Annotated in this window: 56 protein-coding genes and 2 pseudogenes (2 of these 58 cut by a window edge); 32 read left to right on the forward strand and 26 right to left on the reverse strand. The window is 64.3% G+C overall.

Going from position 1 to position 54,744, the window contains the following annotated elements:
- The 3 genes in view from ACFVYC_RS10585 to ACFVYC_RS10595 are tightly spaced (at most 13 nt apart) and all read right to left on the reverse strand, a layout consistent with a single transcriptional unit that may run on beyond the window.
- A protein-coding gene (locus ACFVYC_RS10585) for an MBL fold metallo-hydrolase (RefSeq protein WP_387549622.1) crosses the window boundary here: on the reverse strand, positions 1-671 show its 5' portion. The gene continues 100 nt to the left of window position 1, outside the view; only the first 671 of its 771 coding nucleotides appear in the window; the start codon lies at positions 669-671; its stop codon lies beyond the left edge, outside the window.
- On the reverse strand, positions 668-1,261 hold the full coding sequence (locus tag ACFVYC_RS10590; protein WP_387549623.1) for a hypothetical protein: 594 nt from the start codon (positions 1,259-1,261) through the stop codon (positions 668-670). Before ACFVYC_RS10590 ends, ACFVYC_RS10585 begins: the two co-directional genes overlap by 4 nt.
- Before the next feature lie 13 nt (positions 1,262-1,274).
- Positions 1,275-2,423 carry a zinc-dependent alcohol dehydrogenase gene (locus ACFVYC_RS10595; protein WP_387549625.1) on the reverse strand — a complete coding sequence of 383 codons (1,149 nt, stop codon included), beginning with the start codon at positions 2,421-2,423 and terminating at the stop codon, positions 1,275-1,277.
- Between the two features lie 215 nt (positions 2,424-2,638).
- Between ACFVYC_RS10595 and ACFVYC_RS10600 the strand changes: the two genes are divergently transcribed.
- Both ACFVYC_RS10600 and ACFVYC_RS10605 read left to right on the forward strand, forming a co-directional pair.
- Positions 2,639-3,163 (forward strand): DUF2243 domain-containing protein, encoded by a 525-nt coding sequence (locus ACFVYC_RS10600; RefSeq protein WP_387549626.1) that lies wholly within the window; start codon positions 2,639-2,641, stop codon positions 3,161-3,163.
- A gap of 131 nt (positions 3,164-3,294) precedes the next feature.
- The gene (locus tag ACFVYC_RS10605; RefSeq protein WP_387549628.1) at positions 3,295-4,245 is read left to right on the forward strand and encodes a manganese catalase family protein; all 951 of its coding nucleotides are present in this window, start codon (positions 3,295-3,297) and stop codon (positions 4,243-4,245) included.
- Positions 4,246-4,322: 77 nt separating this feature from the next.
- On the opposite strand, the gene ctaD is transcribed toward ACFVYC_RS10605, so the two are convergent.
- The 4 genes from ctaD to ACFVYC_RS10625 all read right to left on the reverse strand — a co-directional run bounded on the left by ctaD (position 4,323) and on the right by ACFVYC_RS10625 (position 7,740).
- Positions 4,323-6,056 carry a cytochrome c oxidase subunit I gene (gene ctaD / locus ACFVYC_RS10610; RefSeq protein ID WP_387549803.1) on the reverse strand — a complete coding sequence of 578 codons (1,734 nt, stop codon included), beginning with the start codon at positions 6,054-6,056 and terminating at the stop codon, positions 4,323-4,325.
- 20 nt (positions 6,057-6,076) lie between these two features.
- On the reverse strand, positions 6,077-6,964 hold the full coding sequence (locus ACFVYC_RS10615; protein WP_387549629.1) for a cytochrome c oxidase subunit II: 888 nt from the start codon (positions 6,962-6,964) through the stop codon (positions 6,077-6,079).
- Between the two features lie 244 nt (positions 6,965-7,208).
- Positions 7,209-7,433 (reverse strand): hypothetical protein, encoded by a 225-nt coding sequence (locus ACFVYC_RS10620; RefSeq protein ID WP_387549631.1) that lies wholly within the window; start codon positions 7,431-7,433, stop codon positions 7,209-7,211.
- Positions 7,434-7,482: 49 nt separating this feature from the next.
- Positions 7,483-7,740, reverse strand: a complete 258-nt coding sequence (locus ACFVYC_RS10625) for a hypothetical protein (RefSeq protein WP_387549632.1) — start codon at positions 7,738-7,740, stop codon at positions 7,483-7,485.
- 318 nt (positions 7,741-8,058) lie between these two features.
- Between ACFVYC_RS10625 and ACFVYC_RS10630 the strand changes: the two genes are divergently transcribed.
- From ACFVYC_RS10630 to ACFVYC_RS10640, 3 genes are all read left to right on the forward strand, one after another.
- Positions 8,059-8,226 (forward strand): hypothetical protein, encoded by a 168-nt coding sequence (locus ACFVYC_RS10630; RefSeq protein ID WP_387549634.1) that lies wholly within the window; start codon positions 8,059-8,061, stop codon positions 8,224-8,226.
- Positions 8,223-8,525 carry a hypothetical protein gene (locus ACFVYC_RS10635; RefSeq protein ID WP_387549635.1) on the forward strand — a complete coding sequence of 101 codons (303 nt, stop codon included), beginning with the start codon at positions 8,223-8,225 and terminating at the stop codon, positions 8,523-8,525. Before ACFVYC_RS10630 ends, ACFVYC_RS10635 begins: the two co-directional genes overlap by 4 nt.
- 97 nt (positions 8,526-8,622) lie before the next feature.
- A complete protein-coding gene (locus ACFVYC_RS10640) occupies positions 8,623-9,801 on the forward strand; it encodes a glutamate--cysteine ligase (RefSeq protein ID WP_387549637.1) in 1,179 nt (392 codons plus the stop codon).
- On the opposite strand, the gene ACFVYC_RS10645 is transcribed toward ACFVYC_RS10640, so the two are convergent.
- Together ACFVYC_RS10645 and ACFVYC_RS10650 are read right to left on the reverse strand one after the other, a co-directional pair.
- On the reverse strand, positions 9,798-10,139 hold the full coding sequence (locus tag ACFVYC_RS10645; protein ID WP_387549639.1) for a YnfA family protein: 342 nt from the start codon (positions 10,137-10,139) through the stop codon (positions 9,798-9,800). The two genes, ACFVYC_RS10640 and ACFVYC_RS10645, sit on opposite strands and share 4 nt — an antisense overlap.
- Before the next feature lie 27 nt (positions 10,140-10,166).
- Positions 10,167-10,907 (reverse strand): aquaporin, encoded by a 741-nt coding sequence (locus ACFVYC_RS10650; RefSeq protein WP_387549641.1) that lies wholly within the window; start codon positions 10,905-10,907, stop codon positions 10,167-10,169.
- 46 nt (positions 10,908-10,953) lie between these two features.
- On the opposite strand from ACFVYC_RS10650, the gene ACFVYC_RS10655 reads away from it, so the two are divergent.
- The 3 genes from ACFVYC_RS10655 (at position 10,954) to ACFVYC_RS10665 (ending at position 13,660) form a co-directional block, all read left to right on the forward strand.
- Positions 10,954-11,625, forward strand: a complete 672-nt coding sequence (locus tag ACFVYC_RS10655; protein ID WP_387549643.1) for a metalloregulator ArsR/SmtB family transcription factor — start codon at positions 10,954-10,956, stop codon at positions 11,623-11,625.
- A gap of 143 nt (positions 11,626-11,768) precedes the next feature.
- Complete coding sequence (locus ACFVYC_RS10660; RefSeq protein ID WP_387549644.1) at positions 11,769-12,188, forward strand: arsenate reductase ArsC; 420 nt, start codon at positions 11,769-11,771, stop codon at positions 12,186-12,188.
- Between the two features lie 143 nt (positions 12,189-12,331).
- On the forward strand, positions 12,332-13,660 hold the full coding sequence (locus ACFVYC_RS10665; protein WP_387549646.1) for an FAD-dependent oxidoreductase: 1,329 nt from the start codon (positions 12,332-12,334) through the stop codon (positions 13,658-13,660).
- Between the two features lie 84 nt (positions 13,661-13,744).
- Here the strand turns inward: ACFVYC_RS10665 and ACFVYC_RS10670 are convergent, their stop codons facing one another.
- Complete coding sequence (locus ACFVYC_RS10670) at positions 13,745-15,151, reverse strand: rhodanese-like domain-containing protein (protein ID WP_387549648.1); 1,407 nt, start codon at positions 15,149-15,151, stop codon at positions 13,745-13,747.
- Positions 15,152-15,396: 245 nt separating this feature from the next.
- Between ACFVYC_RS10670 and ACFVYC_RS10675 the strand changes: the two genes are divergently transcribed.
- From ACFVYC_RS10675 to ACFVYC_RS10685, 3 genes are read left to right on the forward strand one after another with little or no spacing between them, the layout of a single operon-like run.
- Positions 15,397-15,762, forward strand: a complete 366-nt coding sequence (locus ACFVYC_RS10675; protein ID WP_387549650.1) for a cupin domain-containing protein — start codon at positions 15,397-15,399, stop codon at positions 15,760-15,762.
- Positions 15,763-15,815: 53 nt separating this feature from the next.
- Positions 15,816-16,826, forward strand: coding sequence for an alpha/beta fold hydrolase (locus ACFVYC_RS10680; protein ID WP_387549652.1), 1,011 nt, complete (start codon positions 15,816-15,818; stop codon positions 16,824-16,826).
- Positions 16,823-17,275, forward strand: coding sequence for an SgcJ/EcaC family oxidoreductase (locus tag ACFVYC_RS10685; RefSeq protein ID WP_387549653.1), 453 nt, complete (start codon positions 16,823-16,825; stop codon positions 17,273-17,275). Before ACFVYC_RS10680 ends, ACFVYC_RS10685 begins: the two co-directional genes overlap by 4 nt.
- Here ACFVYC_RS10685 and ACFVYC_RS10690 read toward each other — a convergent pair.
- Complete coding sequence (locus ACFVYC_RS10690) at positions 17,272-18,018, reverse strand: ABC transporter permease (RefSeq protein ID WP_387549655.1); 747 nt, start codon at positions 18,016-18,018, stop codon at positions 17,272-17,274. The two genes, ACFVYC_RS10685 and ACFVYC_RS10690, sit on opposite strands and share 4 nt — an antisense overlap.
- A 78-nt stretch (positions 18,019-18,096) precedes the next feature.
- On the reverse strand, positions 18,097-18,378 hold the full coding sequence (locus ACFVYC_RS10695) for a hypothetical protein (RefSeq protein WP_387549657.1): 282 nt from the start codon (positions 18,376-18,378) through the stop codon (positions 18,097-18,099).
- 507 nt (positions 18,379-18,885) lie between these two features.
- Between ACFVYC_RS10695 and ACFVYC_RS10700 the strand changes: the two genes are divergently transcribed.
- The 3 genes from ACFVYC_RS10700 (at position 18,886) to ACFVYC_RS10710 (ending at position 21,600) form a co-directional block, all read left to right on the forward strand.
- A complete protein-coding gene (locus ACFVYC_RS10700; protein ID WP_387549658.1) occupies positions 18,886-19,680 on the forward strand; it encodes a hypothetical protein in 795 nt (264 codons plus the stop codon).
- Between the two features lie 204 nt (positions 19,681-19,884).
- Positions 19,885-20,697 (forward strand): DUF2382 domain-containing protein, encoded by an 813-nt coding sequence (locus ACFVYC_RS10705; RefSeq protein WP_387549660.1) that lies wholly within the window; start codon positions 19,885-19,887, stop codon positions 20,695-20,697.
- Positions 20,698-20,910: 213 nt separating this feature from the next.
- Positions 20,911-21,600 (forward strand): 4'-phosphopantetheinyl transferase family protein, encoded by a 690-nt coding sequence (locus tag ACFVYC_RS10710; RefSeq protein WP_387549662.1) that lies wholly within the window; start codon positions 20,911-20,913, stop codon positions 21,598-21,600.
- 10 nt (positions 21,601-21,610) lie between these two features.
- On the opposite strand, the gene ACFVYC_RS10715 is transcribed toward ACFVYC_RS10710, so the two are convergent.
- Positions 21,611-22,474 carry a M20/M25/M40 family metallo-hydrolase gene (locus ACFVYC_RS10715; RefSeq protein ID WP_387549663.1) on the reverse strand — a complete coding sequence of 288 codons (864 nt, stop codon included), beginning with the start codon at positions 22,472-22,474 and terminating at the stop codon, positions 21,611-21,613.
- Between the two features lie 704 nt (positions 22,475-23,178).
- Here ACFVYC_RS10715 and ACFVYC_RS10720 point away from each other — a divergent pair.
- A complete protein-coding gene (locus ACFVYC_RS10720; RefSeq protein ID WP_387549665.1) occupies positions 23,179-23,805 on the forward strand; it encodes a hypothetical protein in 627 nt (208 codons plus the stop codon).
- A gap of 43 nt (positions 23,806-23,848) precedes the next feature.
- Here the strand turns inward: ACFVYC_RS10720 and ACFVYC_RS10725 are convergent, their stop codons facing one another.
- The 3 genes from ACFVYC_RS10725 to ACFVYC_RS10735 all read right to left on the reverse strand — a co-directional run bounded on the left by ACFVYC_RS10725 (position 23,849) and on the right by ACFVYC_RS10735 (position 26,409).
- Positions 23,849-24,304 (reverse strand): hypothetical protein, encoded by a 456-nt coding sequence (locus ACFVYC_RS10725; protein ID WP_387549667.1) that lies wholly within the window; start codon positions 24,302-24,304, stop codon positions 23,849-23,851.
- Positions 24,301-25,605 (reverse strand): serine/threonine-protein kinase, encoded by a 1,305-nt coding sequence (locus ACFVYC_RS10730; protein ID WP_387549669.1) that lies wholly within the window; start codon positions 25,603-25,605, stop codon positions 24,301-24,303. The genes ACFVYC_RS10725 and ACFVYC_RS10730 overlap by 4 nt, the downstream gene beginning before the upstream one ends.
- 75 nt (positions 25,606-25,680) lie before the next feature.
- Positions 25,681-26,409: a TetR/AcrR family transcriptional regulator C-terminal domain-containing protein gene (locus tag ACFVYC_RS10735; protein WP_387549805.1), complete on the reverse strand. Its 729-nt coding sequence runs from the start codon at positions 26,407-26,409 to the stop codon at positions 25,681-25,683.
- Between the two features lie 168 nt (positions 26,410-26,577).
- On the opposite strand from ACFVYC_RS10735, the gene ACFVYC_RS10740 reads away from it, so the two are divergent.
- From ACFVYC_RS10740 to ACFVYC_RS10750, 3 genes are all read left to right on the forward strand, one after another.
- Positions 26,578-27,321 (forward strand): DUF4386 domain-containing protein, encoded by a 744-nt coding sequence (locus ACFVYC_RS10740; protein WP_387549671.1) that lies wholly within the window; start codon positions 26,578-26,580, stop codon positions 27,319-27,321.
- Complete coding sequence (locus ACFVYC_RS10745) at positions 27,318-28,307, forward strand: NAD(P)-dependent alcohol dehydrogenase (protein WP_387549672.1); 990 nt, start codon at positions 27,318-27,320, stop codon at positions 28,305-28,307. The genes ACFVYC_RS10740 and ACFVYC_RS10745 overlap by 4 nt, the downstream gene beginning before the upstream one ends.
- 85 nt (positions 28,308-28,392) lie before the next feature.
- Positions 28,393-29,436 carry an NAD(P)-dependent alcohol dehydrogenase gene (locus ACFVYC_RS10750; RefSeq protein ID WP_387549674.1) on the forward strand — a complete coding sequence of 348 codons (1,044 nt, stop codon included), beginning with the start codon at positions 28,393-28,395 and terminating at the stop codon, positions 29,434-29,436.
- A gap of 13 nt (positions 29,437-29,449) precedes the next feature.
- On the opposite strand, the gene ACFVYC_RS10755 is transcribed toward ACFVYC_RS10750, so the two are convergent.
- The 6 genes from ACFVYC_RS10755 to ACFVYC_RS10780 form a co-directional block, all read right to left on the reverse strand.
- Positions 29,450-29,785: a hypothetical protein gene (locus ACFVYC_RS10755; protein ID WP_387549676.1), complete on the reverse strand. Its 336-nt coding sequence runs from the start codon at positions 29,783-29,785 to the stop codon at positions 29,450-29,452.
- 119 nt (positions 29,786-29,904) lie between these two features.
- Positions 29,905-30,918, reverse strand: a complete 1,014-nt coding sequence (locus tag ACFVYC_RS10760) for a DUF808 domain-containing protein (protein ID WP_387549678.1) — start codon at positions 30,916-30,918, stop codon at positions 29,905-29,907.
- Between the two features lie 163 nt (positions 30,919-31,081).
- On the reverse strand, positions 31,082-31,456 hold the full coding sequence (locus ACFVYC_RS10765) for an STAS/SEC14 domain-containing protein (protein WP_387549680.1): 375 nt from the start codon (positions 31,454-31,456) through the stop codon (positions 31,082-31,084).
- Positions 31,457-31,536: 80 nt separating this feature from the next.
- Positions 31,537-31,851, reverse strand: a complete 315-nt coding sequence (locus ACFVYC_RS10770) for a hypothetical protein (RefSeq protein WP_387549681.1) — start codon at positions 31,849-31,851, stop codon at positions 31,537-31,539.
- Positions 31,838-32,569, reverse strand: coding sequence for a GAF domain-containing protein (locus ACFVYC_RS10775; protein ID WP_387549683.1), 732 nt, complete (start codon positions 32,567-32,569; stop codon positions 31,838-31,840). The genes ACFVYC_RS10770 and ACFVYC_RS10775 overlap by 14 nt, the downstream gene beginning before the upstream one ends.
- A gap of 213 nt (positions 32,570-32,782) precedes the next feature.
- Entirely contained in the window at positions 32,783-33,460 is a 678-nt protein-coding gene (locus ACFVYC_RS10780; protein ID WP_387549684.1) for an FMN-dependent NADH-azoreductase, read from the reverse strand.
- A 229-nt stretch (positions 33,461-33,689) separates the two neighbouring features.
- Between ACFVYC_RS10780 and ACFVYC_RS10785 the strand changes: the two genes are divergently transcribed.
- Positions 33,690-34,097, forward strand: a complete 408-nt coding sequence (locus tag ACFVYC_RS10785) for a winged helix-turn-helix transcriptional regulator (RefSeq protein ID WP_387549686.1) — start codon at positions 33,690-33,692, stop codon at positions 34,095-34,097.
- A 490-nt stretch (positions 34,098-34,587) separates the two neighbouring features.
- A pseudogene (locus ACFVYC_RS10790) lies at positions 34,588-38,481 on the forward strand (S-layer homology domain-containing protein); the annotation flags it as partial.
- A gap of 283 nt (positions 38,482-38,764) precedes the next feature.
- On the opposite strand, the gene ACFVYC_RS10795 reads toward ACFVYC_RS10790, so the two are convergent.
- The gene (locus ACFVYC_RS10795) at positions 38,765-39,739 is read right to left on the reverse strand and encodes a hypothetical protein (protein WP_387549687.1); all 975 of its coding nucleotides are present in this window, start codon (positions 39,737-39,739) and stop codon (positions 38,765-38,767) included.
- Positions 39,740-40,204: 465 nt separating this feature from the next.
- On the opposite strand from ACFVYC_RS10795, the gene paaA reads away from it, so the two are divergent.
- The 12 genes and pseudogenes from paaA (at position 40,205) to galU (ending at position 52,245) form a co-directional block, all read left to right on the forward strand.
- Positions 40,205-41,254, forward strand: coding sequence for a 1,2-phenylacetyl-CoA epoxidase subunit PaaA (gene paaA / locus ACFVYC_RS10800; protein ID WP_387549689.1), 1,050 nt, complete (start codon positions 40,205-40,207; stop codon positions 41,252-41,254).
- A gap of 251 nt (positions 41,255-41,505) precedes the next feature.
- Positions 41,506-41,772, forward strand: coding sequence for a 1,2-phenylacetyl-CoA epoxidase subunit PaaB (gene paaB, locus ACFVYC_RS10805; protein ID WP_125610602.1), 267 nt, complete (start codon positions 41,506-41,508; stop codon positions 41,770-41,772).
- Positions 41,769-42,668, forward strand: coding sequence for a 1,2-phenylacetyl-CoA epoxidase subunit PaaC (paaC, locus tag ACFVYC_RS10810; RefSeq protein ID WP_387549691.1), 900 nt, complete (start codon positions 41,769-41,771; stop codon positions 42,666-42,668). Before paaB ends, paaC begins: the two co-directional genes overlap by 4 nt.
- A gap of 11 nt (positions 42,669-42,679) precedes the next feature.
- Positions 42,680-43,201, forward strand: a complete 522-nt coding sequence (paaD, locus tag ACFVYC_RS10815; protein ID WP_387549807.1) for a 1,2-phenylacetyl-CoA epoxidase subunit PaaD — start codon at positions 42,680-42,682, stop codon at positions 43,199-43,201.
- A 9-nt stretch (positions 43,202-43,210) separates the two neighbouring features.
- Positions 43,211-44,452, forward strand: a complete 1,242-nt coding sequence (gene paaE / locus ACFVYC_RS10820) for a 1,2-phenylacetyl-CoA epoxidase subunit PaaE (RefSeq protein WP_387549693.1) — start codon at positions 43,211-43,213, stop codon at positions 44,450-44,452.
- 26 nt (positions 44,453-44,478) lie between these two features.
- A complete protein-coding gene (locus ACFVYC_RS10825; protein WP_387549695.1) occupies positions 44,479-45,273 on the forward strand; it encodes an enoyl-CoA hydratase/isomerase family protein in 795 nt (264 codons plus the stop codon).
- A 909-nt stretch (positions 45,274-46,182) separates the two neighbouring features.
- On the forward strand, positions 46,183-46,407 hold the full coding sequence (locus ACFVYC_RS10830) for a PqqD family protein (protein ID WP_387549697.1): 225 nt from the start codon (positions 46,183-46,185) through the stop codon (positions 46,405-46,407).
- 22 nt (positions 46,408-46,429) lie between these two features.
- The gene (locus ACFVYC_RS10835; protein WP_387549699.1) at positions 46,430-47,629 is read left to right on the forward strand and encodes a hypothetical protein; all 1,200 of its coding nucleotides are present in this window, start codon (positions 46,430-46,432) and stop codon (positions 47,627-47,629) included.
- Positions 47,630-47,718: 89 nt separating this feature from the next.
- Positions 47,719-49,299: a polysaccharide biosynthesis tyrosine autokinase gene (locus ACFVYC_RS10840; protein ID WP_387549701.1), complete on the forward strand. Its 1,581-nt coding sequence runs from the start codon at positions 47,719-47,721 to the stop codon at positions 49,297-49,299.
- A gap of 72 nt (positions 49,300-49,371) precedes the next feature.
- Complete coding sequence (locus ACFVYC_RS10845) at positions 49,372-50,217, forward strand: nucleotidyltransferase family protein (protein ID WP_387549809.1); 846 nt, start codon at positions 49,372-49,374, stop codon at positions 50,215-50,217.
- Positions 50,218-50,719: 502 nt separating this feature from the next.
- A pseudogene (locus ACFVYC_RS10850) lies at positions 50,720-51,345 on the forward strand (enoyl-CoA hydratase/isomerase family protein); the annotation flags it as partial.
- Positions 51,346-51,354: 9 nt separating this feature from the next.
- Positions 51,355-52,245: a UTP--glucose-1-phosphate uridylyltransferase GalU gene (gene galU / locus ACFVYC_RS10855; protein WP_387549703.1), complete on the forward strand. Its 891-nt coding sequence runs from the start codon at positions 51,355-51,357 to the stop codon at positions 52,243-52,245.
- 19 nt (positions 52,246-52,264) lie between these two features.
- Here the strand turns inward: galU and ACFVYC_RS10860 are convergent, their stop codons facing one another.
- From ACFVYC_RS10860 to ACFVYC_RS10870, 3 genes are all read right to left on the reverse strand, one after another.
- Positions 52,265-52,711: a VanZ family protein gene (locus tag ACFVYC_RS10860; protein ID WP_387549704.1), complete on the reverse strand. Its 447-nt coding sequence runs from the start codon at positions 52,709-52,711 to the stop codon at positions 52,265-52,267.
- Positions 52,712-52,891: 180 nt separating this feature from the next.
- Positions 52,892-53,503, reverse strand: coding sequence for an LPXTG cell wall anchor domain-containing protein (locus tag ACFVYC_RS10865; RefSeq protein WP_387549706.1), 612 nt, complete (start codon positions 53,501-53,503; stop codon positions 52,892-52,894).
- A 183-nt stretch (positions 53,504-53,686) separates the two neighbouring features.
- Positions 53,687-54,744, reverse strand: the 3' portion of a protein-coding gene (locus ACFVYC_RS10870) for a DUF4012 domain-containing protein (protein ID WP_387549707.1). The gene runs 694 nt beyond the window's last position; 1,058 of the gene's 1,752 nt are visible here — the last part of the coding sequence; its start codon lies beyond the right edge, outside the window; it ends in the stop codon at positions 53,687-53,689.

Raw genomic sequence — 54,744 nt, forward strand, 5'->3', positions numbered from 1 at the left:
GCCAGCGGCGTCAGGGTTTCCAGGTTCTGCCGGCTGTCCATGGTGGCAGCCCCTGCCACGATCCGCGGCCCCGTGCGTCCGGTATACGGGTCCAGCGTTACCAGGGCGTCGCCGCTGAACAGCACATCCCGGTCCCTCAGGTACAGCCCGCAGTGCCCGGCAGTGTGGCCGGGGGAGAACACCACCTCGGGGTGTCCCGGCACCGGCAGGATGCCAAGTTCGGCTGGAAACAGGGTCAGGTCGTCCACGCCCTTGACCCGCAACGCCCCGGCCTTGGTCATGCTGGCCAGGACGGGCAGGCCGCCGGGGTGGGCCAGCGCAAAGACGAAGCGGGACTTCTCGTGCTGGTAGCGGTAGGGGTGGCGGGCGATGAAGGAGTCGCCGCCGTGGACCCAGACCGGGATCCTGAACTGCGTGTGCAGCCGGTGCGCCAGCCCCAGATGGTCAAAGTGGGCGTGGGTGAGGACCACGGCCTTAATATCGCCTACCGCGTGCCCCAAAGACCGGACCGATCCCTCCAGCGTCTTCCACATGGCCGGCAGCCCGGAGTCCACCAGGGTCAGCCCGTCGGGGCTCTCCACGAGGTAGAAGTTGACGAAGGCCTCGGAGACGCAGTGGACGCCCTCGGCCACAGTGGTGAAGGACGCCCTGCCCGAGGTGGCCTGCGTCATCTCCGCGCTCCCGCTGCCCGCCGAAGCGCCCGCACCGCCACAACGCCGCCCAGGCCGGCCAGCACCCAGGGCCCGCCCACCAGGAGCGGGTCGATCCACTGGTGGTTCACGTCGGCCCGCTTCTTCCCAAGCCGGGAGCCAACGCCGTTCCGGGAAAATTCGCTGAGCACGCCCGTCCCGGTCACCGGGTTGTCCGGCCGGAGGGTGGCCAGCGAGGCAAGGTGGTGTTCCATGGCGTCCACCCGGTCCGCGGCAATAAGCAGCAGCCAGTGCGCGGCCCGGCCCTCGCTGAACCTGGCATAGGCGTACTTCCGGATGGCACCCGACGTCCCAGCAGGCGGAGTGGAGGTGCCGAAGACAGGTGTCACAAACGCATGCTCGATGGACCTCTCGCGGGGCCACTTCTCTTCCTGGCGTTCCGGGAAGTCCCAGTGCGCACCGGTCTGGATCCCGGGCTGCTCGCGCGGGAAGGAGGGCCGGTCTGCCGGGTCCAGGTCCACGCCCCATCCCGGGATGCGGGCCCGCAGCTCCTCCACGGACTCCTTCAAGGCAGGCTTGCCGGCGGTGTAGGGCGTTGGTATCTCAGCCATGGTGCTCGTCCTTTCAGGCTGGGGTGGAAACGATAAGGGGTTTGATGCAGCCATCAAGCTTCGCCGAGAACATGTGGTAACCCTCCGCAATATGCTCCAGCGGGATGCGGTGGGTGACGATGTCGCTGGGCTTCAGGTACCCGTTCCGGATGTGCTCGAAAAGCCGCGGCCACTGCCGTTTGACCGGACACTGGTTCATCCGCAGCGTCAGGCCCTTGTTCACGGCGTCGCCGAATTTCACGGCACTGAAAAGTGGGCCGTACGCGCCGACCACGGACACGGTGCCGCCTTTCCGGACGGAGTCGATGGCCCAGTTCAGGGCGATGGGGGATCCGCCCTGCAGCTTCAGTTTCGCGGCGGTGACGTGCTGCAGGAAGTTGCCGTCCGCCTCGGCACCCACCGCATCAATCACGACGTCGGCACCCAGGTAGTCAGTGGCTTTCTTCAGGTGCACCACAATGTCGTCGTACTCCACGAAGTTGTACGTTTCGGCGTGGGCGAAGGTCCGGGCCTTCTCCAGTCGGTACTCCAGGTGATCGATGACGATCACCCGGCCGGCGCCCATCAGCCAGGCGGACTTGGCCGCGAACAGGCCCACCGGCCCGGCGCCGAAGACCACCACCGTGTCGCCTTCTGTGATGTCCCCGAGCTGGGCGCCGAAATAGCCGGTGGGAAGCGCATCGGTGAGCAGGACGGCGTCCTCCTCGTCCATCCAGTCCGGAATCCCGGCAGGCCCCACGTCAGCGAAAGGGACACGCACAAACTCAGCCTGGCCGCCGTCGTACCCTCCGCAGGTGTGGGAGTAGCCGTAGATGCCGCCCACCGCCGTCGCGTTCGGGTTCACGTTGTGGCAGTTCGAGAACAGGCCGCGGGAGCAGAAGTAGCAGGAGCCGCAGTAGACGTTGAAGGGGACCATCACGCGGTCGCCCTGTGCGAGGTTTTGCACCGAGGAACCCACCTCGTGCACCACGCCCACAAACTCGTGACCGAACGTCATACCCACCCGGGTGTCCGGCATCATGCCGTGGTAGAGGTGCAGGTCCGAGCCGCAAATCGCCCCCGTGGTGACCCGGACAATCGCGTCGTTGGGGTGTTCGACCCTGGGAATGTCTTTTTCTTCGACCCGGATTTTGTACGGGCCGCGGTAAACCATTGCTCGCATGTGTGCCGCCTTGATGGTGGGCTGGCAGTGCGGTTCCGTCTTGGGCAGGAACAACCCCGCTGCTGGAGGCGCACCGCCCGCCCTACGTTTCCACCTCGGGCTGGAGTTGGTCAAGGGTCCGCGCGCGGGTACTGATAGTGCGCTCCAAGCTGCTTAGGGCGTCCGACGGCGGGTAGGGGCAAGGTGAAAGGTGCACCGATCGAAGGGGCGGAAGAGTGTCAAGGGAAACGCGAACCACGCCGGCGACGGCCGTCGGAGCGCCGGCCAGGGCCCCGGCCTTTTTGTTCGGCATGGGCATCGGCGGTTTTGTGGACGGCATCGTCCTGCACCAGGTGCTGCAGTGGCACCACATGCTCAGCCACACCGAAAGCGGCAACACCAAGACTGTGGCGGGCCTGGAGCTAAACACCCTGGCGGACGGCCTGTTCCACAGCGCCATGTGGGTCCTGGTGGTGGCCGCGGCCGCCCTCACCGTGCGTGCCCGGCAGCAGGGGCGGCTGTCTGCCCGCTGGAGATTCCACACCGGCTTGGCCCTGTGTGGCTGGGGTGCCTTCAACATCATCGAGGGCCTCATCAACCACCAGCTGCTGCAGATCCACCACGTCCGGGACGACCTCGGGGGGCCGCTGGCCTGGGACCTCGGCTTCCTCGCGGTCAGTGTGGTGCTCGCTGTGGGCGGGTGGCTTTTGTACCGGAGTAGTGCAACGTCTGGTCAAAGCGGCGGACATGATGCAGGATAGTAAGCATGCTGACTAACTCGGCTGCCGGCGCGTATCGGCGTGACAGCAATTCCGGCCACGGACAGGTCCAGCAGTAACCGGGCCCGCAGCGTGAACCGGCAACAGAGCACATAACGAGGAGAGAATTATTTATGTACCTGCATACTGAACTTCTTATCAACGAAATTGCTGCCGATGAGCCTGATCCGGCAGCTGCTAACGCCCTGCAGGAGGGCCTGGGCGGCCAGTTCGGTGAAATGCGCACCATGATGCAGTACCTGTTCCAGAGCATGAACTTCCGCGGCGACCCGGCCTCCAAACCCTATAAAGACCTGCTTCAGGGCGTGGGGACCGAGGAAATCAGCCACGTCGAACTTATCGGCACCACTATTTCCCAGCTCCTGGACGGTTCCCCGCGCTACCAGGGGAAGAAGACCGATCCCGTGGACCAGCCCGGCGCCAAGGGTGCCACGCCGCTGAAGATCGCGCTGGACACCAGCAACATCCACCACTACCTGGTGGGCGCCCAGGGCGCGCTGCCCGTGGACGCCGCAGGGAACCCGTGGAGCGGATCCTACGTCTACAACAGCGGAAATTTGGTCCTGGACCTGCTGTACAACCTGATGCTGGAATCCACCGGCCGCCTGCAGAAATGCCGCATCTACGAGATGACCGAGAACAAGACGGCCCGCTCCACCATTGCCTACCTGATCGTCCGGGACCAGGCGCACGAGAACGCCTTCGCCAAGGCGCTGGAAAGCCTCGGCGTGAACTGGGGCAAGGTCCTGCCCATCCCCAAGACCAACGCCGAGCAGTTCCCCGAAGTCAAAAAGCTTCTGGACAAGGGCCTGCAGAGCATCCAGTACACCTTCAGTGCGGACAACCTCAGCCAGGCGGGGAAGCTCTACCGGGGCGCGTCGCCGTCGAACGACGGCACCGAACTGAGCACCGAGACCATGCCCACGGGCGTCCCCATCAAGATGTCACCGGAGCGCAAGGAAGAGTTCGCCCCGGGACTGGACCCGGAGCTGCTCGCCCTCATCCAGGCCACCGCCGAAATCGAACTCAAGGACGCTGACAACCCGAAAGAGGCAAAGGGCTAGACCAGAGCCCAGCAAGAAGCCCCCTGCCGGCCGGTACCCAGAATGAACCGGCTGGCAGGGGGCTTCGTTGCGGGTGCTTATTTGTTGGGGTCCGGATCCCGTACGTCGCGTTCACCGATGTCGGCCGCGCCAAGGGCGGCGGCCACGGGCCCGTGCACAGGCTCGTGCTCCCGGATGCTGAGCTCGGGGTGGTGCAGGTCCAGGGCCGGCCGCTCAGAGCGGATCCGGGGCAGCGAGGTGAAGTTGTGGCGCGGCGGCGGGCAGGACGTGGCCCACTCCAGTGACGCACCAAAGCCCCACGGGTCATCCACTGTGACCTTCTTGCCGGTCCGCCAGGTGATGTAGACATTCCACAGGAACGGGATCAGGGACGCTCCGAGCAGGTAGGAGCTGATGGTGGAGAACTGGTTCATCAAGGTGAAGTTGTCCTCCGGCATGTAGTCGGCGTACCGGCGGGGCATACCCTCAACACCGAGCCAGTGCTGGATCAGGAAGGTGCCGTGGAAGCCGAGGAACAGGAGCCAGAAGTGGATTTTGCCCAGCCGCTCGTTCAGCATCGTGCCGGTGAACTTGGGCCACCAGAAGTAGAACCCGGCGAACATGGCGAACACCACGGTGCCGAACACCACGTAGTGGAAGTGCGCCACCACGAAGTAGGAGTCGGAGACGTGGAAGTCCAGCGGCGGGGAGGCGAGGATGATGCCGGTGAGGCCGCCGAAGAGGAACGTGATCAGGAAGCCCAGGCTCCACAGCATGGGCGTCTCGAAGGTCAGGGAACCGCCCCACAAGGTACCGATCCAGTTGAAGAACTTCACGCCGGTGGGCACCGCGATGAGCATGGTCATAAACGCGAAGAACGGCAGCAGCACCGCGCCGGTGACGTACATGTGGTGGGCCCACACCGTCACGGACAGGGCGGCAATCGCAATGGTGGCGTAGACCAGGCCCTTGTAGCCGAAGATCGGCTTGCGGCTGAACACCGGGAAGATTTCCGAGACGATGCCGAAGAACGGCAGCGCGATGATGTACACCTCGGGGTGGCCGAAGAACCAGAACAGGTGCTGCCAGAGGATGGCGCCGCCATTGGCCGGATCGTAGATGTGGGCGCCGAACTTCCGGTCCGCACCGAGCGCGAACAGCGCGGCGGCCAGCGGCGGGAAGGCCATCAGCACCAGGATGGACGTGACCAGGGCGTTCCAGGTGAAGATCGGCATCCGCCACATGGTCAGGCCCGGGGCGCGCATGCAGATGATGGTGGTGATGAAGTTGACCGCACCGAGGATGGTGCCGAAGCCGGACAGCGCCAGGCCGAACACCCACAGGTCCCCGCCGATCCCTGGCGTGAACGTGGTGTTGGACAGCGGCGCGTAGGCGAACCAGCCGAAGGACGCAGCACCCTGGGGTGTGATGAAGCCGGAGGTGGCGATGATGGAACCGAAGAGGAAGAACCAGAAAGCCAGCGCGTTCAGCCGGGGGAACGCCACGTCCGGCGCGCCGATCTGCAGCGGCATAATCACGTTCGTGAACCCGGCGAACAGCGGGGTGGCGAACATCAGCAGCATCGCGGTGCCGTGCATTGTGAACAGCTGGTTGTACTGCTCCTTGGTCTGCAAAATCTGCATGCCGGGTTCAAACAGTTCGGCGCGGATCAGCAGCGCCATCACGCCGGCCAGGCAGAAGAACACAAACGAGGCGATCAGGTACAGGTATCCGATGGTTTTGTGGTCGGTGGTGGTGATCCAGTTGACCACCATGCTGCCCTTGGGCCGGCTGACCACCGCAGGTGCGGCGGTTGCCGACGTTGTGCCCATGTTCTGGCCGGTGGTGGTCATTACGGTTCCGTCCTTTGTTGTGCCTGTTCCAAGGCTGGCCGTGCCGGATTCCGGTCGTACTCATCGCCGCGGATGCCGGTATTGCCCTTGGCCCGGAGGTCGGCGATATGGCTGTTGTACTCCTGTTCGGTCACTACCCGGACCTTGAAGAGCATCTCGGAGTGGTATTCACCGCAGAGTTCAGCGCATTTGCCGGTGTATTCACCGGTGCGGGTGGGGATGATGTCGATGTACCTGTTGAACTGGTTTTCGCCGGGGTACATGTCCCGTTTCTGCATGAACTCCACTACCCAGAAGGAATGCTGGACGTCACGGGAGTTCAGCTGCAGTTCAACCTTTTTGTCCACCGGCAGGTACAGGGTGGGCAGCCGGTCAGGCGTGCCGAAGTTGCCGTCCAGGTGGGCCTGCACGCCCGGGTCCTCATGGACGTCCTCTTTGACGTAGTTGAAGTCCCACGCCCACTGCTTGCCGCGCACATCGATGACTACGTCCGGGTCCTCGAAGCGGTCGTCCATGGCACGCTGGTCACGGTCGGTGAACACAAAGAAGACGCCCACCACCATGAGCGGTACAGAGAGGTAGAAGACCTCGAGTGGGAGGTTGTAACTCATCTGCCGCGGAAACCCGACAGTATCTTTCCTGCGGCGGTACGCGATGACGCACCACAGGATGAGCCCCCAAGTGATCACGCCGATAATCAGCGCCGCGATCCACGAGTTCACCCACAGGTCGGTGACCAGCGGGGTGTGGTCCGTGATGTCCCGTTCGGCGGGCAGCCAGCCCCGCTGGACCTCCGCTGAACAGGAAGTCAAAGCCAGCAGGGCAGGAACAGGAATGAGAGCGGCACCACGCCGCCGTTTCGGGGAGTTCTTTCCAGTGCTGCTCACCGCGGTTCCCTCCGGAAATACCCAGAGGCCCAGCTGCATGAGCCCAATAACCCATGGCTCTGGCCAGTGGTTTTGAGCCCACCCTAGCGCGGGATGGAGGCGGATGGAAGAGGCATAAAACCGTTCCTGGGTCCGCCCGCTGGGTACCGAAATCAGGGGGCAGCCCGGCAAGGGGCGGCCGACGGCGGCGCGGAACTATGCCGTCGGGCGTCACTTCGGCTTGGCCCCACCGTGGGGCGCCGCGTCAGGGCGTCCCGCTCATGATTTCCCTGGCGGCCATGGCCAGCAGGTCCCGCTGGACGGCAGGAAGGGAGATCAGCCCCTCCACGTAGGCATTGACCTCATATTCGCCGGCGGCACCGCTCATGCTGAAGTACTGCAGCCAGAGCTCGGAAACGGTGATGTCGGCTTTTAGCAGGGTGGAGTTGAGCTGGCTGCGCTGCTCCGGCTCGTGCGGCTCGAATCCCATGGCTGTCCCCCCTGATAAGCGTGGTCTGGCGCGCCGCTTCCCGGTCGCTTCAAGCGACGTTGGGGTAGCTGCTGAGGATGTAATCGGCCGCGGCGGGACCGGTCATGTGCAGCTGGGAGTGGTTCACGTCCACGCCGCAGCGCAGCATGCCCGCGCGGAAGGCCTGGTCCGATTTGGCCCGGAAGCCGTGCAGCGACGCCCAGCTGATGTAGAGACCGTAAAGGCAGTCAGGGCCTAGCGGGTGTTCGGCTTCAGGGTCATGAATGGTGGCTTGTTCAAGGAACTGCTGGAAATGCGAGGACGGCATGAAGGCTCGATCCGGTTTCTGCAACATATGCCGCCGGCTTGCTCCAGCGGCTACTTCCCTGACCGATGCAGAAGGGCCAGGGATGGCGGGATTTATGCCCGCCACGCTCCCGAATCTACCCGCGGCGGGAAGGGAAGTACAGCCTCCCGCCGCCGTCGGGCCTGAGGGGCGGAAGGGCGGCGCCATCGCACGCCCGTAACAATGGACGGGTCTTCCCAACTTTTGATAAGCGTGCTTATTATGTTCTTCCTGCGACGGCATGCAGAGCCCGTCAGTACATTTCCTTGGGCTGCGCCCGGGGACAGCTAAAGGGCTCTTATGCACCTGCTCCCGTCCGAGTACTCGAAGCCCAGCCATGTGCTGATCCACGTGAGCGACCCGCATTTTGTGGAAGAGGGGCTGCCGTACGGCGGGCCTTATCCCCAAATGGGGCTGGTGGAAGTCCTCGATGCCCTCCGCCGACCGAAAGTGAAGGCCCTGCCATGAACGATTTCCTGAGTGACGCTTTGGATGGGCATGAGCCACTGAGCGATCCGCTGGAAGAGGTGAACCTGCGGCTGGCCGTAGCCGCGGCCGATATCGCAGAGCTGCGCGCTGAGGTCCTCCGGCTGGACCGGGACCTGGATGAATCCCGGCGGTTGAACCTGAGGGCAGCGGAGTTGCTGGACCTCGTCCACGTTCAATTGGCCGGCAACAAAGCTCTTCCATTGCCTGGGGAAGTGGGGCAGCTGATCACGTTCGAGAAGGCCCACGCGAACCCGGCCAGCCCTGCCGGGCCCCGCTGACGAAAGCGCCAACCTCGAAGTACTGGTAAACGGTGCCGTCACGCTGGCATGCTTCTGGGACGAAGGTTCCCGGCTGGAATGACAAAGGACGACGGCGATGGACGGCTCACAAGCGGAAGGCGCCCCGGCACAAGCTGGGGATATAGCAGCGGACGCCGGACGCCGTCGTACGTTTGGAATAGAGGAGGAACTTCTGCTGGTGGACTCCGGCAGCGGAAGTGCGGTACCGGCAGCGGGTGCACTCCTGAACCTGTACGTCCGCCCGATGGACTTGAGCGCCGGTCCTGTCCTTACGGCTGAGTTCCAGCAGGAGATGATCGAGGTGGTCACGCCACCGCACTCCACCTTGGCAGCCCTCCAGACAGACATCGTTGCCGGGCGGGCCATTGCGCACCAGGCTGCGCAGGACGTAGGGGTCAGGGTAGCCGCGCTGGCCACTTCTCCGCTTCTTGCTAATCCCCATCCCGTGAAGCTCCGGCGGTTCAAGGCCATCACGGAGGAATATGGCCTGACCGCCCGCGAGCAGCTCACTTGCGGCTGCCATATCCACGTTTCAGTGGAGTCAGCGGAGGAGGGGGTGGCTGTGCTGGACCGGATCCGGAACTGGCTGCCGGTGCTGATCGCCCTTAGCGCCAACTCCCCGTTCTGGCACGGCCAAGACACCGGGTACGCCAGTTACCGTTCCCAGGTCTGGAACCGATTGCCTTCCGCCGGTCCGCTGGAAATCCTCCGCACCCCGGAGAGCTATCTCCAGCTGGTCCACGACATGGTGGCTACCGGCGTCGCGATGGACGAGGGGATGATCTACTTTGACGCGCGCCTCTCGCGGCATTACCCCACGGTGGAGATCCGGCTTGCCGATGTGTGCCTCCGGCCGGAAAACACCGTGCTGCTGGCAGGCGTTGCCCGGGGTCTGGTGGAGACCGCGGCGCGGGAATGGCGGGAAGGAACTCCGCCAAAGGTTGTATCTACCGCGCTGCTGCGACTGGCAAGCTGGAAGGCGAGCAGATGGGGCCTGCGGGGTGAGCTGCTGGATCCGGTGACAAGCCGGCCGGTGCCGGCGCTCGCCGTCGTAAATTCCCTCATGAGCCACATCGGCGCGGCGCTGGCGGACATCGGTGACCTGGGGCGGGTGGAGAGCCTGGTGGACAGTCTGCTCGACGCCGGGACCGGAGCAGTGCGGCAGCTCGAGGTCCTGCACCGCACCGGGGACCTGGCGGACGTTGTGCGGGATGCCGCCGACTGGACGGTGGGGGTCCCTACCGAAGAAGGCTAAAGGGCAGCGTTGCGCGGGGCGAACATGATCACGGCGACGCCGAGCAGGCAGATCGCCGAACCTGCAATGTCCCACCTGTCCGGCCGGAAGCCGTCAAAGACGATGCCCCACACGAGGGAGCCGGCCACAAACACCCCGCCGTAAGCTGCCAGAATCCGGCCGAAGTGTGCGTCCGGCTGCAAGGTGGCAGCGAAACCGTAAATGCCCAGGGCAATAACACCCAGTCCGGCCCACCACCATTCCTTGCCCTCCCGGACGGACTGCCAGACCAGCCATGCGCCGCCAATCTCAGCGGCGGCGGCAAGAATAAACAGCAGGATGGTCTTTGCGATAGTCACAGGACTTATTTTGGCAGGTGGCCCGGGCTAGGACCTGGTTGTGTCCGCCTCGTGCGGAAGGACGACGTCGTCCGCGGCCCGGGCTGCGAAGGGAAACAGGAGGAGCAGGAGACCCAGGCCCGCAGCCGCCCCGACAAGCTGGGCGATGACGAAGGCGGGCACCGAGGCAGGTGCAATGCCGGCGAAGGTGTCGCTGAAGATGCGGCCCACGGTCACGGCGGGGTTCGCGAACGAGGTGGAGGACGTGAACCAATATGCGGCCCCGATGTAGGCGCCCACCGCCGGTGCGGCCAGGACGCCCCGCTTCGTGGCGGCGAGTGCGAAGATCAGCAGGATGAGCCCCGCCGTTGCAACAACTTCACCGAGCAGGTGCCCGCCTGTGGCGCGGTCCTTGCCCGAGATGGAGGTACCCACCTCAAACATGGCGTTAGCCACCACGCTGCCGCTGATGGCACCGAGCACTTGGGCGGCCACGTACGTGCCCAGCTCCGGCAGGGTCAGGCCGGTGCCGCTGCGCCGCCCCAGGATCCAGTCCACCAGCGAGACCACCGGGTTGAAGTGCGCGCCGCTGACCGGACCAAACACCAGGATCAGGACGGTCAGGCCCAGCACCGTGGCCGTACTGTTCTGCAGCAGCTGCAGGCCGACGTCGTTCGGGGAGAGCTGCTGGGCCATAATTCCGGAGCCGACGACGATCATCACGAGCAGGCTGGTGCCAAGAAGCTCGGCAACCGCACGGCGCCACAACGGCGGCTGGGTGGTAGTCATGGCACCAAGCTTGACTCAACAAATTACCTCAGTCAAAATTGAGTCAATGAGAACTGAGCCAGCTGAAGCGTTCCGGTTGCGGGTTGCCAAGCACGCGGCGCTCGCAGATCCGGCGAGGCTCCGCATTGTGGACCTGCTGACCCTCGGTGACTTCTCACCCACGGAACTGCAGGCCGAGCTGGGAATGCCGTCAAACCTGCTGTCCCACCATCTGCGTGCCCTGGAGGAGGCGGGTCTGGTGGCCCGGCAACGCTCCGAGGCCGACAAGCGGCGAAGCTACATCCGCCTGGCTGCCGGTGCGCTGGAAGGCCTGGCGCCCGGCGTCGAACACGCCGCCACCCGCGTTCTGTTTGTCTGCACCCGGAACAGTGCCCGCTCCCAGCTTGCGGCCGCCCTTTGGAAGCGGGCCAGCGGCATCCCCTCCACTTCGGCCGGAACGCACCCAGGAGACCGCATCGCGCAGGGGGCCATCGACGTCGCCCGCCGCCATCGTCTCGACCTCCCCAAGGTGCCGCCGCGCAGACTCGAGGGAGTGCATGACGGCGATTTCGTCATCACCGTCTGCGACAACGCCCATGAGGAGTTGACCGGTCTCGGCGGAGCGCACTGGTCCGTACCGGATCCGCTGCGGACCAACACCCAGGAGGCCTTCGAGTCCGCCTTCGAGGACATTTCCCACCGCATCAACGACCTCGCGCCGCGGGTGCGGGCGGCCTGAGAATCCCTTGCACTGCATATTGACAATCATCAATGTAATGCCCGATACTTCCTGCATCGATAACCTTCAATATGTGATGCAGGAAGTGCGGGCATGACCACTCAACGGCCGGTCCACCCCTCACTGATTACAGGAGCAAAACAATGAGCACCGACACCGCCAAAAAGCCCTCCGTCCTGTTTGTCTGCGTCCATAACGCAGGCCGGTCGCAGATGGCCGCCGCGTTCCTGACCGCCCTCGGCAAGGGCGGGATCGAGGTCCGTTCCGCTGGATCCCAGCCCGCCGACAAAATCAACCCCGCTGCCGTCGAAGCAATGGCGGAGGTGGGCATCGACATGTCCACCGAGATCCCCAAGGTCCTCACCACCGAGGCCGTCAAGGAATCAGACGTGGTGATCACCATGGGCTGCGGCGACGAATGCCCGTACTTCCCCGGCAAGCGCTACGAGGACTGGGTCCTGGAAGACCCGGCCGGCAAGGGCGTGGAATCCGTCCGCCCCATCCGCGACCAGATCAAAACCCGTATTGAGGGACTGATCGCGTCCCTCGTACCCGCCTCATAACCCGCTGGACAGGGGAGGAGGTGAGCTGACATGAGGACAGGATGCTGCGGCGACTCAGGCTGCTGCGACGATGACCAGGACTGCTGCTGACCACACCGGCCAACCGCACCACCCCGGAGAGACCGGAGAAACTTGAGGACAGCATGGATTCAGTGAAGCGACTTCCGGTCGCCGTGATCGGCGCCGGCCCCGTCGGGCTGGCCGCGGCCGCCCACCTGCTTGAGCGCGGCCTGGAGCCGCTCGTCTTTGAGGAAGGCACGACGGCGGGCGCGGCCATCGAACAATGGCGCCACATCCGGTTGTTCTCACCTTGGCGCTTCAACCTCGACGCCGCCGCCCTCCGCCTGCTCGAAGCCACCGGCTGGGAGTCCCCCCGGCCCACTGCACTGCCCTACGGCGGCGAGCTCATCGACAACTACCTCGCACCGCTCGCCGCCTTGCCGCAGATTGCCTCCCGGCTGCAGACCGGCGCGCGCGTCGTCGCTGTCACCCGGCAGGGGCTGGACAAGACCCACGTCCGCGGCCGGGACACCACCCCCTTCACCGTCCGGGTGGAGCACGCCGACGACGAGACCCGCGACCACACCGTGGCTGCGGTCATCGACGCTTCCGGCACCTGGTCCCGTCGCAACCCGCTGGGAACCTCCGGCCTGCCCGCTATCGGCGAGGACGCTGCAGCGGACCGGATCTCGGCGCCACTACCGGACGTCACCGGCCGGGACCGTGCAGACTTCGCGGGGCGCCGTGTCCTGGTGGTCGGGTCCGGGCACTCAGCGGCCAACACCCTCATCAGCCTTTCCGATCTCGTCAAGGCAGAGCCGGAGACCCGCATCCTCTGGGCCGTCCGTGGTAACTCCGCCGAAAAGGTCTACGGCGGCGGCGACGCCGACGGGCTGCCGGCGCGGGGCCAGCTCGGCGGCCGGGTCCGACGCCTCGTGGAGGCAGGCAAAATCGAACTCCACACCAGCTTCGGGATCAGCTCCCTGAAAGCCCTGGACTCAGGCGTGACCGTTGAATCCGTTGACGGCCGCACCCTGGAAGCAGACGTCGTGATTCCCTGCACGGGTTTCCGCCCGGACCTGGACATCCTGCGCGAACTCCGGCTCGACCTCGACCCCGCCGTGGAAGCGCCGCTGGAACTCGGGCCCCTGATCGATCCTGAGTTCCACTCCTGCGGGACCGTCCCGCCGCACGGTGCGAAAGTCCTGGCCCACCCGGACAAGGACTTTTACATCGTGGGCATGAAGTCCTATGGCCGGGCACCGACCTTCCTGCTGGCCACGGGCTACGAGCAGGTCCGCTCCGTGGTCGCGGCGTTGGCCGGAGATCACGAAGCCGCCGATACCGTGCAGCTTGAACTGCCCGAGACCGGCGTCTGCTCCACCGACGCCGGCACCAGCTGCGACGTCCCGGCACCTGTGCTGGTTGGCTTCCCCACGGGGCTGACCCACGGCCGCTCCGGCCAAACATAAAAGCCGGGTGCAGCACATGCGCCAGTTGGCCGGACCGCATATCCAGGCACACCGAAGCGCGTGCCGGGCCGATGACCTATCTGTTCAACTGGACACGGATTCCCGCGTCTGCCGCCAGGCGGTCCAGGCTGCATAGCTGCCGGCGAGTTCGACGACGTCGTACCCGGCCCGGCGCAGGGCACTGGCAGCCACCGAACTCCGGGCCCCGCTTTGGCAGTAGGTGACGATCGTGCCTTCGCCGGGCACCTCGTCGAGGTGCCACATGGCGCGCCCGCCGCTGAGGTGGTGGGAGCCGGGGATGTGCCCGGCAGTGTGTTCGCTGCGGTTCCGGACATCCAGCACCATGGCCGCGTCAAAGCCGGTAAGGTCCGCCGGCCGGATCAGCTTCGGGGTGGACGTGGGCAGACCTTCCATGCCAGTGACATAGCCGGCGACGTTGTCAATGCCGACGCGCACCAGGTGGTCCCACATGACCTGCGCTGCTGCCTGGTCAGGGGCGAGGAGCACCAGGGGGTTCTTGTCGGTTTCGGGGTTGACCACCCAGGCGGCATAGCTGGCCACCGACTTGCCGGCGGGAACGTTCAGGGAGCGGGCGACGGTGCCTTTGTGGACTGCTCCGTTGGGGCGGGTGTCGACAAAAGTGGCCTTGCCCTCGGCGAGGTCCTGGGCGACCTCGGCACGGTCCAGTTCCGTGAGCGGGGCGCGTCTGCCCAAGATGGCCGGCCCTTCACGGTTTTCGCGCTTCATCCGGGCGAAGTAGGAGTGCGCGTCGGGCTGGCCCTCGAGCAGTTCGTCGATGAAGCCCTGCTCATCATTGGAAGCCAGATATTTGCCCCACCAGGCGAAGCGGCGTTCGTAACCCACCGTGGAGGAAGGGACGGCACCCAAGGCCTTGCCGCAGGAGCTGCCGGCGCCATGGGCCGGGTGGACCTGAACATAGTCCGGCAGGGTCAGGAACTTATCCCGCAGGCTCGCGAAGAGCTGCGTGGCTCCCACGAAACGGGTGTCGGTGCCGCCGGCTGCCTCGTCGAGCAGGTCCGGGCGGCCCAGGTCACCGGAGAAAACGAAATCGCCGGAGAGCAGGTAGCCGGGTTGGTCACTGAACGCGCCGTCAGTGACGAGGAAGGACAGGTGCTCCGGGGTGTGGCCCGGAGTGTGCACTGCCCGGATGCTGATGTTGCCCATGGTGATCTTGCCGCCGTCGTAAAGGCGTTCGCCGCCGAACCCGTACTGCCAGTCGGGGCCGCCCTCGCCGGAGACGTAGATGGTGGCGCCAGTGGCGGCGGCCAGTTCCCGGGTTCCGGAGAGGTAGTCGGCGTGGATGTGGGTCTCGGTGACGGCCACGATCTTCAAGCCGTTCCTTTTTGCCAACTCCTGGTAGACGGCGATGTCGCGGCGGCCATCAACAACAACGGCTTCACCCTTTGCCTGGCAGCCGACCAGGTAGCTGGCTTGGGCCAGATCGTCGTCGTAGATGCGCTCGAAAAGCATCTGGTGCCCTCCTCCGAAATGAGGTGGTCTTTGCCATGATTCTAATACCCCAACTGGCGGCCGTTTCGAAGGCCTTGACCGGGCGGCGAACGTATTGACAGGGCCCACTTGCGGGCGCACCCTGATACCGCTGGGTGTCAGCGTTGGCGGCAACGGCTCACGGCAGTCCCGCCAGCCATCACACCCGGAGCCGTTCTGGGCGCTCCGGACAAACAGTTTCAAATGCTCCCTGTTTGGAGAACGAAATGACAATCAATGGCCTTGAAGCCAAGTCCTTCGACGAGCCCGATGAACAGCGCCGTCCGCCGAAAACCCAGGTCGATGTGGTCAACCTCGGCGACACCACTTTGGGCAGGTTTACTTTCGAGCCGGGGTGGAAGTGGTCCGAGACGGTCAAGACCGTGGTCCACACGGACAGTTGCCAGGTCAATCACGTGGGAATCTGCTCCGCCGGAACGCTGACGGTGAAGATGGAAGATGGCAAAACCACCACGATTACCCCCGGCAAGGCCTACACCATTCCGGCCGGCCACGATGCCTGGGTCGAAGGCGACGAGACGTTCGTGGGCTACGAAATCATGAGCGCGGCGGTCTTCGCCAAGCCGGCCTGATTCCGGGCAGTTGGGGGCCGCCCAAGGTAGGCTCCGGGTTGGAAAGGCCCAGCATGAACCCATCACCCCAGAGGACTTCCGGCGCATCGGAAACCAAAAACCTCGGTGCGCGGAAGCCCCGGCGCGGGTGGCGCCGGGCCGGCATCGCCGCCGCCGTTGTCCTTGGGCTGATACTGGCCTCCACGGTGGTCAACGCGATCCTGGAGACCACGGAGAAAGCGGGCATGGGTGCCTACGGGGAACGCATCGCCGTAGGCAGCGGCGCGCTGAATGTGTACCGGAACGGGCCGGAGAGCGGCCAGCCGATCGTCCTTCTCAGCGGCCTGGGAACGCCGGCGCCCGGCCTTGACTTCGCTCCGTTAGTCCGTGAGCTCAACGGTTTCGACACCATCGTCGTCGAGGGGTTTGGGTACGGCTACAGCGACATGGACGCTCCGCCGCGGACCAACGAGAACATCAGCACCGAGCTCCACGAAGTACTCACCAAACTCCAGATCAAGCAACCGTACGTCCTGGCAGGGCACTCCATCGCCGGTTTCTACATGCTGGACTACGCGAACCGGTACCCAGCCGAAGTATCCGCCGTTGTGGGGATCGACGCGTCCATCCCGAGAGCCGGAGACGGGCCGGTTCCGGGCCCGGAGCCGGAACTCAACTGGCAAAAAGCCCTGGCCGTGACGGGGATAGTGCGGGCGGTCTCCGCCGTCGTCCCCAGTTTTGTTGACCCGGAAAGTGAGGCCTACACGGACGGCGAACTGCAACGCATGCGCCTGATAACCAGTTGGAACTACGGCAACTCCGCCGTCGCCGACGAAACAGCCCGGATAGCAAACAACGCCGCAGCCCTCAGGGGAGTGACCTACCCGAACAACCTGCCGGTGCTGGCCTTCATTGCCGATGAAAACCCTGACACCACTGCCACCAAAACAGCCGCCGCGGAGAACCTGCTGAAGAACGTCACCCGCCATAGAATCGTGCCACTCGAGGGCCACCACTACCTGCACTGGACCCAGTCGAAGCGGATGGCCGGAGAAATCCAAACATTCCTGGGGGAACAACAATGACTCCGGACCTGAACGAAGTTCAGAAACTCTACGAAACGCTCATCAACGCCTGGAACCGGCAGGACGCCCGCTGCATGGCTGACTGCTTCGCAACAAGAGGGCTTCAGATCGGGTTTGACGGCAGTACGGCCACGGGGCCGGACGAGGTCTTCCGGCACCTAAATCCCATCTTCACAGACCACCAGACCGCAACCTACGTCACCAAGGTGCGGGATGTGCGCCCCCTTGGAGCAGACGCCGCGCTCCTTGTCGCCATCGCCGGAATGGTGCCGCCGGGAAGCGGCGAAATCGCGCCACCCACCAATGCGCACCAGAGCCTGGTGGCCGTCGTCGAACGCGGGACCTGGCGCATAGAACTTTTCCAGAACACTCCCGCGCAGTTTCACGGCAGGCCTGAACTGGTGGCCGCGATGACCGCGGAGTTGCAGCAGCTGCTGCCACAGGGCTAGAGCGGCCCGGGACGCACGCGCACGGCGGCCAGCGAACGGACAAGCGCGACGGCGGTGACTGCACCCGCCGCCATGATGGACGCCAGGACCACCACCTGGAACCGTCCGGCCTCCAGCGGGGAGGCGCCGCCGAAGATCGCGCCCACGAAGGCACCCGGCAGGGTCACCAGACCGGTGGTTTTGGTCTGGTCCGTGGAGGGAATCAGGGCCGCATGCACCGAGTAGCGTGCCTGGGTGAGGGTGGCGCGCCGGGGCGTGGCGCCCAGCGCAAGCCAGCCCTCCACCTGGTCCCACTGCTCACGGACCGCCTCACGGAAGCGGTGCCCGGCGAGCACGGCGATGGTCATGCAGTTGCCGATCACGATCCCGCCCATCGCCAGGACGTAGCGGGGCTCGAGCGCCACAGCGCCGGTGGCGAATACGACGCCGAGAGTCACCAGAATCCCGGCGGCCAGGGTTGCTGACACCACGGCGAAGCGCCGCCAGGACCACGTCAGCCGGCGGGTCGCCGTCACCGCCGCCACGCTGAACATCACCAGCAGCGCCGCTCCCACCCACAGCGGATCGGTGATGATGCCGCCCAACACCAGGCTGATGAGCGCCAGTTGGGCAGCGCCGCGGAAAATGGCCACGGCCGGCGCAAGGAACGACGGCGTGCGCGAGCCCCGGAGCACCGCAACCGTGAGCAACGTCAGGATGGCCACTGCCGCGAAGGTGGGTGCCAGGGTGGCGAGGAAGGCCATCAACCCAGCCTAGCCGCCGGGCGTGGTTGCTATGGGGAGCGTCACCGCGGCGGCTCAGCTGGACTCTGCCGGACGGGGTCAGAGCAGGCTGGGCTGGCTTGAGAGGATGTAGTCCACTGCCGCCGGGCCTTTCATGGTCAGCCCCGGCCATTCCTGGCGGCCGGCGTACCGCTCCTGCTTTGTGTGTCCCTGTTGGTCCATGGCTGCCCACAGGGACGTGGTGTTGCCTGGCTGCTCGGCATTGAGCATGCACCAGCTGATGTAGACCCCGTAGATCTCGTCCTCGCGCAGAGCGGGCTGCCGTTCTGAGTCCTGCACAAAGCATTCGGAAAGGAAGCGGGTGTAATTCGGGATGCTCATGGGTGGCGTTCCTTCAGGTCGTGGAGCATGACGAAAGCGGGGAAGTACTGCTGAAGTGCTTCGGAGCCACGCGCGTGAAGGATGGGTCAGTGTTTATTAAATTTCTGCGCTCTAGAGTGATGGGCGCTCGAAGAGTGCAGCGGCCGGGTCCTTCGAATCGTTCGCCGGACTGCGGGAACTCAATGCCGCTCGCGAGGCGGCGCACCGGGGCGGGACACGCCGTCGTGCGCTGCGCGTTGCCCGGAGGCGGGAAAAGGAACCGGGCAGGAACGCACGACGACGGCCCTCACCTCGGCGGGGGGCTGCGGGGATACAGGTGGCTGGCACTTAACGCTGCGAAACGGCGGTTTCGGTGCGATAAATGCGAGCCAGTTGGGCCAGGAAGACACGGTCCTGCCTTGCGCGATAGATAGCAAGTGTGCTTAGTATCTAGTTAGTAACCTTACTTACTAATTCACCAGGCTGGCATTCAAAGGTCCAGCTGCCCACCAGTGGAAGCGAGCGATGATGACGGAGAACCAGTGGCCTGAGGCTTCTGCCCGAAGCCCTCTCGACCAGTACGGGAACACAGCACCGACGGATCCTTCGGCGCAGCCGGAAACGTACGTCACCAAAAAGGACGCGGCCAAGGGGGAGACGTCCAAGATCGCCGGGGAAGCGGCCGGCGCGGCCCAGAACGTGGCGCGAACCGCCAAGACCGAGGCCGGAAACGTCGCTTCCGAGGCGAAGTCCAGCGCAAAGGACCTCCTGCACGAGGCGAAGTCAGGTTTCGGCAGCCAGGCCGGCGCGCAGCAGCAGAAGGCCGCCGACGGCATCCGGACCATCTCCAGCCAGCTGCATTCCATGGCCGATGCGCCCGGGCAGCAGGGCATTGCCAGTGACCTGATCCGCCAGGCCGCGGACCGCACCGCATCGGTTGCTTCCTGGGTGGAAGGCAAGGAGCCCAAGGCGCTGCTGGAGGACGTACAGTCCTTTGCCCGCCGCAAGCCGGGGACGTTCCTGCTCCTGGCTGCCGGCGCCGGCGTCCTCGTGGGACGTCTCGCACGCGGCCTGGCGCCGGCACCGTCCCCGCAGGCGGCGATCCCGCCTAAGCCCGCGCAGGCACCAACAGCACCAACCGGTGCGGCGTGGGGCGAAGAGTCGGTCTACCAGAACCATCAGGCGGCGCCGGCAACCTACGGCGAAACCATCTACGGGGAACCCGCCCGTCCCGCCTACTCCGGCACCGAAGCCGGCGGCGTTCCGCTGAGGGACCTGGACGATCCCTACAGCGAGATCAGGGGCACCGAGCGCCAGCCGTAAGCACAACCAGGCAACGGACCCACTAACCAAAGGACCAGTGTCATGAAAAAACTGCTCTTCGCCTTGCTCCCCGGCATCATCAGCCGGGTCCTGAAAGCCCGCAAGGCCAAGCAACTCCGCGCCGGCCAGACCCGGCCGCCGCGGAACCGCTTCTAAATTTTTGTCCCTCACGCAGCACAAGACCAGTAACAAAAAGGAGAACACATGATCAGCACTGAGAACCTTTCTGCACTGACCACTGCCGGCGGACACGTCGTAGGCTCCGACGGAACCAAGATCGGATCCATCGGCCAGATCTACGTGGATGACCAGACCTCCGAGCCCACCTGGGTCACGGTGAAGACCGGGCTCTTCGGATCCCACGAGTCCTTCGCCCCGCTGGAAGCGGCTTCGCAGGACGGCAACGATATCGTCGTCGCCCACACCAAGGACAAGGTCAAGGACGCACCCCGCGTGGCCCCGGATGGCCACCTGGAGCCCGCCGAGGAAGACCAGCTCTACACCTACTACGGCGTTACCGGCGGCAACGGGTTCACAGGCAACGGGCACACGGGCAACGGGCACACCACCGGCTACGAGACTTCCGGCCATGAAACGGCAGGCCACGGAACCGTCGGTCACGACACCTCCGGTCCCACCACCGATGACTCCATGACCCGCTCCGAGGAGCAGCTGCACGTGGGCACCCGCCAGGAAGAGACCGGCCGGGCACGGTTGCGCAAGTACGTGGTCACGGAGAACGTCACCACCACCGTTCCGGTTGAGCGTGAAGAGGTCCGCATCGAGCGCGAACCCATCACGGATGCCAACCGCGGCGACGCCCTGGACGGCCCCGCCATCAGCGAGGAAGAGCACGAGATCATCCTCCACGAAGAGCGCCCCGTGGTGGAAAAGGAAGCCGTCCCGGTGGAGCGCGTACGCCTGGACAAGGAAACGGTCACCAACGAGCGCACCGTCACCGAGGAAGTCCGCAAGGAAAACATCGAGCTCGACGACGACGGCCGCACCCGCCGCTAAGGCTCACCACCGGGGGCTTCACTGAGTCCCGCGCACGGCCCGTCCTCCCTTCCGGAGGGCGGGCCGTGCTGTCATGCGGGCGTCCGGTGTCCCCCGAGGACTTCGCCGCCAAGTGCTGCCAGCCCGGGTATAGGCTGTGCCTACATTCAGGAGGTCATCCAGGGATGGCCGTTGGCGCCTATGTTCGGAGGCCGGGTGGAAGGGTCATCGGGGATGGGTGGCATGCCCGTGCTGGCTGCCGTGAAGCTGTCGGAGGTGGACCTTGACCAGCTGCATGTCCTGGATGACGCGGAGAGGCAGCTGGCAGCCAAATTTGGATCCACCGTGCACCGGGACAGGTTCCTGGCCGGGCGGATGGCCTTGCGGTTTCATGTGGCCGATGTGGCGGGGGTGGAGCCCGGTTCCCTGCACGCTGATTATCTTTGCCGGAGTTGCGGGGATGAAGACAGGGTCCATGGGGCGCCGCGGTACCGGGCACGTGCCGGCGGGCCTTGGATTCTGGCGAGCTTGAGCAAATCAGGGGACTGGTGCCTGATGGCGGCCGCGGCCAACAACCAGGTTCGCGGGGTCGGGGTGGATCTGGAGTCGTCCGCGTCGGCGAACTTCGACGGGTTCGGGGCTGTGGCGATGACCGCGCGGGAGCGCAACCAGCTTCAGGAAGTGCCGGCCGCCCAAAGGCCTCTGTTCCAGACAGTTCTGTGGACGCGTAAGGAGGCCGTGCTCAAGGCGCTCGGCAGCGGACTGTTCGTGGATCCCTCCCTGGTGGACGTCGCCGGTCCGGTTCCGCTGCTGCCGGAGCGGATGAGCGGTCCTGGACGGTGGGTGGTTGAGGATGTGGACCCGGGCCCTCTGGGACTGGCCGATGACTGCGTGGCAGCCATGGCAGTGGTGTTGAACGTGTAGACCACGCCGGTCACATCTGGGTCATCGCGAAGGCAAGGGTGGTGTAGGCCATCGCCCCTGCCATGTCGTTCAACAGCTCAGGGTCGATGTTCTGAATGGTGTCGCAGGCCTCGTGGTAGCACGGGTCGTGGTCGCGGTTGAGGGTCCCGCCGAATTTTTGTACCTGGTCGGAGGTTTTTGTGCCGACGTCTCCGGCAAAGAGCCCGCCGGTGGCGATGCCCGCCTCCAGGAAGGCGTCGTAGTCGGAGTCGCCGATGAATCCGGTCGGCTCGGCCGGGAGCGAGTTCTTGGCAAAGTAGTCCATGAGGATGCTCTCGAGTCCTGAAGAGCCCGCTGGGCCGGCATCGCCAAAGGTGGAGCCGTCGCCGTCGTGGACAAACCGCACCCCGTTAATTGATGCCGCCATATCAATATTGATATTCACGGCCGTTTGGGAGATTTCACTTTTACTGAGCTCATCCACGTAATGCTGGGAACCTGTCAGATCGACTTCCTCTGCCCCCCAGAACGCGAAGCGCACCCTGTTTTTCGGTCCGACGCCGGTCTCGGCCATCCACCGTGCCGTTTCAATGAGGGTGGCCACGCCGCTGGCATTGTCATTTATCCCGGGGCCTTCGCGCACCGAGTCCAGGTGCGCGCCAACCACTATGGTGTGGTCTGCACTTCCGGCTGTGTCGGCAAGAATGTTAAAGGATTCCCTGTTCCCGTCGCGGCGTCCCTCCCGGTACGTGAAGACCTGCCGGACCGGATTGTAGCCCGCGGCACGTAACTGGTCCTCGACATATCGGGCCGATGCTTCGTATCCGGGCGTGCCGGCGGCCCTGTTGCCTCCCGATTCATCGGCCACCTTCTGCAGGGCCTCAAGGTGTCCCATCAGGTTTCTCTTCGCGAAGGTTTCCTGCACGTCAGTGGCCTGAATTGGCAGCGCCGTTACAAGTGTCTCCGGCTGGGGAGCGGTCCGGGCGGGCGCCGAGCACGCTGACAGGAGCAGCGTCAGAGCAAGGAAGGCTGCGCCTGCCCTGCGATTGGGCTTTCCTGTTCCACGAAGCGCCTTCATGAATGCAAACTAATACCTGAAAAGGCGGGAGAAAAGTGTTTTTTGAAAGACGGGTAGGGACCTGGCGTCGATTGCGTGCCTCAGTTGGGGAGACAGGTAGTAGCCGGGCAAGAAAGTAAGTACTCGGCACCCTTGTTTTCCATGTTTGCGTACCATAGATTCAGTTTTTCAAGTAGGTATTGCCGTAACTCCTGCCGTGGAACTGTCCGCGGCAGGAAGCCGGGATTTACTGCTGGGTAAATCCAGGGCGTCCGCGACGCGCGAGTTCGCGGCCCGTAGCGTCTGTCCTTTGAAAGTGAAGCCAGGCCGGACGATGTGGTCCGGTCCTTTCACAGAGGTTGGCAGGAAATTTCCCAGATGTCCGATATTTTCGAATTCATGGAATCTGACGTCCGTTGCTATTGGCGTGGCTGGAAAAGAGCTTTCAAGCATGCCTCCGGCAGCTTTCACTACGCGGGAAAACAACTGCCAAACGGCGCCACCGGGAACCTGTAGCCGCCCGCTTCAGAATCGTCGGCCAGATGGATGAAGTCACCACAGGCATCCGACCGTCCGGGGAATCCGATGGTCACAACGGCCACCTCAAAGCCGAGGTGGACGTGTATTTCCCTGACGAAATGCCCGGCGTGGTTTACGTGCGGTACGCGGGGACGTGGTTCCGCTACGAGAGGTCAGGCTCAGCGGCCGATATCCCGGAGGCGTTCAACGCCGGCAACGGCGGGGTCCACAAACCGGCTCCGGAGAGTACCAGCCTGCACTGGGCAGGGCATCAGGACGGCAGTTCGCTGGAACTCGTCCGGGAACGCAAACCGCGCGTTTACTATGACCCGTACAAACACCCCAACCTTTTTGTGACCGGGAACGGCGGGCCGCCCAGGGCACCTCTGCCGGTCCTTGAAATGAATGCCCATCTGGAAGACCCCAAACCGTGGCTCGATCCCGCCACCGGAAAGCGGTTCACGTGTGACCAGGCCAGGATCCCCACCGCGATCCTGAAGTACGCGCCGCGGAAAGACCCGTGCGAGCGCTTGCAAGGAACACAAGCTGTGGACGAGCTAATTCAAGCGATAATCGCAGCTCCTCCGGCAGGGGGTATTGGCGCGGACGCGCCCAGGGCGCCCAGGAGGCGTCGGGTACCTGTTCGGTGAAGTCCGACGGCGGTGTGCTCGCCTGTTCGCCGCCCCCGGGTCCTCAGCCGCTCTTGTCCCGCTTCTTTTCAGCCTCTTTTTGCGCATCCTCGCGCTGCTTCTCGGCTTCCTCCCGCGCCTCTTCCGCCTGCTCCTGCTGCTCCTCGGAAACCTGAGGATCGGCGGGGGCAGGAGCAGGAGCCGCGGGGGCCGGCACTGCTGTTGTTTCCAGCTCGCTCCTGATGGTGCCGATGGCGGCCTCGATCCTGGTTTGGCGCTGCTGCGACATCCGGCCCTGCCCGGCGGCAGTTGCCACGTCCTGGCTCAGCTGGTCCAGTTTGGCCAGCGCCGCGGCAGGGTCCTGCTGCGCGGCGAGCTGTTTCGCCTCGGCCACGCGGGTCTGCAGTTGGGTGGCCACGCTGCCGTCGAGGTCGGGTGCGGAGCAGGAGGCCAAGAGCGAAATGCCGAGCCCGGCGGCCGCAGCACCGGTGAGCAGTCGTCGCAAGGGAGTGCGGTTCATGGCGTGACGCTTTCTTCCAGTTCCTTGAAGTGCTCGCCCAGCTGCCCGGGGATGGCCGGCCCGGGAGTTACCGTGGGGGCGGGTGCCGGCCGCTGCACCGTGGTCAGCAGCACGGCCAGAAGGATGATCACGACGGCGGCCAGAGCAGCGACGATCCGCAGCCGGCGGTTTCCGAGGCGTTGCAGTTTCTCCCACGGACGCTGCCGTGCAGGCGCGGCCGCGGGTGCCGGCGCCGGTTGTGCGGAGGCCGGCGGGCGTGACGGAAGGTGCGGTGCGGGCCGCAACGACGTGGCGTTGGTTGCCTGGCTCTTTTGCAGGGCCGGGAGCCGGGCTTCCCGCTGCGCCGCCGGACCGTCGACGCCGGGCGCCGCGGCAGCCGCTGCGTTCAGGACCCTGGTGGCCGGTTGGCGTGCTGCCAAGGCAGGTTCCGTCCCGTGCTGTTCGTCCGCCGGCAGGGACCAGCCGACGGCGTTGCCCAGGGAGGCTGCGACGCCCGCCGCGTCGGGCCGGTCCTGCGGGTGGCGGGCGGTCATGCCGGAGAGCAGGGCTTCCCACTGCGGTCCCAGGGAGGCGGGAAGGTGGGGGCCGCGGGAGAGCCTCGCGACGGCGGCTTCCAGTGGTGGGCCGGGAAATGCCACCGTTCCGGTGAGGGCCTCCAGCAGCACCAGGCCCAGGGAGTAGATGTCTGCGGGCGGTCCCACCGGGTCTCCGCTTGCCTGTTCTGGACTCAAGTAGGCCGCTGTCCCGGGGACCATATTGGTGGCGGTGACCCGGGCGCCGTCGAGCATTCTCGCGATGCCGAAGTCAGCGAGCTTGGGCCGGAGGGGTGCATCCGTCGCGTAGCGGGTGAGGAGGATGTTGGCCGGCTTCACATCGCGGTGCACCACGCCGCGGTGGTGGATGTACTGGATCGCTTCGGCCAGTTCGGTCCCCAGCCGCGCCGCGTCAGCCCCGGTCAGCGGTCCGGCGGCGAGGTGCCGGCGAAGATCGGTTCCCGGAACCAGTTCCATTACCAGGAAGGGCACTTCCCGTCCGCCGCGCAGCAGCGTCCCGGTGTCGAAGAGCGTGACCAGGCCGTGGTGGTTCAGCTGCGCCAGCATCCGTGCCTCTGACTGCTGCCGTGCCAGTTCGTCGGCGCCGGTGACGTCGTCGCGGAAGATTTTCAGCGCCACTTCCCGGTCCAGGACCAGGTCTGTTCCGCGGTAGACGCTGCCCATGCCGCCGTGGCCGAGGACGTCCCCCACCCGGTAGCGCTCACGCAGGATGGTTCCGGCCAAGCCGGTGTCCGTCTCTTCGGTCATGTCCTGCCTTCCCGTCAGCATCCACTCTAGCCATGGCCTGCCGGGCAAGCGCCTGCCCGCACCCTGTTTCGGTGGCTAGTCCCGCCGCCGTTTCGCCTCCGCAGAGCTCCAGCCTTCACGGTGGAGCCTGTCGAACCCGTCCAGGAGCACGTCCAGTGCGAACTCAAACTCGAACTGGTCGTCGCAGCCGTGGCCCACCACGGAGTCGGGATCGTGCGGAGTGGCGGTGGCAATGGTCACGATGTTCGGGTAACGCTGGGCCATCTGCGCGAACATTGCCGCCTGCGCTTCCGGGTCAGGCTGCGGCGCTGCTTCGGCGGGCTGGGACGCCGAGCTGTCAAACAGTTCCTGGGTGAATCCCCACATGCGCCCGCCGAGGGCGTGCATGGCATGGTGTGCCAGGTCGGGGGAAAACTTCCCGGAGAGGAACAGCCCGGCGAAGGACTCCTGGTAGTCGAGGACAGCGGTGGTGGGTTTGGTGCGGGACTCGATCGCCTGCCTCGCCCACGCATGCCGTTGGAGTGCGCGGCGGGCGGCCAGCACCCGGTACCGGACCGCCGTCTTCCATTCGGCGTTGGCCTGGGGCGGGTCAATTTCGCGGATGATGACCTCCACCATCCCGTCGAGGAGGTCTTCCTTGTCGGAGACGTGCTTGTACAGCGCCATGGGGACCACGTGCAGCTCCTGGGCGAGCCGGCGCATGCTGAGCCCGTCGATGCCAATGGTGTCGGCAAGCTCCACGGCGGCGAGCAGAACCCGGTCCCGGTTCAACCGCACGCGCTCCGCTTTCACCTGCTGGGTCATCATGCTCCCTTACCGAATGGATGAGGCCATTGACAAGTGTACGGGGTACACCATAAAGTCTCCAGCAGAAGGTGTACGCAGTACACTCTCAGGAACGCAAGGTTTGTACCGGCGTTCCCCGCACCTCTCAACGCGTTCTCCCGGCACCCTCTCGACAGGAGAGAGATCATGACTACTTCAGAACCGGTAACCACGAAGCTCCGCGCGATCCCTTCCCACCGGAGGACCTCGCTGGCCGCAGGTGTGCTTTACCTCCTCACGTTCGTGTCCATTCCCACCCTCTTCCTCTATGACCGGGCGAGAACCGACCCCGCATACATCACCGGTCCCGGCCCCGACACGCTCGTCATCGCCGGCGGTCTGTTGGAGGTCATTGTTGCCCTGGCCTGCATCGGAACGGGCGTCGCACTGTATCCGGTGGTCAAGCGGCAGAACGAAGGGATTGCGCTCGGCTTCGTCGGGGCCCGGATCCTGGAAGCGGGCGCCATCTTCGCCGGTGTGGTGGCCCTCATGTCGATCGTCACCCTCCGGCAGGCCGGCGCCGGAAATGATGCGCTGATCATCGGTCAGGCGCTGCTGGCCCAGAACAGCTGGACCACGCTGCTGGGCCAGGGACTCATCCCTGCGTTCAATGCCCTGCTGCTCGGCTCCCTTATGTACAGGTCCCGCCTGCTGCCCCGGGTTCTGCCGGTATTCGGGTTCATCGGGGCACCGCTGTTGATCGCCGGAGCAGTCGGCATGCTGTTCGGATTGTGGGGTCCGGTGTCGCCGCTGTCCGGATTTGGTGCCCTGTTCCTGGCCGCCTGGGAGTTCGGGATGGGCATCTGGCTGCTCGTCAAGGGGTTCAACCCCGACGCCGTAGCCCGCCTCACAGCCGCAGGTTCCGGCACGAGCGGCGGGACTGAGCGATGAGGGCCGCCGTATACCGCCGGTTCGGCGGCCCGGACGTTGTCCGGATTGAAGAGCGGCCCAAGCCCACCCCACGGCGCGGGGAGCTGCTGGTCCAGGTCCGGGCGGGCACTGTCAGCGCTGCTGACCACCGGGCCCGGACCAAGAATGTGCCGAAGGGGCTGAAGCTGCCCACCTCGGTGGCCCTAGGGTTTTCCACCACGCGCTTCCCGGTTCTCGGGATGGACATCGCCGGCGTCGTCGAGGCAGTCGGTCCCGGCGTCACACGTTTTGCCCCCGGCGACGAGGTCATCGCCATGCTCGGCGCGAAGTTCGGCGGCCACGCCGAATACGCCACCGTCGCGCAGGATGGCGCCGTCACCCTCAAGCCCGCCAGCCTGACGTTCCAGGAGGCCGCGGCGCTGGTCTTCGGCGGGATCACGGCCCAGGCGTTCCTCGACCGGGCTGGATTGAAGCCGGGATCGTCGGTACTGGTCAACGGGGCCTCGGGCGCCGTCGGAACCGCAGCCGTGCAGCTCGCCTACCTCGCAGGTGCCCACGTCACGGCAGTGTGCAGCGGTGACAATGCGGACCTGGTCCGCTCCCTCGGAGCCGGGCGCGTCATCGACTACACCAGGGAGGACTTCACGCAGGCGGCGCAAACGTACGACGTCGTCATGGACTGTGTGGGCAACGTACCCTTCCGTGACGTGCAGCCGCTGATCACGCCCGGGGGAGCGCTGCTGTCCGTCGTCGCGGACCTTGCCGGGCTTCTCGCCGCAGGCTCGCGTTCCCGCCGGACCGGCACGAGCATCACCGCCGGCAACGTCCCCATGAGCGCCGCCGACCTGGAACACATTGCACAGCTGGCGGCATCTGGCCGGCTCCGCCCCGTCGTCGACCGCTTCTTCGACCTCTCCGATATCGCCGAGGCACACCGGTACGTCGGCACTGGCCGGAAAAGAGGCAGCGTGGTTGTGCAAGTGCCGGCCGGAACCACAAACACGTGAGTACTGGTACGCGCCTGGGAGCCCCAAGAGGCCAGCGATACAGTATCCGTACCCAGTGCGGAAACCACCCGGAAAGGCAGCTGACATGACACATCCCACGCCGGCGGAGGGCAGTGCCGCTGCCACGGGGGCCACAATGCGGGCCATCGTGCAGGACGGTTACGGGTCAGTCCAGGTCCTTCGTGCCGGCCTCACACCCCGCCCGGACATAGCGGAGAACGAAGTGCTGGTCCGCGTGCATGCGGCGGGGATGGACCGCGGCACCTGGCACATGATGACCGGCCGCCCGTACCTGATGCGCATCATCGGATTCGGATTCCGCAGGCCCAAAAATCCGGTGCCGGGGATTGATGTGGCCGGCACCGTCGTCTCCGTTGGCGCCGGAGTGTCAGGGTTCGCCGTCGGGGATGCGGTGTTTGGGATGGCGCGGGGATCGTTCGCGGAGTACGCCGCGGTGCGGGGGGACAAGCTCGCCCGCAAGCCCGCGAACCTGTCCTTCGAGCAGGCGGCCGTGGTTCCGATCTCGGCAGGAACCGCCCTGCAGGCCCTGACCGACGCCGGAAAAGTGCAGCCCGGTCAGCACGTCCTGGTCCTGGGCGCATCCGGCGGCGTCGGCTCCTACGCCGTGCAGCTGGCCAAGGCCCTGGGCGCGGAGGTGACGGGGGTGTGCAGCGCCGGCAAGGCTGACCTGGTCCGCTCGCTCGGCGCCGACCATGTCCTTGACTACACGCAGGATGACTTCGCGGACGGAACGCGCCACTACGATCTCATCCTCGACATCGGCGGAAACCCCAGGCTGTCCCGGCTGCGGCGCGCCCTCACACCCAACGGGACGGCCGTCGTCGTGGGCGGTGAAGAAGGCGGCCGCTGGACCGGAGGGTTAGGCCGGAGCTTCAGGGCGCCGCTGCTGTCGCTGTTCGTGCGCCAGCGCCTGACCATGCTTGCTTCGAAGGAGCGCGCCAGCGACCTCGAACGTCTTACCCCGTTCCTCACCTCCGGCCAGCTCAGGCCAAGCATCGACAGGGCCTATCCGCTCGACGAGGTGCCGGATGCCATGCGCCACCTTGACGCCGGAGAGGTCCGCGGCAAGATTGCCATTGCCGTCAGCAGCGCAGAGGGAGCGTCGTAAGCGGGGCGGAAGCTCAGTCGCCATTCCCTGCGCTGATGAGGTTGGACAGCGCCCTTGCCTGGGCCGGCCTCACAAAAACTTCCACGGGCTTCATCTGCCCCACGATCTCGAGGGTCAGGGTGAATCCGGCAGACCCGACGCTGCGGCGTGCGGACCAGTCCGCCAGGTTCGGCGCCAGGTCCTGGCCCATCAGCACGTGCCGGCCTTCCATATCCCAGGAAGCGCCGGCGTCGATCAGCGCCTTGTGCTCTGCACAGACGTAGGCCTCGGGACAACAGGCAATGTTCTGCGCGCCGTCTACAAAGACGAAGCCGGGGTTCGTACACCGGAGAACTGAACAGGTAAGCATGCTTGTAAACCTAGTAACAGGATGTTGGGGGAACCCTGCGGGGTTTTCTTCGGGTTACCTTGGAATCTCCTTGTGGGTCAAAGGAAAGCGCAGGGGCGCGAGGGCTGTGACAGGTTCCGTCACTCAGGCTTTTGCGGAGGGTGGTGGCCGGCGGCTGCAGCGCGGGCATCGCCCTCTTCGTGTCCGCTCTTCTTCTTGCCGAACGGGAGCGCTTTCAGCAGCGGACCCACCACGGCCATCACCACCAGGCCCCAGGCGAGTCCGATGACGGCCGAGCACAGGGTGTTGACGAGCCAGGCCAGGAAGCCGCCCACCACGGTGATTCCGGCGAAGGGGTGCTCCAGGACGTGGACCAGGTCATACGGCGCGTGCCAGCCGAGATCGTGTGCACCCTGCAGCATGATGTGGCCGCCCACCCAGAGCATGGCCACCGTGCCGATCAGGGTGATCGCCGCCAGCACCTTTGGCATCCCCTTGACGAGCAGTTCGCCGAAGCGCTTGGCGCCCGCGGAGTCCTTGGCGGCCAGGTGCAGTCCGATGTCGTCCATTTTGACGATGAGGGCCACGGCACCGTAAACGGCCACGGTGATCACCAGCGCCACGACCACCAGGATCAGCGCCCGGGCCCACAGGGACTCAGCGGCCACCTCGTTCATCGAGATGACCATGATCTCGCAGGACAGGATGAAGTCGGTGGTGATAGCGCCCTTGATGACCTTGGACTCCGCCGCCGGACCCCGCTCCACCGCCGGTGAATCTTCCTCCGCCGCATGGTGGCCGCGGAGCTTGTGCCAGACCTTCTCGGCACCCTCGTAGCAGAGGTAGGTGCCGCCCAGCATCAGGATGAACGGGATGGCCCACGGGATGAAGGCGCTCACGAGCAGCAGCGCCGGCAGGATGATCAGCAGCTTGTTCCGGAGCGAGCCCCAGAAGATCTTTTTGATCATCGGCAGTTCGCGGGACGGGTCCGCGCCGGACACGTACTGCGGAGTGACGGCGGCGTCGTCGATGACCACGCCGGCGGCCTTGGCACCCGCCTTGGCGGCGCCGGCTGCGACGTCATCCACCGAGGCGGCCGCTATGCGGGCCAGGGCTGCGACGTCGTCGAGCAGGGCGACGAGGCCGCCGCTCACAGGGTGCTCCCGGACTGCCCGACGGCGGATGGCTGGGTGTGGATGCCTCGGTCGAGGTGCGTGATTGGCATATTCGGAGTATACGGGGGCGGGCAGCCGGTCGGCGGGAGCGGCGGTAACTGCAGGGTGTCCGGAAGATGTCTTTTGCGGCCTCGTCCAGGCCTCAGGGCGCGGGCGCCGGCTCCTCGAGCAGCCAGCCCACGGCCTCGGTTGCCTTTGTGAAAAACCGGGTGGGACACGGGTGGCTGTGCGGCCCGCGGAAGCCGGCGATGACACGGTCCACCGGGTTGGCGCCGAGCAGCGCGATGCGCGAAGCCGCGCTGGGTGTGGAGAACGCGGCGCGGCCCGCGTGGCTGACCGTCTTGACGTTGGCCATCTCCACCAGCAGCGGGCGGCGCTGGCCCTGGCAGACGTCATTGACCTTCGCCATGGCGGCCTTGATATCCGCCTCATCGAGACTTGCGCCGGGCTGCCAGCGCACGTGGAGGACCCCATCCGGCCGGAGCTCCAGCGTGCCCTTGCCATCGCCTATAAGCATGGTGTTCCTTCCCTTGCGCCTCATTCGTACCACGCGCAGTGGTGAGCGGCTACCGTGCTCTGGTCCTGGGGGAAGGTGGATTAGCCCGTGCTACTCCGGCCGTCGTCTGCCCGGGGGAGGACTGCCCGGCTGTAGCTGGCGCGCCGGCAGTTGACGCCGAGGGTGTTGAGGGTCTCGTTGAGGGCATGCGCCAGCAGATCGCGTTCAAGGGCCGGGAAGTTCAGCGAACCGTAAACGTAGGCTTCGACTTCGAACAGGCCGCATTCGCCTCCAATACCGAAGTATCTGATCCAGACCTGTTCAAAAGTCAGCGGTGCAGCCTCGAATGCTGACCGGAAGCCCTGGCGTTGTTCATCCTCGTCACCTGCGGCGGCCCAGACTTCAGCCCCGGTCATGATCGAGTCCCGGCATGGACTCGAGGATTTCTGCTGCAACTGCATGCAGCGTCCGGTTCTCACGCACGGCCCTGTCCATCAGGTGGAGCATCGCTTCATGGTTTCCCATGCCCCGGCTGGCCATAACGATTCCTTTGGCGGTGCTGATGATGTCCCGTTGGGTCAGCGTCGCCTTAAGTTGCTCGCTCAGCATCCGGCCACGTTCCCGGGCCTGGGCATTGGACAGGAAGATCGAGGCCTGGGCCGCAAACACTTCCATTAGCCTGATCAGCCGATGCGTTGCCGCATTGGGCTGTGCCCAGTAAACCTTGATGACCCCAAAGGCCAGGTCTCCTGCAAGAAGGGGGACGCTCAAGCATGAGCGCAATCCCAGCTCGTCTGCCGCCATGCCCCATTCAGGCCAGCGGAGGTCCGTGCGCACATCCGAGATATCCACCGGGTGCCCGGAGGCCCATGCGCTCAGACACGGCCCCTGCCCAAGATCGTATTGTAGGGCGTCGGCCTCCACCACTATCCTGCCTGTGGACGCTGTGCTGCTGCGGCTGCCATTGGTATCAATCAGGGAGACGCCCGCTCCCACGGCGTCATGCACCGCCAGGACCGCGGCTTCCGTGATGAGTGTCAGGGCGTGGGAGACCGTATCTTCGTTCAGGAGCACGTTGGACAACCGTGCAAACACTGCGGCCAGCTCATCGGCCAGCGGTAATTCAGTATCCATGACCGCTTCGATTCCAGCATGTTGGTCCTGGGTGAACCATCTGCTTGTTCCTTCAGTTGAGCACACATCGGCGCCGTAAGCCACCGTCTGCCGGCTGGCTTTCCGGCCGGATTGACTCTTCGTGGCTGGCCGCGGGAAACGCTGTGTCCGTACGAATCGGAGGTGAAGCCATTTGGATGGATATCCAGAATGTCTAAGTGCCTTGCGCCAGCCTTAGTCGTTGACGAGCTGGAGGTTTCCAGCGGCGCTGAGCTTGCCGGCGAATCCGAATGCTGCACCGACGAGGTCGGCCTCGGCAACCCTGCGCGTGCCGTCCACGTCGCCGTTGAGGACAGTGGGGGCGAAACGGACGTGGGTGGCGTCCTTAATGCCCACAAAGTTTAGCCAGTCAGCGAAAAAGGTGCTGCTGAAATCGGAACCAAAGGCGGCTGGAACGCCGGGGGCGTAGACACCGCTGGTGTGGATGGCGAGGGCCTGTTTGCCCTCGATGAGGCCACGGTAACCCGATTCCGGGTCAAATCCGAAGCTCCAACCGGGTTGGGTGATGATGTCGATCCACTGCTTCAGGACGTAGGGAACGCCGGCATTCCACATGGGGATGTTGAAGACGTAGGCATCGGCATTGGTGAACTGGTCGAAGACGGCGCGGGCTGATTCCCACGCGGTGATTTGCTCCGGTGTCTGGTCCTGGCCGGAGAAGACAGCCATTTTGGCAGCAGCTGCAGTTCGCCCGAAAACAGGTAGTGCACCGTCGTCGAACAGGTCCAGGGTCTCCAGCTCAAAGGTCTCCGGACCGGCAGCCCGGACGGAATCGATGAAATGCCGGGCTAACTGCAAGGAGTCGCTGTGAGCGTAGCGGGGAGAGGCGTTGACGTGGAGGATGGTTGGCATTGTTTCCTTTCAAGGCGTTACAAACAGGCACTTCGTGCCCGTTATTGATCCTGACCTAGACCACTGCGCCCCGTAAGAACGCACTATTTGGTGCCTAGGGCACTTCAAAGTGCCTTTTCCGAAAGTTGTTCCCGTGTAAGTCGCATTATTGAATGCACTAGGCCTGCTATATCGGCCTCCAAGTATGCTGGGGTCCACGGGATAATCGGATGAGATGAGTATTGGGGACATGACTCTCACTGCTGAACAGAAACGTCAGGCAGAACAGAAGCATTACAACGCTTCCCTGGACCTTTGCCCGGCCCGCCAACTGCTTGAGGCGATCAGCAGCAAATGGGTGACGCTGGTAATGCTCGCTTTGGTGGATGGGCAGCAGCGCCACAGTCATCTCCGCAAGAGGGTTCCGGGTGCCAGCCAGAAGATGCTAACTTCCACCCTGCGTTCGCTGGAACGTGACGGGTTGGTTTCCCGCCGCGTCACTCTTTCAGTTCCCGTGCGTACGGATTATGAACTCACCCCCCTCGGCCATTCGCTTCTCCGAATCGTCTTTGAAATGAAGAATTGGGCCGAGGAAAACATGGATGCTGTGGCTGCCTCACGCATGGAGCACGACCGGCACAAACTCGCCTTCAACTAGCGTCCCCGGCTTCGGCACACATCTGTTCCCTGCCTCAGGCCAGCAGAACCACCCCAAGGAAGAGCCGTCGTCGTAGGCCCACGGCAGTAGAGAGCAAAGCCGCAGTTCTTCGTCTAAGGGCGGCAGGCATGTCCGGGCCACATCAAAATACGAAAATTTCTAAACCGTGGGGGCAGCCGATGACACATTCTGTCTTGCAGGTCGTCGCACTTCAACGGCTGCATACCGGCATGTAATCTGACGCCAGACTTTCAATGGGGAGTCAATGGCACCTGGAGTGGGCACAGCCGCCTCCAGGTCTCTTGTGGGGGAAGAATTGCACAGGTCTCATTTCAGGCGTTTTGCTGTGACTGCCGTCGCGGGTTTCACCACATTCTTACTGGTTGCGGGAGGGGCATTGCCAGCTGCGGGCGTGGTGAGAATAAATACCGCACCGGTGGAGGGGCCGGCAGCTGTCTATCAGGACAGCCAGTATCCCCAGGACCGCGAGGGCGCAAAAACCTTCGCGGACGTCCCCGGCGGCGTGCAGTTCGCCACCGAAATCGGCTGGCTGGCCGCATCAGGAGTGTCCACCGGTTGGCCGGACGGAACCTTCCGGCCTGTGAGTGCGGTCAACCGTGACGCGATGGCTGCCTTTATGTACCGACTGGCGGGGAAGCCCGAGTTCACCCCGCCTGTCCTTTCGCCGTTCACCGACGTGGCCGCCGGCAGCCAGTTCTACCTCGAAATCACCTGGCTTGCCAGCCGCGGCATCTCAACGGGTTGGATTGAAGCGGATCGAACCAGAACCTTCAGGCCCCTGCAGCCGGTCAATAGGGATGCAATGGCGGCCTTCATGTATCGCCTGGCCGGCAACCCAGACGTGGCTGTGCAGGCCGGTACCGGCTTTCACGATGTGCCGCCGGGAACACAGTTTGCCAGGGAAATTGGTTGGCTGGCCTCCACCGCGGTCACTACCGGGTGGCCGGACGGGACCTACCGTCCTTTGCAGGCCGTGAACAGGGATGCCATGGCCGCCTTCATGTACCGTTTCCTGCACCGCGCCCAGCCGGTATCAACCGCTGAATCAATGCTGAACCTGGGACCAATGGCATCCGGCCACGCCGCAGCCCTGGTTCGACTCTCCGTTCGGGATGCTCCGACAGATGCGATAGTTTCCGTCGCGGGTGCTCCTGCTCTTGCCGTCACTGCCGGAAGGGCCGCTTCCACTACGGTCCTGGTGCCCTTGTCACCTGCCGGCGTCCAGGTTTCGGCGTCGGCAGTGACGCCGGTCGCCGTCCAACTGCTTGCAACGTTCGACGGCGACGCGGCCGTTCCAGGGTCCATGCTGGCATTGCCCGCACCCGTTACGAGGGCAGACACCCAGCGCGGGCTCGCCGGCGACAGACTGGGCACAACGCCCGTCATTATCGGCGTCACAGGTCTCGGCGGCGTTCCGGCTGAGGACGTTCGTTCCGTTTTCATCACCGCCACCGTGGAGTCAGCATCACCGGACGTCCTGACGATCGGCGACCAGGCCCTAAGCGTGCCGCGGGGCATCACTTCTATCACCACGCTCCTCTCCCCATCGGATGCCGGTACAGTAACCGCCGCTCTCGGCACCGGCTCCGGGTCTATTCGCCTGGATGTGCGTGGCTTCGTCCCCGATGCCCCGCAAGGTGCTGCCAGCATCAATGCCAAGGGCAGTCTCGTTCCGGTCGTGGGCGGCACCGCCCAGAAGTTCGCTGCGACTTCCGACGCTACGCCAGTTTCGGTGCAGGGTACTGCGGATGTCGAAGCGGCCATGGTGCTCGTGGCCGCCGGTGCCGCCGGGACCACTGGTGTGCTCGATCTCGCCCCGGAAGGACTGTCCGGCGTCGGTGGAGCGCTCGTGGACGCGGATTACGGCGCGCAGCCGCAGATCGCCTTCGTCCCCCTTCGCAGAGGCCAGCCGAAAGCTGTGCTGAGCAGTGGTTCGGCCACCGCCACAATTCTTCCGTTGGCGAATGCTGTGGCAGCGGTGGCCAAGGCTGCAGGGGCTGCCCCGAGAGTGACCATCACGTCCCCCTCGGCGTATGCGAGCCTTGACCTTGGTACCAGTGGAACAGTCACCCTTGAAGGATTTGTCACCAGCCCGGACGTAACCCTCGCTGGGATGAGCATCATGGTTTCAGGTACCGCGATCGGCAGCCCAAAGGTCCGGCAAACTCACAATGGCCTGAACTGGCGCTTTGAGACAGCGGTCCCGCAGTCCGGCCAGTTGACTTTCGAAGTCAACGCTACGGACAGGGCAGGCCGAAATGGATCGGCCAGCGTCCTGGTTGACGCTGTACTGCCCGCGGACACGCAACAGGTCATCTCCCCGGACGTAGTCCAGTTGGACCCCTCGTCCCAGCCGATTCAGTCGGTGACCCCCACTGCGGTAACCTTCGGGACCCCCGCGGACCTCTCGCCAGGTCAGGTCATCGTCCATGCTGCGAGCCCGGCTGCCCCTGATGGGCTGCTCCGCCGCGTGACCGCCGTGGACCGTGTGGGCACAGGTACAGTCGTCACAACCGAACAGGCGTCATTGACCGACGTATTCCTGCAGGTTGATTTTCAGCAGTCTGTCCCGCTGGACAGCTCCAACGGCCTGGAAGTAACCCAAAGTGGACCGGAAGCCGAAAGCAGCCCCGGTCTTGAAGTGGTGGATGAAGGAGGCGCAGCGGTAAGCGTCATAGAGGGCAGCGACGTGGCGTTCGAGAACTACGCCGAGACAGTAACGGCCACGTGGGCCGACGCCCAGGCCGGGCCCCAGGCCGCTGCGCCCGAAAGCCTGGCTCTCACCACGCCGGCCTCCCAAAGGCTGGTGCCGCAACGAGTGGGCCCTCAAGCGGTTGAAACGGTCCAGTTCAATAGCTACATCGACCTGAAGGGCCTTTTCACCTGCGACTCGGCCGCCGGCTGCAAATTCCTCGGCAAAGCAACAGGTGACACAGTGCAAAAGGCCAGGGACAAGGTCGTTTCGTCCGCCGGGTACTCGATTGGTGGCGAAGGCCGGCTGGGGCTGTCCCTGACATTCACGCTGAAAACCAGCCTGCAGTGGGGCTGGGGCGTGCCTCCCGTCAAGGTTGAGGAGTTCTCTACCGTGGCCCACACCGAGATGAGTGCCAAAGCTACGGTGGCCGCCTACGTCAAGACTGCGACCAGCGGACAGGTGAAACACCAACTCGGAACACTCAAGATGGCGCCGATCACATTTATGGTGCTCACCATTCCTGTAGTGATCCGGCCTGGCGGCACAGTGTATCTGCAGGCGAACTTCGCGGCCGAGGCCGCGGTGACCGCCGAGATGGGTGTTGAGCGCACGCAGGATTACGGGTTCCGGTACAGCTCCAGTGGGGGGTTCAGGAACATCGACAGCGGTCCGGTGATGAAATACAACAAGCCGGTCTTCGCTCCCGGAGGATCTGCAGCCGTTACCGGTAAGGTCACCGCCGGTTTCGGTCCCACGCTCAAGGCGGCCTTGCTGATTTACGGCTTCGCCGGACCCACACTTACTATCGGCGCTCAGGCCGGGGCCAGTGCAACCGTCATTCACACCGGCGACGGCGCTCAGGTAGATGTTTCACTATTCATAGGCGGGGAAGTCGTCGTCGCGGTGGAGCTGACGGTACCAATCATCGAGAGGAAGATTCTCGACGCTGTCATCGTCAGTGGCTCCTACAGATGGACCCTCAAGTCTTGGCAGTTGGGCTATGACCAGGCCTTCCCCGGCGGGCCCACACAGCAGGAGCCGGATCCCGACCAGGCACCGCGAGTTGCGGTCCGCGTAGGGCAGCAGGGCAGAGCGGTGCTCGCCCCGGATGGAGGAGATGTCGCGTCGGTTCAATGGGTTACGGCTCCCATCGCCAATGCGGTCCTGTCACCCGGTATGCCCACCGTTCAGGCGACGATTACGTGGACGCCGTCTTCCCCCGGACTAGTGGCGTACACGGTCCGTGTGAACTTCGTCGATGGCACCACGCAGGACGTCAGCGGAACCATGCAGGCCTTTGCCATACCTCCGCGTTCACTGGCTGTAGAGAACCTGCAAACGTCCTACTCCACGGATCCGTCACGGACCGATCCACACTCCGTGGTGACATTCAGCGTCGTGAAAACAAGCGCCTCAAGCTCGACCCCGTTCAAGCTGCTCACAGATCAGGAGGACATGGCCACCGACGGATTCTCCTACACAGGAGGCGACAGTAATGGCAACGGATTGCTGGACCTGGGTGAAAAATGGGGCTACAGAGGTCTGGTTGATTGGGCCTCGTGGGAACCGGGAAATGTGCGGATCCGAACGATCCTTGTTCGCGCCAACGACACCACAGGTGCCGGCTCGTGGATTGATACCCAGGCCACTGCGACACTGACACGCTGACGCTGGTAGCCGGCGAAACAGGGCTGAGCAATTCCTGCACCAGACCCTCCTTCCGGAGGGCCTGGTTCCGGCAATCGCATCTGTTTACAAGGGCAGGACGCGGGGTGGCCAGCACCACGTGATGGTCACCAGAAGCGGGTGCCGTTCTGGAACCGTTCCCGGGCAAGAGGCCGGTGTAGTTGACACCGAGCGTGCCGTTGGCCGCCGGCGTTCGGTTCGGAGCCTGCGCTGCGCATGTTCCGCGCCGACGCCTAATTAACAGTGGCGTCAGGGAACGCGTGTGTCACCGCAGCATTTGCGCGTCGGTCATGGCAGAACGCGTACGACGGCGGGCCACACCTGCCGCGGCCAGCATGCTTTCCAGCTTCCCGGCCTCAATGAGGTCCGCCCAGTCCCACCGCACCACATTGATTCCCAGGGCACGGATCCGGTTCTCGCGTTTCTTCTCCATCACCACGGCCTGCGACGCGGTCCTGCCCTGAAGGTACTCGGCCTTCATGTACTTCTCCTCGCCATCAAATTCGCCCACAACCTTGGACCGCTTCCAGTAGAAGTCCGTGTAACCCACCAGGCCGGCCGCGTCGGAAATGCGGTGTTGGAGGACCGGGGTTTCGAAACCGGCCAGATGAATCAGAGCCCGGCTCAAAGACTCCCCGGCCGAGCCGGAAGCAGGATCCGCAAACGCGATGGCCGCCCGAATCCTCCGCCCGGCGGCATCGGAATAGATCGAACCGATGCCGGCCTCCAGTTCGGTCTTGGTGAGGGCAGGCAGACGCCGGGCTGTGTCCGGCCGAAGCACATGGTCGAGCGGTGCTACGGCTTCGTTGAAGGGAGTGAACGCCGCAAGGTCCAGGACAGTGCGGATGCGGTCGGTGACGAGGAGTCCCTCCCGCCGGACCACACTGAGACCCGCCGGCGCGGCGAAGTGGCGGCGGACTCCGGCACGGGACCGGCCGCCGTCGTTCTTCAATGTGAGAGCCTCCACCGGAGGATGCAGTCCCACCGTTGGGGTACCCCACACGCTTGCGGCGGAATGCCGGGCGAAGATCGTGGGTTTCTCGAACGTTTCCGCGGCTGCCTGGACGCGGAGGCGGTACTGCTCCCACGCCTTCATCGCCCGCCAGGCTGCCCCGTCCGTGTAGACGCCGTGCCGGATGCGGACCAGGGCGCCGGCCTTCACGCGCTTGGCGAGCTCACTCGGGGTGAGCCCGTGCAGGAGGCGGTCGCGGGATAACAGGAGCGGCGGAAGGTCCGGCATGGGTCGAATGTGTCAGCCCGTAACCGCCGATGGAAGGCGCATGTGCCGCTATGTGGACAAGTGCCGGGCGACGCGCAAGTTCAGTTCCGACCCGCAGCTTCCCTGGCGCACCTGAGATATGGGCTGCGGAAGGGCATATGCGCGTCGAAAAGGAGCTCGCGCGTCGCGGGGCGGGGGCTGGCGGTGGGGCCGGGGGTGCACGCAGGCGGGAATGGACGACGGCGGCCCGCGCCTCTGCTTCTTACCGCGAGTGAGCGCGCGTCGGGGGAAAACCGGCAGGAGCTGAGAGAGCGTCGGCGAAAAACCGGCAGGAGCTGAGAGAGCGTCGGGGGAAAGGCGGCGGGGGGTGCGAGAGCGTCGCGGGGGAGGGCGGCGCTTGACGGTCCGGAACGCTTCCGCATATCCTGAACGAACGGTCGGTAAATAATTCCGCACGTCCCAGAAGGTCTTTGCATAGGAGCAACCATGGCAGCGCAGAACCTGCAGTCAGTGCCGGCTGAGCCAACCCCGCGCGGGCAGGATCCCCAGGAGCAGCCGGAGCAGGCCCGGATCGCGGCCCTCGAGGCGGACGGCCAGGCCAACTTCGACCGCGTTATGGCCGAGGACTCCCGCATCGAGCCCAAGGACTGGATGCCGGCCCCGTACCGCAAGACGCTCCTGCGCCAGATCTCCCAGCACGCGCACTCCGAAATCATCGGCATGCAGCCGGAGGCCAACTGGATCTCCAGGGCCCCCAGCCTGAAGCGCAAGGCCATCCTTATGGCCAAGGTCCAGGACGAGGCCGGCCACGGGCTCTACCTCTACTCAGCCGCCGAAACCCTTGGCCAAACACGCGACAAGATGATGGAAGACCTCATCGCCGGCAAAGCCCGTTACTCGAGCATCTTCAACTACCCGGCGCTCACCTGGGCGGACATGGGCGCCATCGGCTGGCTGGTGGACGGCGCCGCCATCTGCAACCAGGTCCCGCTGTGCCGCGCCTCCTACGGCCCCTACGGCCGCGCCATGGTGCGCATCTGCAAGGAAGAGTCCTTCCACCAGCGCCAGGGCTTCGAGATCCTCCTGGAACTCTCCAACGGCACCCCCGAGCAGAAGCAGATGGCCCAGGACGCCGTGAACCGCTGGTACGCCCCGGCCCTGATGATGTTCGGCCCGCCGGATGACGATTCGCCCAACTCCAAGCAGTCCATGGCCTGGAACATCAAGCGCTTCAGCAACGATGAACTCCGCAGCCGCTTCGTGGGCATGATGGTGGAACAGGTCCGCGTCCTGGGCCTCACCCTCCCGGATGACCAGGTCCGCTACAACGAGGACACCAAAAAGTGGGAGCACGGCCCGCTGGACTGGCACGAGTTCCAGGAAGTCCTCGCCGGCCGCGGCCCCTGCAACGCCCAGCGCCTTGAGCGCCGGAGGGAAGCGCACGACGACGGCGCCTGGGTCCGCGAGGCAGCGGCGGTTTACGCGGATAAACAGCGAGCAAAACAGTCAATGACGACGAAGGAATACGCAGCATGAGCCCCCACGGCAACCCGGAAGTTCCCGCCAGCGCCGCCGATGACGTGATCCGGGGGGCGGCGCAGGTCCCGGCCGGCGCCCCGACTCCCGAGGCAGCAGCCAGCGAGGCGCAGGCCGCCGAAACAACACCGGCCAGCCCGGCAACGAACAGCCAGGCAACGGACAGCCAGGCAACAACAAGCCAAGCGACAAACAGCCAGGCAGGCAGCACCGATCCAGCAACCCAGTCGGCAGGCCGCAATGCCTGGGGCCTGTGGGAAGTGTTCGTCCGGTCCAGCCGCGGCCTCAGCCACGTCCACGCCGGCAGCCTGCACGCGCCGGATGCCGCCATGGCCCTGCGCAACGCCCGCGACCTCTACACCCGCCGCAATGAGGGCGTCTCCATCTGGGTGGTCCCCGCGGACGCCATCGCCGCCAGCGATCCGGACGCCAAGGGGTCGTTCTTCGAGTCGCCCCAGGGCAAGGACTACCGGCATGCCACGTACTACACCAAGAGCGAAGGGGTAAAGCACCTGTGATCCCCGAAACCACAGAGACGTCCGGCCACGGAGACATCAGCACCGGCGTGGCAGGCGGCGACTCCAACGCGTCGGCAACAAGAATCACCCCCGGCAACGCCCTGCGCCCGGAGGACATCGCGCTGGAAGTAAGAACCGGCCTGGCCAAACCAACCGAAGACGTGGCCGAGTACGCCCTGAGGCTCGGCGACGACGCCCTGATCCTCGCCCAGCGCCTCGGTCACTGGATCTCCCGCGCCCCCGAGCTGGAGGAGGACGTGGCCCTGGGTAACATCGCCCTGGACCAGCTGGGCCACGCCCGGAGTTTCCTCAGCTACGCCGGCGGCGCGTGGGACAAGAGTGAGGACGATCTCGCCTACTTCCGCCGCGAGCACGAGTTCCGCAGCGTCCAGCTGTTCGAGCAGCCCAACGGCGACTTCGCGGTGACCATCGCCCGCCAGTTCATCGTGAGCTATTACCAGTTCGAGTTGTATCGCCGGCTCACCGAATCCACGGACGCCACCCTCGCCGCCATCGCTGCGAAGGCCGTGAAGGAAGTGGACTACCACCGGGACCACAGCGCCCAGTGGATCCTCCGCCTCGCTGGCGGCACCGAGGAATCAAGAACCAGGATGATCCACGGCCTCCGGCTCATGTGGCCGTACGTCAACGAACTGTTCCAGGACGATGAGCTGACGCAACGGCTCGCCGAGGCGGGTGCCGCCGTCGCGCCTTCCAGCCTGCGCGAGGACTTCGACCGGCTCACCGGGGAGATCCTCACAGAAGCCGAACTCGAGGTGCCGGACGTCCCGGCCGCGCCCGGTGGAGGCAGAAGGGGCAGGCACTCGGAACACCTGGGCTACCTCCTGGCCGAGATGCAGGTGCTGGCCCGCGAGCATCCCGGAGCGAGCTGGTGAGCGCCGTGGCCATCTACGTGAGCGACTTCGAAAGGAAGAGCACGACGCCGGAGCAACAGGCGTGGGACATCGCCGCCACCGTGTGCGATCCCGAGATCCCCGTGCTCACCATCGCGGACCTCGGCATCCTCCGGAACGTGCAAGTGACAGGGGAACAGGTAAGAGTCACCATCACCCCCACCTACTCGGGCTGCCCGGCGATGGACGCCATCCGCGACGACCTGCAAGCGGCCTTCAAAAAAGAGGGCTACCAGGACGTCGAGGTGGACCTGGTGCTCGCCCCGGCCTGGACCACGGACTGGATGAGCGCAGAAGGAAAACAGAAGCTGCAGGAGTACGGCATCGCCCCGCCAACCGGAAAAGCAGATGCGGCACGGCACGCCGGCCCCATCCGGCTGCAAATGGCGGTCAAGTGCCCGCAGTGCGCCAGCCTGCACACCAAGGAACTCACCCGCTTCGGCTCCACCTCCTGCAAGGCGCTGTATGTGTGCCAGGACTGCAGGGAACCGTTCGACTACTTCAAAGTGCTGTAAGGAAGCCCCATGCCTGTTGTCCGCCAGACCGCCGCCGAATCGGCGCAGGCCACCGGCCGCCGTCGTCCGTCTTTCCACACCCTCGCCGTGAAGGAGGTGCGCCGGCTCACCGAGGACGCCATCGAGGTGGGCTTCCACGTCCCCACAGAGCTCGCCGGCCAGTTCGACTACCTGCCCGGCCAGTACGTGGCCCTGCGCACCAAGCTCCCGGACGAAACAGGGGTGCCCAAAGAGGTGCGCCGCAGCTACTCCATCTGCGCCGAGCCGCGCAGCTTCGCGGACGGCAGCAGCGAGATCCGGGTGGCGGTGAAGAAGGACCTGGGCGGGCTGTTCTCCACCTGGGCCAACGCCGAGCTGAAGGCCGGGGATACCCTGGACGTGATGAGCCCCATGGGCGCGTTTGTGTCCCGGCACGGCAAGGACGGCACGGCCGTGGAGCAGAACCGGATGAACTCCATGAACAACCCGGAGGAGCTGGCGGGGGACGTGGCCAGCCACGGGGAGGCGAGCTTTGTGGCCATCGCCGCCGGCAGCGGCATCACCCCGGTGATCGCGATCGCCCGCACGCTGCTGGCCGCCAACCCGGAGAGCCGGTTCGACCTGATCTACGCCAACAAGGCCGCCATGGATGTGATGTTCCTGGAGGAGCTCGCGGACCTGAAGGACAAGTACCCGCAGCGGTTGGCCATCCACCACGTGCTGTCCCGCGAGCAGCGGATCGCGCCGCTGCTCAGTGGCCGGATTGACGCCGAGAAGCTGCAGCAGCTGCTGGGCACGGCCATCCACGCGGACGATGTGGACGAGTGGTTCCTGTGCGGGCCGTTCGAGCTGGTGCAGCTGTGCCGGGACACCCTGGCCGAGCGCGGCGTGAAGCCGGAGAACATCCGGTTCGAGCTGTTTACGTCGGGGAAGCCGGACAAGCCGGAGGGACATGCGGGCCGGCCCGTGGTGGTGGACGAGTCCAAGGAGACGTACAAGATCACGTTCAAACTGGACGGCCTGCAGGGCGAGGTGGCCAGCCCTACCCACGCCCGCGAGTCCATCCTGAACGCCGCGCTGCGGGTCCGCCCGGACGTGCCGTTCGCGTGCGCCGGGGGAGTGTGCGGCACGTGCCGGGCCAAGGTGGTCACCGGCAGCGTGACCATGGACGAGAACTACGCGCTGGAGCAGGATGAGCTGGACAAGGGCTACGTGCTGACCTGCCAGAGCCACCCCACCACCAAGGAAGTCACCGTCGACTTCGACGTCTAAGTCCTGATTCCTCCGAAGGAGCCCGCATGATTTCCCTTTCCATCAGCAACAACGTCGCCGAGGTGGTCCTCAGCGCGCCGTACAAACTGAACTCGCTGGATGAGCAGGCGCTCGCGGAGCTGTCCCAGGCGTACGACGACGCTGCTGCCGCCGCCTCGCGCGGTGAGGTGCGGGCGCTGCTGCTGCGGGGAGAGGGCCGCGCCTTCTGCGCGGGCCGGGACATCCAGAACGTCACGCCGGAGAATGACGACGCCGCCGCGTACCTGGGCGGGCTGGTGGAGCCGCTGCTGAAGAAGATGAGCGCGTTCCCGGCGCCGACCTTTGCGGCGGCGCATGGGGCGTGCCTGGGGGTGGGGCTGGGGCTGCTGCTGGCCACGGACGTGGTGTACGTGGCGGAGAACGCGAAGTTCGGCTCGCCGTTCGCGAAGCTGGGGGCCACGCTGGATTCGGGCGGGCACTGGTACTTCACCGAGCGGCTGGGGATCCATCGGACGCTGGACCTGATCTACACCGCGGAGCTGATCAGCGGCACCGAGGCCGTGGCGCAGGGACTGTTCAGCCGGGCGATGCCGGCGGATTCGTTGCTGGAAAGCACCCGGGCGATTGTCGCCAAGGTAGCTACCGGCGCCACGGAGGCCTTTTCTGCCAGCAAGGAGCTTGTGGCACATATCCGTGACCAGCGCCTGGGGCTGTGGGAAGCTATGACCGAAGAGAACGCTGAGCAGGCACGACTCTGCACAACCGACGACTACGCCGAGGGATTCCGGGCTTTCCAGGAGAAGCGGGAGCCTCAGTTCACCGGCTTCATTGGCGGAGCTTGACGGGACGTCTTCCTCCAGCCTCAGCCAACGATTGATGCGTGCGGCCGAGGATGCATGCCCCGTCACATTGGAGCACTTCTTAACATAACTGCTGATGAAAGCGATTTCTCGACGTTGAAGCCCAATCTTGACTGAAACTTGAGTCTCATTTGTGGAAATCTTTGTGCCCGTTCGCAAGAGTAGGAGAAGCCGGGAAGCACTCGGCCAATCCCCGCTGCCGGTCTCCAGTGACTGGCCCGCGGCTGAAAACTACTTTGGGGGCGCAGTGTCTGAGGTTTCGAACGCGACGGTTACGGGGAGCGAAGAAGGCAGCTTCAGCCGTCGCCGGGTCGTCAAAGGTGTGGCGTGGTCGTTGCCGGTCATCCTGACCACCGTCGCCGTCCCTCCGGCTTCGGCGTCCCCAGGACCACTCGGCACGACGGCCGCATTTGACGGGCTTCTATCTAGCGTGCCAAATATTCCGCTCCTCTCCGGGGCTCCGGGCCAAAGCCGCCCAGGGAACGTGCCCACAGGCTTCCACATCACAAACACCAGCAGTCAAAACACGAGCGTCGTGGGATCGATCCGAATTGAGCCCGTTCCCGCAGCAACAGGGGACCTAGGGGTAGGAATTCTAACTCTGACCAACTCCACCGTGTCATTGAGTTCCGACAACGTCATTACGAACGGCGTTTATAACGCCACTTTCACTATTCCGGACGTTGCAAGTCAGGGTACTGCCGTTGTGTTGGCATCTTTTTACTACAGAGGCCAAAAGAGGCAGACAGGGAACTTTCGGATGACCGTCACCGTGACCTACCCCAGCGTCGGCGAGCCGATCTCGACCGACATCAGACTCACCTAGGCCATCGGATGGTCTGGAAACGTGGCGGCCTAGTCGCAGAAGTCCGCACAAGTTCAGCAAACCGCGTGGCGCTGCTCCACCTGGACGCAACGCAGCCCGTGGTTTTGGAAGGCACTGCTTCAACCATCTGGGAACTCATCGATGGGCAACGAACCGAGCAATCCATCATCGCTGAACTCGACGCGAGTTTCGAGGACCAAACCGGCCAGATGCAGACGCAAGTCGAAGGGTTTCTGGCCAGTCTCCAAGCCCAGCGCCTGATTGAGCCTGCCAGCAACACTTTGCTCTAATAGCTTTACGTTCGGGGGGACCATGACTGACGTACGGATAGTTTGGACGCCAAGCAGGTGTGAGGAATTACCCAGCGACAGTGACCTGCTCTATGTGGATGTCCTCGACGTGCAGTTCGGCGTTCGTTGGGGCCGCAAAGTCACCTCTGGGCAGCGGAATGCCATGCGCTTGGCCTGGGCGCGGTGTGTTAGCAGCCAAGAGCCCTTGGCTCCGCCGCTGCCGCTGGAACCCACCGCTTCGCAGCCGTTCTCGGCGTCGGTCACCCATCAGTCACTGGCGAACGACGTCGGCACTTTTCAACTGCAGGCGGGCTCCTTTGAGGAGTTGGCTGAAAACCTCACGTCCCGGCTCACAGTTGCCGCCATCCTGGCCAACGCCGGTGAACTTATGATGCTCCACGCCTGTGGAGTGGCAGACCCTTCAACGGGGGCGGTGGTCGCGCTCGTAGCCAAGTCGGGAACGGGCAAGACCACAGCGGCCTCGGTGCTGGCACGGATCTATGGCTATGTCACGGATGAAACGGTAGCCATAGGCCCAGACGGCTCGGTTGTTTCATACCCCAAGCCACTGTCTGTGAAGCAAGGGCACGGCCTTCCCAAACGACAGGTTGGGCCGGACGAGCTCGGGCTTCAGCCAGCCCCCGCCAAGCCCGTCATCCATTCCATTGTGCTGTTAAATCGGGTCCAAAGCAGCCCCTCTGCGGCCCCGCTGCTGCAGAGGGTCCCTGTGGCCGATGCGGTGCTGGCCCTGATTCCGGACTCGTCTTCGCAGGGCGACATCGAGGAGCCGCTGCAGTCGCTGTGCCGCCTGATCGACAGCGTCGGGGGAGTATGGCAGGTGACCTATTCGGAAGCCGCTGATCTGCCGGCCGCCTTAGAGCCGTTGTTCCGGGCGCAACCTGAGACAGAGCCGGAATGGGAACCCCGGGCAGCAGAAGTTGCCCAGCTCGGGCCCCTCCCGGACGGGTGTATCCGGCGTGCCGCATTCAAGGACGCAGTGGTCATCAATGGCGACGCGCTGGTCATGTTGGACAACGAGATTGTGCGGCTCAGCGGGATCGGCCCAGTCATTTGGGAAGCCTCCGCCAACCCAGTGACGCTGGACCAGCTCGCCGGAGAAGTCGGCCTGGTGCACGGCTCCCCGGAAGGCTACCGGGAGGCCGTCGCCGGAGCTACGGCGCAGCTCATTGGGAAAGCAGTCTTGGAACAGGGCAGCAAGTAGCTGCCAACCGCGTGGGGGACCACTCGAAGCAGTATCCCGGTCATGAACTCCGGGACGGGAAACAGAGAACTTGAGTGGAAGGAACCACTATGAGCACAACAGCCACGGCGCCCTCGGAAGCGCCCGCGGGAATGGACCTGACGGATTACATAGGTGTACTGCGCGTCTACTGGAAGGCAATTGTCGCTTTCACCCTATTGGGCACCGTAACGGCGGGCGGCTGGACTGTCCTCCAGCCCAAGATCTACTCCTCGGATTCCAGCGGCATCGTGGTTACGCCCGGTTCCAACAACGTCAGCCTGTCGCTCGCCGGGGACAGCCTGGCCAAGGCGAAGGTCAAGAACTACGAGTCTGTCGCAAAGTCCCGGCTCGTGGCGGACAGGGTCATCGCCTACTTGGAGCTGAACACCACGGCAGATGCCCTGCTCGGAACCATTAGCGTGAAGGTCCCGCTGGACACCGCCGAAATTAGGGTCACCGCCCAATCAACCAACCCGGGTACCGCACAACGCGTGGCCGACGCCTGGGTCAATGGCCTCGCCGCGCAGGTGGAAGCGATCGAAACGGTACCTCCCACCGAGACTATTGTGGAGCCGGGTACCGCGACTACTCCCGAACCCGGTTTAACGGTCAATGCCACCGCAACGGCTGTCCGGGTACTCCCGCTGGGCAAAGCGGTCCTTCCTACCAGCCCCACGTCACCCAACACCAAGCTCAACCTAGTATTGGGCGCACTCATCGGATTGGCTCTCGGTGTTGCCTATGCAGTCATCCGCAGGCACCTTGACCGCCGCATCCGTCAGGCCGACGAGATCGAACGGCTCTTTGGCGTCCCTGCGATAGGTACTCTTCCTGTGGACCATCGCCTGGACGGGAAAAGCACCGTTCTTGAGGTCGGCACCGCAGCGGAGGTCCACGAAGCAGGCGGAGCGATGGCGGAAGCCCTCCGCGAACTGCGTACCAACATCAGCTTTCTCGACGTGGACCAGCCACCCCGGATCATCGTTGTTACCAGCTCCGTGCAGTCGGAAGGCAAATCCACCGTCACGGCCAACCTCGCGGTCACGATGGCAGCCGCCGGCGAAAACGTCGTAGTGGTCGACGGCGACCTGCGACGGCCAACTTTGGTAGACGTTTTTAACCTTGTTCCAGGCGTGGGGGTCACCGATGTCCTCACCGGCACCGCTGAGTTGGCAGACGTTCTTCAGCCTTGGGGTGCCCTGCCAAACCTCACAGTCCTTGGCTCGGGGCGCATCCCGCCGAACCCCAGCGAGCTCCTGGGGTCCCGGGCTATGAAGAACATGCTGAATGCCCTGGCCGAGGACGCAATCGTCCTGATCGACGCGCCACCGCTGCTTCCGGTGACGGACGCAGCCGTCCTCTCCCGCGCGGCGGACGGCGCCATTGTGGTGATCCGGACCGGCAAGACAACTCAGGAGCAGCTGGCACAGTCGCTGGGGAACCTCGAGAAGGTTAGGGGTCGAATTCTCGGCGCCGTCCTCAATTACGTGCCGACTCGCGGAACGGACGCCTACTCGTACTACGGAACGTATGACTCTGCGTCCGGTCCCACGCCACCGGCTGAAGTACAGCGCATTGGGGCGGGGCAGGATGCGGAAGCCCTAGACGCCACGGCAGAGGTGCCCGGCGGGCGCAGGGCTAAGGACTAGGAAATGACGGAGAGGGACAGCGGTGGTGGAGTGCAGCTCAGCGTTGCCGAGGCCGTGCTCCTGGGCCACGCGATGGTGGCGCGGGCGGCCGATAGCTCTGGCTTACGGGCTTTTTTCATCAAGGGACCGGCGAGTGTGATGCAGGGCTTGCGCGAGCCCAAGCCGTCGGCTGACGTGGACGTCTTTGTGTCGCCATCCAACTTGGAACAGATGCTGCAAGGCCTTCGGGAGCGGGGCTGGCGGGAGCGCCCTGCGGACCCTGACAGTAGGACGTTTCCAAAACACTCGGTGACTGTCGACCATCCTGACTGGCCTTGTTGCATCGATGTCCACTTCCGCTTTCCAGGGATGGAGAGTCACTCGACGGAATGTTTCGAGACTATGTGGTCAAGCACGGACGTCCATGAGCTTGCAGGACAGCAAGTGCGGGTACCGTCACGGGCGCTGGGAATCTTGATTCTGGCGCTGCACGCCCTCCGGTCGCCCCAAGTCCCTGCTGGCAGACGGGAGCTCGCTTTCCTGGCCCACTTGACCCAACGGCAATCGCTCACGACCGCCATCCTAAGAATTGCCACAGCTACCGACTCCTTGGCTGCCCTGCGCCCCTTTCTCGAGGACCTCCTACCAGAGACAACCACCGTGGAGTGGCCGGAGCCATCCACTGAATGGCGGAACCGCTTGATGGCGAGGGAACCGGGGAGCGCCCGGCTTATTGCCATTGTCCAGGCGCCCCTTAAGGACAAACCGAAGATGCTGTTTCGAGCCGTTTTCCCGATGCCCGAGGTCTTCTTGAGCGCGGACATTTACGCAGACATGTCCTTCCGTGGCCGGCTCCAGCAGCACCAGGCCAGGTGGAGGCGGTTCCTGCGTGCGGCACCGCGAATTATGCGGAACCTCATCCTTCCCCGCCGTCATTGATTTTGTCGTTCCTCAAGGCTCTGCCCGGAGGCTAGACCATCCTTGACCGCGCGATCCCGCAGCAATCGTCGGTATGAATTCGTCGGTTCTACTGCAAGGCTCTACACCGGAAGATCTCCTTGCAGGCCCACTCGGAGGTCATCGGCAGGCAGTATCAGCGGAACGAGATTTCTCCGCTCCCTGCTGAAGCGAAAGCCGTCCTCTTGGGTCGGGTTTAGGACGAGACCTGCCACGGTCTGTGTTAATAGCCCAGTGGAGGCGTTGGGCCAGTCTCGCGACTAAATGGTCGAAGCGTGATCGCCAGCAGCGTCGCTACTCCAGCGTATTCAACCACCCGGCTCATTTGAGCTGCGCCATCGGTAACCAAGTGCCCCTGCGCCGTTCCGCCCATCGTCTCTGGTGGCGGCCCCAAGGTCCGGGCAAACGACAAAGAGTCCTTCCGCCGGCATAAGGCCTCGAAATCATGTTGGTGCTTACCCACGCTCCAACTCGCTGGACGAGCAAGGGCCGCGCATTCTGCGCGGGCCGGGACATCCATAACGTGTCGCCTGAGAATGACGACGCCGCCGCGTTCCCGGGCGCGCTGGTGGAGCCGCTGCTGAAGAATGGCGTCTTTCCCGGCTCCGACGTTCGCTGCGGCGCGCGGGGCCTGTCTGGGTGTGGGGCTGGGGCTGCTGCTGGCCACGAACGTGGTGTATGTGGCGGAGAACGCGAAGTTCGGGTCGCCGTTCGCGAAGCTGGGGCCACGCTGGATTCGGTCGGGCACAGGTACTTCACTGAGCGGCTGGGCATGCACCGGACGCTGGACCTCAGCTACACGGCCGAGCTGATCAGCGGCGCAGAGGTGGTAGCGCAGGGAATGTTCAGCCGGGCCCTGCCTGCGGATTCGCTGTTGGAAAGCACGCGGGAGATCGTGGGCCGGATGGCCCGCGGTGCCACCGGTGCGTTCAGCGCCAGTACATTCGGGACCAGGGCCTGGGACTGTGGGATTCGATGACCGAGGAGAACGCTGAGCAGGCACGACTCTGCACAACGGAGGATTACGCCGAGGATTTCCGGGTTCTCCAGGAGAAACGCGAGCCCAAGTTTACAGGCGGTAAATTGCCTTTGCCTGCCGCTGATTTGTAAGGTTCACGTATGACTATGGGGAAAGCTGTTACCAAAGCCGTCATTCCTGCTGCCGGATTGGGAACTCGCTTCCTGCCCGCCACCAAGGCAATGCCGAAGGAAATGTTGCCGGTGGTGGACCGCCCGGCCATCCAGTACGTCGTAGAAGAGGCCATCAAGTCCGGCCTCGACGACGTCCTGATGATTACGGGCCGCAGCAAGCGTGCCCTGGAGGACCACTTTGACCGTGCCCCGGGTTTGGAGCGCGTGCTGGAATTGAAGGGCGATAAGGACCGACTGGAGTCGATCCAGTACGCGGCCGAGTTGGGCCCCATCCACTACGTTCGGCAGGGTGAGGCCAAGGGCCTGGGCCACGCGGTGCTCTGCGCCAAGCAGCATGTGGGGGACGAGCCCTTCGCGGTGCTTCTGGGTGATGACCTTATCGATGAGGCCGAGTCGCTGCTGACCACCATGATCGAGGTGCAGCAGAAGACCGGCGGTTCCGTGATTGCCTTGATTGAGGTGGACCCGTCCCAGATCAGCGCCTACGGCTGCGCAGACATCACGGTTGTAGAGGGCGAGGACTACGTCCGCGTCAACAGCTTGGTGGAGAAGCCGGCCGTGGCCGACGCGCCGTCCAACCTGGCCGTGATCGGCCGGTACGTGCTGCACCCGTCCGTGTTCGGCGTGCTGGAGAACACCGAGCCGGGCCGCGGCAACGAGATCCAGCTGACGGATGCGTTGCAGACCCTTGCGGCAGGTGAGGGCGAAGGCTCAGGCGTGTACGGCGTGGTCTTCAAGGGCCGCCGATTCGATACCGGTGACAAGCTGAGCTACCTCAAGGCCGTCATCACGCTGGCTTCCGAGCGGGTGGAGTTCGGCGAGGACCTGAAGACCTGGATGAAGGCCTTCGTCAACTAACCAGCGCTGTAACGCCTTTCTAGAGGCCCGTTGCCGAAAGGCGGCGGGCCTCTAGTCTTCTGACCAAATGAGCCGCCAGCAGGGCGCCTATGACAGCACCTGATGCGTTTGTCACAAGGTCGATAGGACTTGCAAAGCGGTTGTGAAGAAACAAGAGCTGGCCCAGTTCCATACAGGCGGAAATAGATAAACTAAATGCGCCGATTCGCCACCATCCACTTTCAGAAAATGCATGTGAGCCTACGAAACCAAGCGGGATGAACAGCGCTACATTTGCCGTAGCTTCCACGACCTTGTAGTTGAACCATGCTGGAATTCCGTTGCGGTGGAGGAACTGCAAAAACCGTGCAAGCTGCCCCTGCAGGGGCTGGTCGACGGGACTCGGCCAGAAGCCGATGAAAGCTAACGGGACCAACATGGCGAGGAGGACGAGCCGCCAGAGCCTGTGGTTGTGGAAGTGCCTCACACCTGCCTCAGCTGGTCCGGATCTAACCGTTCTGATGCCTTGCGCCAATGTTTCCCCATAACCCTAACGAATACCACAGAGCGCTCCTGCGGTTGAGCCAGTCGCATCCTTAAATACAGAGGGTGGGGTTCCCCGGTTTCCCGGAGAACCCCACCCTCTTTGGTGCTTAGAGCGAAGCTGTTAGGCAGCGACCTCAGCCTTGGCACGGCGGCGAACAACAACTACTGAAGTTGCACCAGCGGCCAGAGCGCCAGCGCCAACCAAGGTCCAGAGGACCAGGCCGGAATCAGCGCCGGTGTTTGCAAGGCCGGAACCCGAACCGGTGTTAGCCAGCGGGGCGCCGGCAGCGTTGCTACCGGCGTTGGCCAGGGAAGCAGCCACAGTGACCGTGACGGGGCCAACGACGACACCGGAATCTACGCCTTCAGCTGTCAGGCTGTAGGTACCGGGTTCACTGATGGAGATCGGGAGCGTAAAAGCACCCTGAGCGTCGGCAGTCGCACTGAGCTCCTGGGGCGCTAGGAGAACCGGAATCTTGGCCGAGAACGACGTACCACCGGCGATGTTCGCGCCTGAGGCTGCTGGAGGCTGCCCGGGCGTTACGCGGATGATGAGTCGTTCACCGGCGCGAAAACCCTGGCCGCGGAAGACAAAGGTTTCTCCCGGACCAACAGTACCGTCAGAAACAGCGGCCTGAGGCGGCAGGGCAGGGTAGGTCCCGGCCACAGCGGGAGCCGAACCGATAAGTGCTATGGATCCTGCAAGTGCGAGTGCTGCGAGTGTTTTCTTCATGTGTCCCCCCGGAGACGTTTAAGTTTTGATGTACCCGATTTTGGGGAGTGTTCCCCTCCGCACGAGACCTGTTAGTGCAGAACTACGGATAGGTATCCCAAACAAGACCGTATCACCTGCTCTTCGTTGTGAGCAATCTCAATCCAATTGGTTTACATACTGTTAACGCGCTGTTTATTAGCTCTAGCCACACGATGCAGTTAATGTGGGCAACTTCACATCATCAACCGGCTGCACAGTGGGTGTGACAAAGACGTAAGGTTCGGTGTGCTGGACTATCTTACCAAATGTGAACTCCACTGTTTTGCTTTCACCGGGTGCAAGCCGCACTGCATAGACGCCGACCGGTCGGTTCCCGTGAAGGTAGGGCGCAAACTCTGTTCCTTGACCGTCTACCTTGGCGGTCTCCACGTATGCTTGCGATGGCCCGTAGGCCACAATGTTCGTCTGAACCGATCCAGGTGGCACATTGAAGCTGCCATCACCAGTCACGTATGTAGGCAGAACGTCGGCCGCATCGTGACGAACTGTATTCGTGCTTGTTACCCGGACAGTGGTCTGTTCGTAGCCATCTCTGGGGCATTCTTTGATGAGTTGCACAGTGCGCTTGACGTAATAGTCCATCTTCGCGCCAGTGCCATCATTGAAGTAGACGCCGAACTGGGCTGGCAGGACACTCGGACCGGCTATTGCCCCGCTGAGAGCATACTGCCCGAGAACCGCTTGCTCATTCTCGTTGCGCGACCACACCAGGATGCGACCTTCCTCGGTAGCGCGGGAAAGTCCGTCCATCAGTGCTGTCGGTTCAGACTTCCCGTTTCCGAGAGCATCAAAGACCTGTTTGGCTACTGCGGCGAAGTAGGCATCTTGGAGTTCAGGCTGTTCAACTTGAGAGTAGACGTCCGAGAGGAGGGTAGAAACGACGTTGCCCGCGTTCAGTTCAGTCGGCAAACCGCTGATGGGCAGGACAGCAAGTTCCGGACTGTTGACGGTAACAGGGCCTGTAGCGTCCAAGATGTAACTGAGAGCTACAGGATCAATTGAAATCACACCGTCGACACGCTGTCCCATTCTTTGTTCCCACATTGCTTGAGCTGTTGCAGCAGCAGTCGGGAAGTCGGGGGTGAGGTTAACGTCCTGAATAAACTTTCCGAGCCGACCCGAATAGATCTGCTTCTGTTGTGGATCTACAGGTATAACCGGGGACATAACGCCGAGACCAGACGCGCTGTTTTGTGCGC

It is taken from the genome of Pseudarthrobacter sp. NPDC058329 (assembly GCF_042879835.1).
GTDB lineage: Bacteria > Actinomycetota > Actinomycetes > Actinomycetales > Micrococcaceae > Arthrobacter.

What these genes read in the sequence shown, in the direction of transcription:
- ACFVYC_RS10685 (WP_387549653.1), top strand. Translation starts at nt 16,823, where the DNA reads ATGACTCCGGACCTGAACGAAGTTCAGAAACTCTACGAAACGCTCATC.
- ACFVYC_RS10735 (WP_387549805.1), bottom strand. Translation starts at nt 26,409, where the DNA reads ATGACCCAGCAGGTGAAAGCGGAGCGCGTGCGGTTGAACCGGGACCGG.
- ACFVYC_RS10740 (WP_387549671.1), top strand. Translation starts at nt 26,578, where the DNA reads ATGACTACTTCAGAACCGGTAACCACGAAGCTCCGCGCGATCCCTTCC.
- ACFVYC_RS10765 (WP_387549680.1), bottom strand. Translation starts at nt 31,456, where the DNA reads ATGCTTATAGGCGATGGCAAGGGCACGCTGGAGCTCCGGCCGGATGGG.
- ACFVYC_RS10795 (WP_387549687.1), bottom strand. Translation starts at nt 39,739, where the DNA reads ATGCCGGACCTTCCGCCGCTCCTGTTATCCCGCGACCGCCTCCTGCAC.
- ACFVYC_RS10770 (WP_387549681.1), bottom strand. Translation starts at nt 31,851, where the DNA reads ATGACCGGGGCTGAAGTCTGGGCCGCCGCAGGTGACGAGGATGAACAA.
- ACFVYC_RS10650 (WP_387549641.1), bottom strand. Translation starts at nt 10,907, where the DNA reads ATGACTACCACCCAGCCGCCGTTGTGGCGCCGTGCGGTTGCCGAGCTT.
- ACFVYC_RS10710 (WP_387549662.1), top strand. Translation starts at nt 20,911, where the DNA reads ATGGGTGGCATGCCCGTGCTGGCTGCCGTGAAGCTGTCGGAGGTGGAC.
- ACFVYC_RS10605 (WP_387549628.1), top strand. Translation starts at nt 3,295, where the DNA reads ATGTACCTGCATACTGAACTTCTTATCAACGAAATTGCTGCCGATGAG.
- ACFVYC_RS10700 (WP_387549658.1), top strand. Translation starts at nt 18,886, where the DNA reads ATGACGGAGAACCAGTGGCCTGAGGCTTCTGCCCGAAGCCCTCTCGAC.
- ACFVYC_RS10695 (WP_387549657.1), bottom strand. Translation starts at nt 18,378, where the DNA reads ATGAGCATCCCGAATTACACCCGCTTCCTTTCCGAATGCTTTGTGCAG.
- ACFVYC_RS10640 (WP_387549637.1), top strand. Translation starts at nt 8,623, where the DNA reads ATGGACGGCTCACAAGCGGAAGGCGCCCCGGCACAAGCTGGGGATATA.
- ACFVYC_RS10595 (WP_387549625.1), bottom strand. Translation starts at nt 2,423, where the DNA reads ATGCGAGCAATGGTTTACCGCGGCCCGTACAAAATCCGGGTCGAAGAA.
- ACFVYC_RS10865 (WP_387549706.1), bottom strand. Translation starts at nt 53,503, where the DNA reads ATGAAGAAAACACTCGCAGCACTCGCACTTGCAGGATCCATAGCACTT.
- galU (WP_387549703.1), top strand. Translation starts at nt 51,355, where the DNA reads ATGACTATGGGGAAAGCTGTTACCAAAGCCGTCATTCCTGCTGCCGGA.
- ACFVYC_RS10705 (WP_387549660.1), top strand. Translation starts at nt 19,885, where the DNA reads ATGATCAGCACTGAGAACCTTTCTGCACTGACCACTGCCGGCGGACAC.
- paaA (WP_387549689.1), top strand. Translation starts at nt 40,205, where the DNA reads ATGGCAGCGCAGAACCTGCAGTCAGTGCCGGCTGAGCCAACCCCGCGC.
- ACFVYC_RS10635 (WP_387549635.1), top strand. Translation starts at nt 8,223, where the DNA reads ATGAACGATTTCCTGAGTGACGCTTTGGATGGGCATGAGCCACTGAGC.
- ACFVYC_RS10590 (WP_387549623.1), bottom strand. Translation starts at nt 1,261, where the DNA reads ATGGCTGAGATACCAACGCCCTACACCGCCGGCAAGCCTGCCTTGAAG.
- ACFVYC_RS10725 (WP_387549667.1), bottom strand. Translation starts at nt 24,304, where the DNA reads ATGAACCGCACTCCCTTGCGACGACTGCTCACCGGTGCTGCGGCCGCC.
- ctaD (WP_387549803.1), bottom strand. Translation starts at nt 6,056, where the DNA reads ATGGGCACAACGTCGGCAACCGCCGCACCTGCGGTGGTCAGCCGGCCC.
- ACFVYC_RS10750 (WP_387549674.1), top strand. Translation starts at nt 28,393, where the DNA reads ATGACACATCCCACGCCGGCGGAGGGCAGTGCCGCTGCCACGGGGGCC.
- ACFVYC_RS10690 (WP_387549655.1), bottom strand. Translation starts at nt 18,018, where the DNA reads ATGGCCTTCCTCGCCACCCTGGCACCCACCTTCGCGGCAGTGGCCATC.
- ACFVYC_RS10665 (WP_387549646.1), top strand. Translation starts at nt 12,332, where the DNA reads ATGGATTCAGTGAAGCGACTTCCGGTCGCCGTGATCGGCGCCGGCCCC.
- ACFVYC_RS10745 (WP_387549672.1), top strand. Translation starts at nt 27,318, where the DNA reads ATGAGGGCCGCCGTATACCGCCGGTTCGGCGGCCCGGACGTTGTCCGG.
- ACFVYC_RS10755 (WP_387549676.1), bottom strand. Translation starts at nt 29,785, where the DNA reads ATGCTTACCTGTTCAGTTCTCCGGTGTACGAACCCCGGCTTCGTCTTT.
- ACFVYC_RS10785 (WP_387549686.1), top strand. Translation starts at nt 33,690, where the DNA reads ATGACTCTCACTGCTGAACAGAAACGTCAGGCAGAACAGAAGCATTAC.
- ACFVYC_RS10845 (WP_387549809.1), top strand. Translation starts at nt 49,372, where the DNA reads ATGGTGGCGCGGGCGGCCGATAGCTCTGGCTTACGGGCTTTTTTCATC.
- ACFVYC_RS10720 (WP_387549665.1), top strand. Translation starts at nt 23,179, where the DNA reads ATGGATGAAGTCACCACAGGCATCCGACCGTCCGGGGAATCCGATGGT.
- ACFVYC_RS10730 (WP_387549669.1), bottom strand. Translation starts at nt 25,605, where the DNA reads ATGACCGAAGAGACGGACACCGGCTTGGCCGGAACCATCCTGCGTGAG.
- ACFVYC_RS10655 (WP_387549643.1), top strand. Translation starts at nt 10,954, where the DNA reads ATGAGAACTGAGCCAGCTGAAGCGTTCCGGTTGCGGGTTGCCAAGCAC.
- paaE (WP_387549693.1), top strand. Translation starts at nt 43,211, where the DNA reads ATGCCTGTTGTCCGCCAGACCGCCGCCGAATCGGCGCAGGCCACCGGC.
- ACFVYC_RS10835 (WP_387549699.1), top strand. Translation starts at nt 46,430, where the DNA reads ATGACTGACGTACGGATAGTTTGGACGCCAAGCAGGTGTGAGGAATTA.
- ACFVYC_RS10775 (WP_387549683.1), bottom strand. Translation starts at nt 32,569, where the DNA reads ATGGATACTGAATTACCGCTGGCCGATGAGCTGGCCGCAGTGTTTGCA.
- ACFVYC_RS10715 (WP_387549663.1), bottom strand. Translation starts at nt 22,474, where the DNA reads ATGGGACACCTTGAGGCCCTGCAGAAGGTGGCCGATGAATCGGGAGGC.
- ACFVYC_RS10840 (WP_387549701.1), top strand. Translation starts at nt 47,719, where the DNA reads ATGAGCACAACAGCCACGGCGCCCTCGGAAGCGCCCGCGGGAATGGAC.
- ACFVYC_RS10675 (WP_387549650.1), top strand. Translation starts at nt 15,397, where the DNA reads ATGACAATCAATGGCCTTGAAGCCAAGTCCTTCGACGAGCCCGATGAA.
- ACFVYC_RS10625 (WP_387549632.1), bottom strand. Translation starts at nt 7,740, where the DNA reads ATGCCGTCCTCGCATTTCCAGCAGTTCCTTGAACAAGCCACCATTCAT.
- ACFVYC_RS10620 (WP_387549631.1), bottom strand. Translation starts at nt 7,433, where the DNA reads ATGGGATTCGAGCCGCACGAGCCGGAGCAGCGCAGCCAGCTCAACTCC.
- ACFVYC_RS10660 (WP_387549644.1), top strand. Translation starts at nt 11,769, where the DNA reads ATGAGCACCGACACCGCCAAAAAGCCCTCCGTCCTGTTTGTCTGCGTC.
- ACFVYC_RS10680 (WP_387549652.1), top strand. Translation starts at nt 15,816, where the DNA reads ATGAACCCATCACCCCAGAGGACTTCCGGCGCATCGGAAACCAAAAAC.
- ACFVYC_RS10630 (WP_387549634.1), top strand. Translation starts at nt 8,059, where the DNA reads ATGCACCTGCTCCCGTCCGAGTACTCGAAGCCCAGCCATGTGCTGATC.
- ACFVYC_RS10825 (WP_387549695.1), top strand. Translation starts at nt 44,479, where the DNA reads ATGATTTCCCTTTCCATCAGCAACAACGTCGCCGAGGTGGTCCTCAGC.
- ACFVYC_RS10670 (WP_387549648.1), bottom strand. Translation starts at nt 15,151, where the DNA reads ATGCTTTTCGAGCGCATCTACGACGACGATCTGGCCCAAGCCAGCTAC.
- ACFVYC_RS10780 (WP_387549684.1), bottom strand. Translation starts at nt 33,460, where the DNA reads ATGCCAACCATCCTCCACGTCAACGCCTCTCCCCGCTACGCTCACAGC.